Origin of the sequence: Rhizobium sp. M1 (assembly GCF_002531805.1) — a bacterium.
Classification (GTDB): domain Bacteria; phylum Pseudomonadota; class Alphaproteobacteria; order Rhizobiales; family Rhizobiaceae; genus Rhizobium; species Rhizobium etli_C.
Genome location: NZ_NWSW01000037.1, coordinates 1 through 54,260 on the forward strand (window position 1 = coordinate 1; position 54,260 = coordinate 54,260).

The following is a 54,260-nucleotide window of genomic DNA, read 5'->3' on the forward strand; positions in this document are numbered from 1 at the left end:
ATTCCGGCGTGTAGAGCGGAATGACGTGGTCACCCTTTTTGACCGAGGTCACACCGGGGCCGACGTCGACGACGATGCCGGCACCCTCATGGCCGAGAATGGCCGGGAACAGGCCGTCCGGATCGGCGCCCGACAGGGTGAAATCGTCGGTGTGGCAGATGCCGGTCGCCTTGACCTCGACCAGCACCTCGCCGGCCTTCGGCCCCTCCAGCTGCACGGTCATCACTTCCAGCGGTTTTCCGGCCTGCGTGGCCACGGCTGCGCGTACGTCCATTTAGAATTTCCTTTCAATGAAAACCAAGCCTGCTTCGATGGAGCAGTGATCAATGTCCGATGCCGGAGGAACCAGGGAATGAAGTGGGCTAGCCGCGTCCAGGCAAAGGATGCGGAGAGCCCCCGTGACCGAGATCGCAATCGTAGAAATCGTAGCCCTCCCTCAGGTCGGCGCAGCAACGTCTTCACCGCCAGCCGCACTGCATCTTCGTTAACATACCAAATAGCATCTGCATACTAAAAAGTATCTTAGATGCTTCGAACGATTGCGGATCGCTCGGGCATGCCTCACGAACCTTCACAGCGCTCAGCGAAATCGGCGATGGAAATCAAGGGACTGATCGCCAAATCCGCAGCTGCTGTCGGTGACGGAGTAGCGGACGCGATCGCCGGCTCGGCGGAGCCGGCCGAGAGCAGCCTGGGGCATCCTGAACAGAAATGGCGCCGTCGCGATAACACGACGGCGCCGTTTCGGGAGGCGACCTGACGGTCTCGTATCACCCCTTGTGTTCGCGGCCTTCCACTTGGATCACGAGATCGACCTCATCGCCGATCATGCCGAGCGCGGCCTTCATGCCGAAATCGCTGCGTTTGACTTTGGTCGTGGCGCTGAAACCGACAACGTGGCTCTTATCCCAAGGGTTCTGCCCTTCCTTGTTGAACGTGACGTCCAAGGTCATGGGTTTCGTCACTCCCGCTATCGTCAGATCTCCGACGACCTGGCCGGTGTTGTCGCTCGTCTTTTTGAACTCCTTGCCGACAAATGTGATGTCCGGAAATTCCGTGGCGTTGAACCAGTCGGCGCCCTGGATGTCGCCATCACGCTGTTTGTTATTCGTCGAGATCGACGCAACGGTGACCTTGACATCGAGACTGCTGGCGTCCGGCTTGGAAGCGTCGAAATCGAACGTGCCGGAGAACTCTTGCGCGACTCCGATCACCTTTGAGAAGCCAAGATGGTCGATGTAGAACGCAATACCCGAATGCACCGGATCGATGTCGAATTTCGCGGCCGAGGCGGGCGACACCACGCCGGCGAGCGCCGTCATCGAAAGTAGCAATGCTGCTAATCTGTATTTCATTTTCATTCTCCTCCTCCTGTTAAACTGGAAAGCTCGATCCATAATCGACGAACGCGACGGCAAACGCCGCTGCAGCCGGCAGTGCAGCCAAGGCGGCATGGACGAAAAGGCGTGGAAACGGCCGAGAAAGGCCGAGCTTCAGGCAGATACGTTCCGAGAGCGCCGGCAGCACAGCGCAGAGAGCGAGTACCGCAAGTGCGATGAGATCGGCTTTGCGCGTGATCAGCACGACGGTATCGGCGATGGCGATGAGGCCGCCCAAGGCGCCGACGGACGAGGCGCCGCCAAAACGGAAGGCCGGCTTTGCTGCGTGAACAATTAGAATTCCGAAGCATCCAGCCGCAAACATCAGGCAGAGCTGAAACGAGGAAGATGAGGCGCCGAGAAGGGCAATCGGTGCAAAGCCGGTCGCAAGTACGGCAACGACGCCGCCTCGCTTCACGTCGTCCTCTGCACCTGTTGCTCCGCGCCACATGACCATCGCCATGATCGCCATTCCGGCAACCGCGGCGAGCGCCACTTCCCAGGACGCTGCCCCCAATCGCGGCGAACCGACATAGAATGCGGCCGCGACCGGCTGCAGAAGCGCGAGGAGGCGCACCGCGCGTGGGGCCGCTATCTCGGCGGCAAAGCCGATCGCCGTTCCGACAACGATCACGTAAAATACCTTATTGACCGCACCGACGGGCGGAAACGTCGGAACTTTGTTGTAGGTGAGCCAATAGGCTGCCAGCAATGCTGCGGGCATCAGGAGGTCGGTCAGCCGAGCCAAGCCGCGCCAACGCATCAGGCCCGATCCGAGAAAGCCAACAAGCGTCATGACGAGCAGGGACGCGACCAGCGTCTCCTGAGGGGAGTTGCCAAATCCAAGCATGTAGTGATTTTCCGAATTGCCAATCCACGACGTGCCGCTGACGGGCACGACCAGGTGGTGTCTTATCCTGCGGCTCGTGCACTTCGACAGGTCGTCACGATTATGACTTTGTCCATGATCCCCCCATAACCCGCATGCTCCTCAACAGCGGTCGCCGTTCCCATCCCAAATACCATTTGGTTTTCACATACCAAACAGTTTCTGGATGAAAGCTAGTCTTTGAATTTCACGATGTCAAGCCGATTTGCGCGGAAAGATTTGCTTTCCCGCGCTTGGCAAGTCCTTTCGACATGAGCCGCGCTATTGCTCATGCTCAAGCGCGCGCCCGGCCGCGGCGCGCACTTCACATGATCAGATGGTGGATGATTTTGGTTATACTGTAGCCGCTTTGGCGGGCGTCGACGCGCGTGAGGACCGGTACATTTCCCTCAGCACGACCCGGACCATGTCCCCAGGAGCGCCGTCCTTGAGGAAGCTCGAAATACCGCCATAAGTCAGCTCGAGCACGATACCGCCGATATAAAATGGGCTCGCCGGCGGCTGCAGAACAAGGTTCAGCTTGTCGATAAGGATCTTGCCGACGCCTTCCCACTGATCCCTGAATAGTTTTATATGCCGGTCTCCGAGCGTGTGGTCATGCTGGGCCATCCGAAGAAGCTCTATCGCCAGCATACCCCATCTGCGATCGTCGCCGCGATCGTTTGCCCACCCTGCCAAAACATCGATCAGTCCCATTGGGTCATCGTGTTTTCCGAGGAGCTCGGTCAGCTGAACGACGTCGCCACCCGCGTTACCGGCCAGGAGTTGCAGGAAGATATCTTCCTTATTGGCAAAATTTGAATAAAACGCCCCCTTCGAGTAGCCCGCCTCTTCGGCGATTCGTTCGATCGAAGCCCCGGCATAGCCGTAGCGTGCCATGACTTCGTAAGCGGACGCCAAAAGCTTTTCCTTTGTGCGAGCCTGACTTTGCTCACGTGTCAGCCGTGCCATTCGCAAATCCGTTTCGTGCGTATCCAGACACCGAGGCGTACCTCAAAACGAGGTGATCACACAAGAGCCGTTAGAAGACAAACGAGTGCCCAGAAAATCGGATACTCGGGACCCATCTTCTGCCAGCGCCAATTCTTGCCGTTGATTTTCACAACTGCGTAGCCCGCGCCAAGTAGCACCAGAGCACCGACAAGAGCTGCAACCCGGGGGTATATCGAGAAAATCAGCCCCACGGCCGCGCAGGCTTCTGCAACCATGGTGAGGCCAACGAACAGCTTCCCGGGCCTGAAGCCTGCCGCCTCGAATGTTCCACCGGCCTTCTCATAATGCAGCCCCTTGCCGATGAGATGGGGAACAAGCCAGGCCCCGCAAAGAATGCGGAGCCAGTCAATCAACACGAAGTCCATGTCTCCTCCCTGACGCGGCCTCCGGCCGCGTTCGCGAGGATAATTGGCAATCCTCGCTTGCCTTTTCAGATACTAAACGGTATTCACAATCCAGATAGGATGTCAATACGACGCGATCTCTGAGTTTGGGAGGGTAAAGCTTATGGAAATGATGCGTGCTGCGCGCCTGCATGCTGTTGGTCAACCGATGAGGATCGACGAAGTCGAGCGGCCGAAAGCGACCGGAAGCGATGTCGTCGTCCGCGTGAAAGCCTGCGGAATGGTCCCGAATTTGGCGAACGTCCTGGCCAACTGGGAGACCTGGTATCCGCAGATGCCACTCCCGCCGCGCCCGGCAATCCATGGCCTCGATCCGAGCGGGATCGTCCATGAGGTCGGCCCCCAGGTCGTCAACCTCAAGCCGGGCGACAGGGTGTATGTGAACCCCGGTCGATTCTGCGGCGCTTGCCACCATTGTTCGTCGGGCAAACCGCAGGCTTGCGAACATTGGACCCTCGGCGGCTACTTCGGCTACAATCAGAAAAGCCTGGAGATGTTCGCGCGCTATCCTTACGGTGGCTTCGGCGAATTCATGCTCGCCCCGCAGGCGCAGGTCATCAAGATCCCCGATAGGATGAGTTTCGTCCAAGGCTCTCGCCTTGGTTATCTTGGCACCTCCTACGCCGCCCTCAAGAAATGCGGGCCGCTGATGGGCAAGAGCCTGATCATCAACGGTGCGACCGGCACGCTAGGGCTGGGGGCCACGCTGTTTGCGCTGGCCATGGGCGTCGCAAAAATCTATGCCGTCGCCAGGGGCGAGACGCTGCTTAAGCGGCTTAAGGCGATCGCTCCCGACCGGATCGTCACTTTTTCGAATGTCAATGGATCGTCGGGAAGCTTCGTCAAAGAGCAGACCAACGGAAGCGGCGCCGACCTCATGCTCGATACGCTCGGCGCAAAGGCCCCCCTGGATTCCATGCTGGACGCCATGGGCGGCGTCAAACGGGGTGGTCGCATCGTCAACATCGGCGGAACGTCCGGAGCTTTGCCTGTCGACGTCAAATGGTGGATGGACGAGCAGATGGAATTGATCGGCTCGGTCTGGTTCACCGCCGCTGAAGGCATGGAAATCGCTGCCATGGTCGAGGCTGGAATCATCGACATGTCGGTCATGTCGCCAATGGTGTGGCCGTTGGAGAAGATCAATGATGCCATCTCCGGCGTCGGCAAGGACGAGGGCGGGTTCACCTATTACGCCATCGAACTGTAAAGAAGCGCCAATGGCTCACAACTACCGGGTCACTGTGGAGCGGCTGGAGGGCGGCGTCCCTTCGGCTGCCGACGAAGCTCTCATTTTCCAAACCACCAACCACGACGATCTGTTCAAAATCCTCTCGGCCGTTCGCCAAAAGCAGCTGCTGCCTGACGATGAGGCAGCAGAGTTCACCGTTGGATTGAAGCTGTTCACAGAGGTTCTCATGAGACACCGAGCGGATACGCCTTTCAAAGAACTGTTCCCGCACATCGGCAGCTTCATGAAATCCCTGAAACGCTGACGCCGCAGCCGTTCCGACTGCGGCGCAACCGGGAGGCAATCGAGGATAATAAGATGAAGACAATTTCGCTCGAACGGTCGTATGGCGGAACCCAAGGTGTCTACGCCCACCGCTCCAACATCTGCAACTGCGACATGACTTTCGCCGTCTATCTGCCGCCACAAGCACAAGAGCGTCCGTGCCCAGTGGTCTGGTATCTGTCGGGACTGACCTGCTCCCATGCCAATGTCATGGAAAAGGGTGAGTATCGGCGGGCCGCCGCACTCTTGGGGTTGATTGTCGTGTGTCCCGATACAAGCCCCAGAGGTGCCGATGTGCCGGACGATTCCGACAACTGGCAGTTTGGAAGCGGCGCTGGATTTTACCTCGACGCGACCTGCCCACCGTTCGATGTGAACTACCGCATGTATTCCTATGTCTCGGAGGAGCTTGCCCGTCTTATTGCCTCGGAATTCCCGGCGGACATGGCACGCCAGGGCGTGTTCGGACATTCCATGGGCGGCCACGGCGCGATCACGCTTGCCCTGAAGCACCCCGACCGCTTCCGCAGCTGCTCTGCATTCGCGCCGATCGCGCGGCCCACATTGGCTGGTTGGTCCCGCCCGGCCTTCGAGCGCTATCTCGGCACCGACGAAGGCGCCTGGCGGCAATATGACAGTTGTGCGCTCATAGAAGATGGCTTCCGATTCCCCGAGCTCCTTGTCGACCAGGGAACGGCCGACGCGTTCATCGAGGACGGACTGCATCCCTCTGAACTGCAGAGAGCCTGCGAAAAAGCCGGCATCCGGCTGAACCTTCGGATGCAGGAGGGCTATGGCCACTCCTACTATTTCATTTCGACTTTCATGGAAGACCATTTGAAGTGGCACGCTGAGCGGCTCAACCGCTGATCTGCCGCAATGCCGTCAGAAGGCCGGGCATGGTGCCCGGCAAAATCGAAGGAAGAAGCAATGGCTCATATCGGCATACATCCCCATCTCGATGGGGGATTGAAGAAGGGTGCGGCGACCTTTGTGGGCGGGACGCTGGTCTGTGAATGCGCCACAAATCCGGTGAAAGTGAAGATCAAAAGCGATATCGCTCATAATCACGCCTGCGGCTGCACCAAGTGCTGGAAGCCGGAGGGCGCTGCCTTCTCGATCGTTGCCGTTGCTCCCTCTGAAAGCGTTGAGGTGATCGAGAATGGCGACAAGCTTGTCGTCGTCGATGCCAATGCTCTCATCCAGCGGCATGCCTGCAGGGAATGCGGCGTCCACATGCACGGACCCATCGAGCGCGACCACCCGTTCCAGGGGCTCTCGTTCCTGCATCCGGAGCGCTTCGAGGAGGACGGCTGGGCAGAGCCCGGTTTTGCGGCTTTCGTGTCCTCGATCATCGAGAACGGTTTCGAGCCGGCTCAAATGGACGGTGTCCGTGCCCGTCTTCACGAACTGGGCCTCGAACCTTACGATTGCCTGTCTCCCGGGCTGATGGATTATATCGCCACTTGGACGGCGAAAAGGAGCGGCGCTCTGCCGGCTTGATCTTCAAGTGCCGGGCACAGCCCGGCTTCCCAATGCGCGGTTTCAGAAGATCCCGCCAGTTAGGCAGACCGAGGTCTGCGGAACGCCAGGCGTCTCGGAGTTTGCGTATTTTGCTCGACAGGGACTTAGTAGTCTCATCATGACCAGTGTGCGCTGCTATTTCATCGAGAATAGCCACTTCCATGCGGCATGTTAGCAGTAGGTACAAGGTAGCCGCCGGCCTGAGTTCCATAAGCTATCTTACGCCACTTTTGCTCTCAATGCGGGAATAACTACATCTTACTCCATTATAACGTGTGGCACGAAACGTGATAGATTGGCCGTTATCCGTGTCCGATCTTCGCGAACCGCAAGACCGCAGGCGCGATCGCCGGCGACCCAGCTGCCGAGCACGGCGAAGCCGCCGTCGCTTTCGAAAAGCGGGGCGTAGGCCTGGATGATGAAACCTTCGTCGCCGTAATCGCCCGGAGCAGAAACCAGTTCCCGTCCCTGTCGAAATATCGTGACGTTCTCACCCTCTCGCGACAACAGTGGTTTGCGCACATAGTCGGTCAGGGTGGAAGCCGCCGGGTCATCGGTGAAATAGCTCGGCAAAAGATTGGGGTGATTGGGATGGCGCTGCCAGAGCAAAGGCAGAAGCCCCTTGTTGGAAAGCACGGCCTTCCAGGCGGGCTCGACGAAAACATCGCCCGAGCGCGCGAGTTCGCGGGCAAACGGCTCGCGCAGCATGAATTCCCATGGATACAGCTTGAAGCAGCGGTCGATCACCCGATCCTTGAGATCGGTGTAGCGGCCCTCAGCGTCGATGCCGATCTCGCGAATGTCGAGGAGCTCGACGCGATGGCCGGCCTGCACCGCACAGTCCATGAGATAGACCGTCGTGCCACGATCCTCCTCATTGTCGGTTATCGCCGCGAAGTGGAAGATCGGCTCCTTGGGAAACTGGTCGAACGCCTCGACAAGGCTCTCCTGCAGGAAATTATACTGGTCCGCTTCCTTCGGCAGAACACCCAAAGCGATCTGATCGGTCAGCCAGTTGAACTGAAAATAGGCGGTCTCGAATACGGAGGTGGGAGTATCGGCGTTGTATTCGAGCAGTTTGGCCGGGCCGCTGCCGTCGTAAGCAAGATCGAAACGGCCGTAAAGGTGCCTGTCGCGACGCTGCCAGGAGCGCTGCACCACATCGCGCAGGTCCTCCGGAATGGCCAGCCTGTCGAGCGACTCTTCGCTGCCGACGATATCACCGACCAGATCCATGCACATGTCATGCAGTTCCTGGCTCGGTTCTTCGATCTTCGTCTCGATCTCATCGAGCGTGAACGTATAGGCAGCATCGTCGAGCCAGTAGGGCTCGCCATACATGACGTGAAATCCGAAGCCGACGGCGCGCGCCTTGTCACGCCAATCAGGACGCGCGGGAAGAGTGATGCGCTTCATGTCAGCCGCCGAAACTGAAGGACGACCGGCCACCGAAGCCCTGCCGGGCGACGGTGCGGGTATTGACGTTGACCGGCTTGACGCTCTGGCGCGAAGGCGCCGTCACGCTGTCGCTGCGCATGCCGCCCGAGCCAACGGTGGTCGTCACTGTCTGCCCCGAGCGATTGCGATAGATCGGCGTCGAGCCGTAGTAGTAACCGGCCGCTTCCTGGCGCCGGCGATAATCGTAATAATCGCTGACGTTGTTCAATGCCGAAGACAGCATGTAGCCTGCCAGGAACGGCATAAAGACGCTGCCGCTCCCGCCGGTATTGTTGGGCAGAGCGTTGGCCGCTTGTTCCGTGCACTGGCCCTTGCCATATTCGGCTTCGCAGGCGGCCATGCCGTCGAAACGCGGCGCGGCGGCGAGGTGGGCGCGCATCGCATCCTGATAGCTGGCCTGGCAGACCTGCCGGTCCATCCCGGCGGTCACGCATTGATCGACCGACGTGAACATTATCTCCGAAGGAGTGTCATCGCCGCAGCCGGACAGTGCCAGGGTCGAGGCAGCGATGGTGCCAAGGGCCAGGAAAGGTCGCCTGTGCCCGCTCATGCGTCTGCGCATCTTTTCCTCCCTCAATAGGTCATGCAGGCGGCGTTGAGAATACCGACGACGAGGGCGATACCGCCGCCCCATATGCCGGCGGCGATATTGTCGGCGGTGATCTTTTCATGCAGATCCTTCATGGTGAAGTTCGCAATATAAAAAGCGAGGATCTGCGCCAGAATGCCGATCACCGCCCAGATGACGTAGTCGACGATGCTGACCGAATTGGCTGCCGCCGAAGCCAGAGGCAGGCTGAAACCGACAAGCGCGCCCAAGAATGCCGTAACGGCCGCAAGATTGCCGGCGCGGATGAGTTGAACCTCCTGTTGCGGCGTCAGCCAGGTATAAATCACCGCGAAAACAGCGTAGGCGCCCAGACCGATGGCGAAATAGCCAAGGAAGGCAGGCAGGCCTGCCACATAATCGAGCATCGATAAAATCCTCCGTTAAAATTGATAGGGTCCATCAGACGCGGCGAACGTCGGCTGGAGCCAGACCGTAACCGATCAGAAATTCCACTGAACTGCCCGCCTGGCTCTGGCCGAGGTCGAGGTCGCGCTCGACATTGATCAGAAGCATTTCGCGCGTCGAGCCAAGTGGGCGGTAATACAACATGCAGGTCTGATGAATGGCGCGCTGCGCTTCGCCGTCGTCGACCTTTTCGGTAAATTCCACCAGTTGGGCGCGTTCCGGGCCGTCGCCCCAGAATCGGTTATAGAGGATCCCGTCGGCATCATAGGATGGCTGGCCGATCAGGCCGGCCGGACCGGTCCAGCGGCTCCATTCGCTCTGACCGGCCGGCACGACGCTGTCCCACGGCTGATAGAAGCTGATATCGTCGATCACATCACCCGGCTTGCCCGAGGCCGACATCACCTGAATCATCCGGTTCTCTTCATCGTAATAGCGCGACAGAACCGTGGCGGCATCGAGCGAAACCTCACCGTAGCCGGCAATGATGAACGGCCCGCTCCGTGGCAGCGGCATAGCCGGCTCGCCGCCCAAAGCATCGGCTTCAAGGGAAAGGAAATCGATCTCGAACGCCCCACCGATGGCCACGTTCAAGGGACCGAGTTCTTTGGGTAGGGGCTTTTCGTCCTTGTTTCCGCCGAACCAGCCGATCATGTTTCGTCTCCCATTCTAGCCCAGGCAATGGCAGCGGGATCTAGCCGCATTCCGCTGATGTAGTAAAGAGTCTCGCCGCCGCGCATCGGCGTCTCGTCTCGGCAATTCAGGTCGGTCATGCCCTCGCTCAGCATGCCCACCAGTGTCACATTGTACCGGCGCTTGAGCCTTAAAAATACGTCGCCATAGAGCAGTGGCGTTTGCAAAGGCGGTACCGGCAGGGAAAAGGCCGTGTCGGTGGAGGCGGCCGACAGCAGCCGTGCGGCGATTTCCGAGGAGCCCGGGTCACGCGCCGAACGCGACAGAAGCTCCTCGGCGAGCGAACCCACCGCCTCGACGCGTGGCCGCAGCTGTTTGACCATCTGCGCCGTGCGGTCATCGGCGAAATAGGCCACGATATGGGCATCGGGCGCGTGATCCTCGGCAATTAGGACTGCGGCCAGCGTTTCGTCGTCATTGGCGCCGCGCGCGATGATCGCGCGCGCCTGGGCCACACCGGCCCGCACCAGAGCGTCGGCATCGGCAAGCCGATCGCTTCTGATATAGTCGGCGTAGTCGGCGGCGGGGTTTTCCGGCAGATCCTTGGCGACCAGAACGCTCATCGGCTCGTTGGCATGGCGTTCGGAATGCAGCAGCCGCAGCGTCTGGTATGTCTGCCCCTCTTGCCAGCCGACAACGATGATATGGCCGGCGCGTTCGCTGTAATCACCCAATCCGCGCATGCGATTCCTCCAGATCGTACCGATAGCTGTCAACAACTTGCCAAGAACTGCAGTAAAGATGGCAATGCCACCGGGAAGAACGACCAAGACGGTAATGAGCCGACCGGGCGCCGACTTTGGAGAAAGATCGCCATAGCCGACAGTCGTTGCAGTGACCATATAGTAATAAAGGAAGTCGACCGGGTTGCCGACGAGATCGCCCTCGCCCGCCAGGATAAAGAGCAGGTAAGACACGACCAGATGGAGAACGAGGATAAGAAAAACGGCTGACCATGCCAATTCGCCGAGCGAAAGATATATACGCCGCAGAAATGAAGCGATAAATGGCAAGCGATTCACCCCCGTTGCTAACGTGCACCCTACCGAAATTTATTTCGCGCGCCAGACCTTTAAGTTGTAAACCGACTACCCAGATATTTTTGACGCTCTAACCGATGGAGGACTTTTTGGAGACCTGGAACCTCACCACTTTAACGCGCCTGTTCGCCGCCGATCCGGAGGCGCTCGGCGATGTTGATGTAGCCGTACCCGAACACGGGGACGTCTTGTGCGTAACGCTGAAGGAAAGAGGCGATCTTGACGTTTTCGTCACGGTGAGCGGCGAGCGCGACATCCTCGTCAGCGTTGTTCTGGTACCATGCAAGGAGGTGCCCAACCGAGAGGCCTTCGAACGCATGGTTCTGAAGACGCACAAGTTCGTGCCACTCTCCAGTTTCGGCATCACCACGATCGACGGTGAGGAATGGTACGAATTGTTTGGCTCGCTTTCAGCACGCTCGCCGGCCGAGACCGTCGTCGAGGAAGTCGCCATTCTGGCTGCCAACGCCGTCGATGCAGCGCATATGATTGAAGAATGGAAAAGCGGGGAGATTGAAGCGTGAGCACCTGGGGAAAGATTTTTACCGCCATTCGCGGCGGCATCAACGAGGCAGCAGAAGCAGCCGCCGACAGCCAATCCATGCGCATTCTCGACCAGGAAATTCGCGACGCCGAACAGTCGCTGCGCCGGGCGCGATCCGATCTGGCCGGCATCATGGCATCGAACAAGAGCGTCATGCGCCGGCTTGAAGAAAACCGCGCAAAGGAAACCAAGGATACCGACAGCGCCCGCGCTGCGATCTCCGCGGGCCGTACGGATCTCGCGCAGGGTCTGGCGCAGCGCATTGCCAATAGTCGCGCCGAAGTGCAGCGAGACCAGGAAGAGCTCGATCGGCTGCTGCCCCGCCAGCAGCAGATGCTGCGCACGATCCAGGAAACCGAGTCGCGCATCGCGCAGATGAAGCGCGAGGTAGAGAACGTCAAAGCCAACGAGTCGCTGCTGCGCGCCCAATCGGCGATCGCCCATAACCAGTCGGGCATCAACACCCGTCTCGGCAGCGCCGTGGAAAGTCTCGAACGCATCAAGAAACGCCAGGAAATCACCGCCGGCCGTATCGAAGCCGGGGCGGAACTGGCCGCGCTGGAAAACGGCAGCGATCTCGACCGCCAGCTGCGCGAGGCCGGCATCGGCAGTTCGAGCCAGTCGGCCGACGACGTCCTTGCACAGCTGATGGCGCCGACACGCTCGGCCGAGCCAGTCTTGCTGCCCGCCCCTGCCGGCAACAAGGACCGATAATTCCCGGAGCGGCCGCCCGTCGGGATATTTATTCCCGAAGACGGAGCGGCCGCACGTGGAACTTCGGTGGATCTCGCAAAGGCGAAGATCTCTTTGCACCGCGGGGGGCGCCGATCTCGCGGCTATTGGCGGCCGACGGCTGTTGCCTGCGACCAGACAACCATCCATTCGCCGTCGCGGAGTTCATAAGTATCTGTGTGCCAATACTCCCCGGGCGGCACGGCGTGCCCGTTGAAGATGACTTCGAGGCGCGCACGATAACGTATCACGGCAGCGGAGCCATTGAGGCGGACGGCAATGTCACCCGGCTCCCAAGCCCGATACTTGATGTGCCCGGCTGCGATAGCGCCTAGATATTCCTCGCGCGAGAGGGCTACACCGATTGGCGTGATCAATTGAAAATCATCGGCGTGAAGAGGTCTGGCCGCGGATATATCGGCCGCGACCAGTGCACGCAGCCGGGTGCGCTCGATTTCACGGATGTGATCTGCTGCAGTTTGATCATTGCTTGTCATTCTCATCTCCTGGATGCATTTGCTCTTCGCCGCGCAGGTCAATTTTGACGACCGGCGGTCACCAGGCCGTTGTCAATCAGGCTCTGACCGCAGGCGCGGATTGTTTCCTCCTCAGGGCGCGGCTGCCATTGCAGCATCGCTTCTGCCTTGGCGGTGTTGACGCGCAGGTCCCGTCCAAGCTCATGAACGATCATCCGAGCGTCGGCGTCGACGAGCGCCAGAATTCGGACGACCCAGTTCGGAAGTTCAGCGGATGGCAATTGTGATGCGTAATCTGGAAAGGATTGGGCAAGAACGCGCGCCAGGTCTTTCATCCAGAAGACGCGTCCTCCAACGATGAATCTGTGTCCGGCAGCTTCAGGCTGGATCATCGCGCGGACATGGGCAAGGGCGACATCGCGAACGTCAGCGATTGCGCAGCCGTAACGCGGGAGCCTCGTGAATCTGCCGCTCATCAAATGCTTGATCAGTCCGACCGATGTGCCGCAGTCATTGCCCATTAAGGGGCCAAGGATGAGGCCCGGATTTATCACGGCGAGAGGAAGGTCGTATTCTTCCGCGAACGCCCATGCGGCGCGTTCGGCCAATGTCTTGGATTTGTAGTAAGCGGTTGCCCGTTTGCTCTCCGGGTCGGTCCAGTCCGTCTCGCTGAATGGAGCGCGTCCGCCACCATGGTTGGTGGCGGCGATGGATGAGGTAAGGACGACCTTTTGCACTTTCCCGGAATGGGCCGCGCGCAATACGCGGAGAGTACCCTCCCGCGCTGTCCGGATGAGCCCTGCCGCATCGCGCACCGCGCCGCTTGGAAATGGAGACGCCGTATGGATGACGTAATCGCAGCCCTCAACCGCGTCCGCCCAGCAGAGATCTTGATCGAGGTCGGCTTCGACGAAGCTCAGATTTTTAGCGAAAGGCTGAAAGCGCGAGCCGATTTCCGGCGCTGAATGCAGCCTTCGCATGCTTCCACGAACGCGATAACCTTGTTGCAGCAACTGCAGCGCCACATGCCCGCCCAGGAAACCACTGATACCTGTGACAAGGACCGTGGTGTCCTTCGGTAGTTTCGTCCGGTTCATCATCCTGCTCCCAAGCGATGGTCAAATTAGACAATTAGACTCAATTTGTCTATCTGACTTTTGACAGCTCAGACAAGCAGTGTCAATGTGTCCATATGAAAAATGAAGATCGCAAATCAGCCCACATTCTGGATTCCGCGCTCCCAGTGTTCGCCCGGTACGGCTTTCAGAAAACCACTATGGCGGATATTGCGCGCACGGCAGGGATATCGCGCGCTTCGCTCTATCTTGCTTTCAACAGCAAGGAAGAGCTGTTTCGAGCCGGTTCCGCCCGTGCACACCGATTGACGATGGCCGAGGTGGAAGCGGTCCTTAATCGGACGGGAGATGTGATCGATCGTATCGCGGCTGCCATCTCCGCCTTCCAGCAAGGGTTGATCGCCCCGTTCGGCAACAGCGAAAACGCCAAGGAACTGTTCGAGACGAACATGGAGCTCGCCGAGGACATAACGATTGCCGCCCGATCGAAGCTCATCGCGCTGTTGTCAGAGGCCCTGGGGGAAGCCCGAGAGCGAGGGGAAATCGATCTGGCAGCATCAGGAGGCCGACCTGCTGACCTCGCTGCGCTGATTGCGGCTGCGATGGATGGCATCAAGCACAATTTCCGCGCCGGTGGACCATCCGATGAATCCATGCGGCTGTTGATGCGGATTTTGCAATTGGCGCTCATGCCGGAAAGCAGGAGATGACCGACGGGCGTCGCCGCGGCAGCTTTGCCGCAGAAATCAGCAGACGCCGGCCGCGAGAGCGAAGTCCATAAGGCCAAGGTGGCTATTTGCGTCGGACGCACGAACTTTCCTTCGGATCGCCCTCCTCGCCGATGACGCCGTGGTGCATGAAGACCGGAGCTTTTGCGGCGATGGGCGCCTCCTGAATTGGCTTGGATGCAATGCGTTTGAATGGTGATCACCAAGCGACGCGCATCAACGGGTCCCACCTTGCGCTTGCAGCCAAAGCACGCTACTTGGCATCTGTAATGTTATTACATGACAGATCGAGCACGAGCCATGCCGGCCAATCGAAAGGTTTCAGTGAATGAACAAGGCGATCACCACACTCAGCTACGCCCTGGCTGTATCCGCAACATTGACGTTTGCGGGAACGGCAGGCGCCCAGACATCTTCGGGGAACAATCACGGCCACAGCCATTCCCACGATAAGAAGGGGTCGGTGCATGATGGGTATTTCGATGACGATCAGGTAAAGGCGCGTGAACTGTCGGATTGGGAAGGCGACTGGCAGTCGGTCTACCCCTATCTTGTCGACGGAACCTTGGATCCGGTGATGGCCGACAAGGCGAAACATGGCGACAAGAGCGCCGGGGAATATCGTGCCTACTATGACACGGGATACAAGACCGACGTTGGCCGGATCGTCATCAACGGAAAGAAGGTTACGTTTTTCCGCGGCAAGGACTCCGTGACCGGAGACTACGAGGCGGATGGGCACGAAATCCTCACCTACAAGAAGGGCAATCGAGGGGTTCGTTTCGTCTTCAGGAAAAGCACCGGTGATGACGCCGCACCTCGGTTCATCCAGTTCAGCGACCACATCGTCGCCCCCGAGAAGGCCGACCATTACCATCTTTACTGGGGCAATGACCGCGCCGCGCTGTTGAACGAGGTCACCAACTGGCCGACCTACTACCCCGCGAACCTGAACGGCAAGCAGATCGCCGAGGAGATGCTGGCACACTGACGACCGAGGCGACCGCACGTCGCCGGATCGGGGGCGCGCAGAGCGCCCTCTTGTGTTGGCTCGGAGCGCGGAGCATCAGGCAGCCTCCTGCCGGGCGCGTCGAGGAACCTTTGGCAATCACCAAAGTTTGGTTTTTGCCGCCGCCAGCGCGGATGCCTTCGGCGAAGAGCGCCTCAAAGGATCGGTGTGAACAGCTGCAACGGCTCCGCGCTGCTCGCGCCGCGGCAATCGATGACAACCTGGGGATTCAACATGCACGTCGAAACGACAATTTTCGAGCCGAGCGACTGGGTCCCGAACAATCAGCGCCTTCCCGTGCTGCTTTACAAGGGGCTTGTTGGCGACGACGGGGCTTGTGATTTCGAAGATCGCTTCGCGGCAAGCGGTTGGACAGGCATCTGGACAAACGGTGTCTTCGATTATCAGCACTACCATGCCGGCGCACATGAGGTGCTCGGAGTTGCACGGGGTAGCGCCACCCTTCTGATTGGCGGTCCCCGTGGTCAAGCCATAAAGGTCGCGGCGGGCGACTGCTTGGTGCTTCCGGCCGGGACAGGGCACCAAAATCTCGGCTGCACGTCGGACTTCCAGGTCGTCGGCGCTTATCCCAAGGGACAGCATGCCGACATTCAGACTTCGGCTGCATCCAGCGACATGCTGGCAAAAATCGCGTCCGTACTCCTCCCCCACAGCGATCCCGTTCAAGGTCCGTCGGGATTTCTCACCAAAAGATGGCGGTAGCTGTTCGCCGCCCAATCACGCGGCCACCATGACGACTCTCATGCATGTCGCCCGGAAGTGTGCAGCGGTTCCGGGACAACGACATGCATAAAAACAAAGAGCTAAAGCGCGTCGCATGAATCAAATTTGATGCGACGCGCTTTAGCCGACACCGAGAAACTGCCTGAGCTCGGCAGTCTGCGGATTGGCGAAGACATCCTCCGGCCGGCCTGCTTCGTGGACCCTGCCCTGATGCATGAAGACGACACGGCTGCAGACGTCGCGGGCGAACTTCATCTCATGCGTGACCATCAGCAGCGTCATTCCCTCGGCGGCAAGCTCGCGCACGACGGCCAGAACTTCGGCAACCAGCTCCGGATCAAGCGCCGAAGTAATCTCGTCACAGAGGAGCGCGCTCGGCTGCATGGCGAGCGCGCGGGCGATGGCGACGCGCTGTTGCTGGCCGCCCGAGAGCTCATCGGGATAAGCGTCGAACTTGTGGCCGAGCCCCACCCGCTCCAGCATCTTGCGGGCGACGGCTTCTGCCTCGGCCTTCGGGGTCTTCTTGACCACGGTTTGCGACAGCATGACATTGCCGCCGGCGCTTAAGTGCGGGAAAAGGTTGAATTGCTGAAAGATCATGCCGACCCTGAGACGCAGCGCCTTGAGATGCACCTCGTCGTCGAGGAGCTGCGCACCGGCCACGGAGATCGAGCCGCTGGTGATGGTCTCCAGTCCATTGATGCAACGAAGCAGGGTCGATTTGCCCGAACCGCTCTTGCCGATAATGGCGATGACCTCCCCCACCTCGACATCGAGATTGATGCCTTTCAGCACTTCGGTGGCGCCAAAGCTTTTGCGGACTTCAGTGATTTCGATGAGCGACATTGAGCTTCCTCTCCAGGATCTGGCTGCTTTTCGACAAGGGCCAGCAAAGCGCGAAGTAGATGAGGGCGACGAGCCCATAGACGGTGAAGGGCTGGAAAGTGGCGTTAGTGACCACGGTGCCGGCTTTCGACAGTTCGACGAAGCCGATGATCGAGGTCAGCGCCGTTCCCTTGACGATCTGCACGGAAAAGCCAACCGTGGGCGGTATGGCGACCCTCAGCGCCTGCGGGAGGATGACGTAACGCATCTGCTGCAACCGCCCCATAGCAAGGCTGGCGGAGGCCTCCCATTGGCCTCTGGCGACCGATTCGACGCAGCCTCGCCATATTTCGGCGAGAAAGGCCGCGGTCCACAGGATGAGCGCCAAGCCCGCGGCAAGCCAGGCCGGCACATCGATGCCGAAAAGACCGAGACCGAAAAAGGCGATGAAGAGCTGCATCAGCAACGGCGTGCCCTGGAAGAGCTCGATATAATACTTCGCGAATATCCTGAACGCCTTGTTCTTGCTGATGCGCAGGAACAGCAACACCAGCCCGACCGCGCCGCCGCCGATGAAGGAGACGAGCGAAAGAAGGATCGTCCAGCGGGTGGCGAGCAGCAGGTTGCGCAGTATATCCCAGAAGGTGAACTCGATCATCGCGCCGCTCTCCTTGAAAAAATCAACCCGCCGACGACCGCCAGGACCTGCCGGAGCAGGATCGCCAGCGCGAGATAGATGGCCGTCGATACGAAGTAGGCCTCGAAGGCGCGGAAGGTTCGCGACTGTATGAAGTTTGCGGCGAAGGTCAGATCCTCGGCGGCGATCTGCGACACGACCGATGAGCCGAGCATGACGATGACGACTTGCGACGACAGCGCCGGCCAGATGCGCTGCAGCGAAGGCACGAGAACCACATGCCGGAAGGTTTCGAAGCGCGTCATCGCCAGGCTCTCGCCCGCCTCGAACTGGCCCTTGGGCGTTGCCTGGATACCGGCACGGATAATCTCGCAGCTATAGGCGCCGAGGTTGACAACCATTGCAAGGTTGGCCGCCGTCAGTTCGGAAAGATGGAGGCCGAGCGACGGCAGACCGAAAAAGATGAAAAAGAGCTGGATCAGGAAGGGCGTGTTGCGGATCAGCTCGACATAGGCCGCAACGACCGGCTTCAGCCAGGCCGGGCCGAGTGCCCGCACCCAGGCGCAGAAAATGCCGAGCGAAATGCCGAGCACTCCGCCGACCGCGATAAGCTCCAAGGTGACGAATATGCCCTTGATGATGTCAGGGTAATATTGAAGCAGCCAGCCGAATTCGAAATGGTAGCTCAAGGAATGTCCCCTCTTGCGGTGACGGAGCGCATGTCATCCCGCGGGGCGCGCGGGAGACATGCGCAAGATCCAGGTTTGCTTACAGATCGGACGGCAGACCGGCGCCGAGCCACTTCTGCGATATCGCGTTCAGCGTGCCGTCGGTCTTGGCGGCGGCGATAACGCCGTTCACCTTCTCCAGCAGGCCGGACTGTTCCTTGCTGAGGCCGATGTAGCAGGGCGAGTTCTTGATGAGGAACTTCAGCTCAGGGCGCTTGGGAGGATTCTTGGCGAGGATCGCAGCCGCCACGACGTTGCCGGTGGCAATGATGTCGACCTGGCCGGAGAGGAACGCCGAGATGGTGCCGTTATTGTCCTCGTAACGCTTGATCGTCGCATCGGTTGGCGCGATCTTCGTCAGCTCGAGATCTTCGACGGCGCCGCGCGTGACACCGATGCTCTTGCCCGCGAGATCTTCCGCCTTGGCGACCGCAAGATCGGCCGGTCCGAACACACCGTTGAAGAAGGGCGCATAGGCGACCGAGAAATCGATCACCTTTTCGCGCTCCGGATTCTTGCCGAGGCTTGATATGACGAGATCGACCTTGTTCGTCTGCAGATAGGGGACGCGGTTGGCACTCGTGACCGGCACAAGCTCGGCTTTGACGCCCAGCTTTTCGGCTATGAGATTGGCCACGTCGATATCATAGCCCATCGGCGCCATATCGGTGCCGACGCTGCCGAAGGGCGGGAAATCCTGCGGGACAGCGACGCGCAGCGTCCCGCGCGCCGTAATATCGGCGAGGGCATCGGCGTGCGACGGCGCGTTGAAGCCGAAGGTCGCGGCCAGGGTCGCGATTGCGAAGAAGACTCGTCTTGTCAGCATGTGTTCATTGCTCCTTTGAGGTTGTGGTTTTCAAGTCTGACTGTCGGGAGACGGCGGAGGCGGCCTTGGGCGGCAGCGACAGGGAATTGCGCAGATCCGAAAGCGGATCCGGGCGCGCCGTGAGGTCGAGGCCCATTTCGACTTCATCAAGATGTTCGACGGAAAGGGCCGCAGCTCTGCCGAAATCGCCTGCCTGCATAGCCTCGAAAATGCGGCAGTGCCCCTCATGGGATTGCGCCGCATGAAATTCGGATTGATAGAGCATCGAAATGAGGATGGTCCTCGCGGTCAGGTCGCGAAGGATATCGACGATGATGGCGTTACCGCTCAGTTCCGCGACGCGGATATGGAAATCGCCCATCAGATAGGTCAGGCGCTGGCGGTCGCCCGCCGCCATCGCATTCCTCTCCTCGTTCAGATGGGCGTCGAGAGCCTTGCGCCCCTCCTCCGTCAGCATGCGCATGCTGCGCAGCAATCCGGCCTCGACGATACGCCTTGCCTCATAAACCGCGATCGCATCTTCGGCGGACGGCTCGACGACAAACCAGCCCCGCCGGGGGCTGACATGCACGATACCGCGCGTCTCCAGGCGCATCATGGCTTCACGGACGCGGGTCCGGGACACGCCGAAGAGTGCCGCGAGCTGGTTTTCGCCAAGCCGCGTACCGGGTCTGATCTTGGCGGACAGGATGCCGGAGACGATCGTCGCCTCGATGGACTTCTGGTTGGTCTCGGATGTGTGGCTATCTTGCATACAAGACAGAAAGCAAAGCGCATGCCAAAATCCTGTGCTCAGGATTTTCGGCATGTCTCGGATGCTTTGCGGAAAATATGCCTGCCGGGAATGCAGACTGAACGTAATTTAAGCGAGCGCGGCCCCCTCGCCGATCTGCCGCACGCTTCGCCCCGTCTTAGTTAAAGCTCGAGGTTTTGAGAAATTCGGCCAACCGTTCGGTCTTCGGGCGCACGAACATTTCCTTCGGATCGCCCTCCTCGCAGATGACGCCCTGGTTCATGAAGATGACGCGGGACGAAACCTCGTAGGCGAAACGCATCTCATGGGTGACGAGCAGCATGGTCATGCCGTCGGCGGCAAGCCCCTTGATCACCTGCAGCACTTCGCCCACCAGTTCCGGGTCGAGTGCCGAGGTCACCTCGTCGAACAGCATCAGCCGCGGCGACATGGCGATGGCGCGGGCAATTGCGACGCGCTGCTGCTGGCCGCCGGAGAGCTGACCGGGATAGTGGTTGGTGCGGGCGGCGAGACCGACGCGGTCGAGCCATTTTTCGGCGATGATGCGGGCCTCCGGCTTCGTCATCTTCTTCACCTTGATAAGGCCGAGCATGACGTTTTCGGCGGCACTCATATGCGGGAAGAGATTGAACTGCTGAAAAGCCATGCCGGTCAGCGCACGCTGGCGGGCAATCTCCTTCTCGTTCTTGCGCCGCCGGCTCGCGCCGTCGATGCGATAGCCGATCTCTTCGCCGTCGAGGCTGATCGTGCCGCCCTGGAATTCCTCGAGCATGTTGACGCAGCGCAGCAAGGTGGTCTTGCCGGAGCCGGACGAGCCGATGATCGAAATGACCTCGCCTTCCTCTACGGCGCAATCGACGCCCTTGAGAACCTCATGGATGCCGTAAGTCTTGCGCAGACCCTTAATGTCGAGAATGATCTTGGCCATCGGGAAGTCTCCTCAGGACGGCAGGGCGGTCTTGCGCTCGACATATTTGCCGAAGTGCTCGATGCCGTAGTTGACGATGAAATAGAGTCCACCGGCCAGAAAATAGAACTGGAGGCTCATGAAATTCCGGGAAATGATCTCTTGCGTGCGCAGGAGAAGCTCGGCGACGCCGATGACCGAGAGCAGCGTCGAGGCCTTCACCATCTCCGCCGCCGTATTCACCCAGGCCGGCAGGCACTGGCGCATGGCCTGCGGCCACAGCACCGAGGTGAAGGTCTGGATAAAGGTCAGGCCGATCGCCTTGGCGGCTTCGGTCTGCCCCCTCGGGATGGCCTGAAGCGCTCCGCGCACGATTTCGCCGACATGGGAAGAACAGAAGATCGCAAGAGCGAGCACGCCGGCGGAAAACGGCCCCAGATCGAGACCGACCGCGGCGGAGACGTAATAGCTTGCCAGCACGAGCACGAGCACCGGCGTGCCGCGGATGATATCCGTATAAGCGCGTACGAGGAGGCGTAAAACCACGCCGCCGTAAACGAGCGCCAGACCGACGAAGACGCCGAGGACGGAGCCTGCGAGAATGGCCAGCAGAGAGATCGACACCGTCATGGCGACGCCATTCATGATGACGTATCGGGCGATCCAGAGTTGTTCGAGAAAAGTGTGGGACATCGGGACTATCTCGGCAGGGCCAGACGGCGCTCGACAAGGCGCATCAAGGCGGCGATGAGGAAACAGGTCGCGACATAGAGGGCTGAAGTGACCATCCAGGTTTCGATGACGCGAAAACTCTCGACATTGATCTTGCGGGCGGCGAACGTCAGCTCAGGCACGGCGATGGCGGCGGCGAGCGAGGTGTCCTTGAAGAGCGAGATGATCGTCGAGGAGAGCGACGGCAGCACGTTGCGTAGCATCAGCGGAGCAATGATGGAACTGCGGATCTGCATCCCGGTCAGGCCGATGGCGAGACCCGCTTCGGTCAGTCCTCTCGGAATCGACAGCAGGCCGGCACGGAACACTTCGGCCAGATAGGCGCCGGAATAGAGGGAGAGAACCAGAACGAAGCTTTTCATCTTGTCGAGGCGCAAGCCCATCTGCGGCAGCGCGAAAAAGGCGAAAAGCACCAGGACGAGAATAGGCAGGTTGCGAATGACAGTGACATAGACGCGCGCCGGCACGATTGCGAAGCGGCTCCTAGATGTCAGCGCGAAGGCCACGACAAGACCGATTGCGGCCCCGATCAGGATCGAGATCACCGCAAGCCCGAGGCTGAGGGCAAGCCCGCTTAAGAGAAAGTCGAAGTTGCGCCAGACGGCAGCGAAATTCAGCGTGTAACCCATGCGGGTCCTTTCAGACCAGAACTGATGCCGAACGCGCGAGCGGTCCGGACGACGTCATGCTCCAACTCTTCGATTCAGAACCGGATTCCGATCTTAGGCCGAACCAGGCCTAAGATCATCCTGTTCCAGCGGAGCGGGCTTGAGGTCCCGCCTCGCATGACCGTCACTTGAATTCGACGGGAAAGCCGATCTGCGGCGGCGTCAGGTCTTTGCCAAACCAGGTCTTGAAGGACTTGGCGTAGAAGTCGAATTCGACGCCTGTCATGGCTTCGTGAAGCGCGGTGTTGACGAAGTTCAGCCAGTCCTGATCACCGCGTTTGACGGCGCAGGCATAGGTCTGCGGGTTCCAGCCGTAGCCGGCGTCCTTGTAGCGGCCCGGGTTCTGCGTCATGTACCAGGCGAGCGACGACTGGTCCGTGGCGACGGCATCGGCGCGCGCCGACTCCAGTGCCTGATAGATCAGGTCGACGGATTCGTACTGGTCGACGGTCGCCTCCGGCAATGCCGCATGCACCATCGCCTCGGCATAGACATTCTGCAGAACCGAGATGGTGACCGAGGAGCCTGCCGCCTTCAGAGCGGCATAGTCGGCATATTTTCCGTCCGCCTTGAGCATCAGGCCGACACCCTCGCGATAATAGGGAATGGTAAAGGCCACCTGCTGGGCGCGTTCGCCCGTAACGGTCATGAACTGGCAGGTGATGTCGACCTTGTCAGTGGTGATGTTCGGGATGCGGGCGTCGGAGGATTGGTTGACATATTCAATCTTCTCCGGATCGCCGAACAGGGCCTTGGCGATGATACGGCCCATGTCGACATCGAAGCCCTGAAGCTTGTCGTCCGCGCTCTTGAAGTGCCAGGGCGCATTGGTGCTGCCCGTGCCGAGAACGAGATGGCCGCGGGCCAGCACTTCATCGAGCTTGCTGCCCTCGGCGAGCGCAGGCGTGGACAACAAAGCGGCGGCGACCAGCGATATCACACCGGTGCGAAAGGAAATGGTCATGGCGTTCCCCTTATGGATGGTTCCCATTGTTCCAGTATAATGGACGCATGTCTGTTTTACTGGAATAATGTATCAAGTGCCATCGAGGATGAATTGTCAATGGGTCATGCCGAAAAAACGCGCAGCAGTGCGCGTGGTGATTTTTTTGGCAGTGCAGCATTTTCGACCACTTCCGAGCGGACCACTGGCTGGCGTTCTGACCGCTCGGGGTTGTCAAGATAGTCGAAGCAAAATGCACGGCGATTATGTGGACGCCAAAGAGGTCGCCCAAGCGACTTCTGGAGAGCTCTCCTACAAGAAGTGTTCCCGATCGGTCCCGGGGTGGCGGCCGCCGAACGACGTTGGGCGGTGGTAGGCGGCCTCAGGAACGGAGTAGGATCACTTACCCGCTTTTTAATTGCGCCACTGCTAGCAGCGTATCGGCGCTGATCGCCGCCACACCGGTCAGAATTGAAAGCGCAGTCGATGTGGTGCCGGTGCCGTTGGCCATGTCATACATGGCGGTGAAGCGCTTGATCAGATCGTCGACTTTGTCGGAATCCGACAGATCCTCGATGTCGATGAAATTTTCGACCATCTCGGCCTGCTTCTCGACGTCCATGTTCGAGACGTAACTGGAAAGGTTGAAGCTCGTCGTGAAGAATTCGAAGAGCGCGCTGTCGCCCAGAATGTCGTAGGCACTCGAGATCTCCGGCGCTTTGCGTTCGAAATAGAGGGCAAGGCGCACGCCGGTGTTGCTGTCGCCCTGATCATCCTCGAGCGTCAGCCTGACATAGGCATCGACCGTCTCGAGCACATCGCCGCGCTGCTGCACCGTACCGGTGGGATCCGCGGATATATTGCCGTCCTGATCGAAATTGAACGCGCCGACGAGTTCGGCGAAACGCTTGTCGTCGAGCTTGTTGACGTAACTATCTTCGTCGTCGAGATCGGACGAAAACATCTTCTCGAGTTGATCCGACGTGACGTCGTCCGGGTCGAGCCCCTTTGCCTCGAGCACGAACGCAACGAGGCGATCATCGGCCAGAAATTCGCTCGCCGTGGTGATCGTCGCCATCTGCTCGCGAAAATAGGTGATCTCGTCATCCGCCGCGTCGGTCGCCTCGGTCAGCTCGTCGCCCTCGAGGTAGCGAATTTTATTCTGCTTGTAATAGGCGGCGTAGTCGTCGACGACCGATTCCGACATGGCCTGCAAGGGAACGGTAACGTCGCCATCGCTGTCGAAATTGAATGCTTTGCGAAAGGCGAGGAAGCGATCGTCGTCCAGACTGTTGACATAGCTTTTGGCATCCGTGGGATCGCTTTTGAGAATTTTTCGTACCTCGCTTCTCGAAACGCTGTCCGGATCTATGTCGAAGGCGCGCAACGCCATCTCCCACATTTCCGGGAGATCGTCGTTGTCATCATCGTCGTCATCGGCATTCGACACGAGGAAATCGTCGATCGAAGTGACGCTGGCGATGCGCGTCGTATAATTGTCGACGGCATCTTCCGTGTCGGTGTTGGCGATCAGCACCTGATAATTCTCATCGAAGGCCGCCGTGGTCGCGGCGGTCTGGTCCGACGTCTGGGCCGTGTCGCCATCGGCAAGCGCGCCGTCCTCGTCGAAATTGAAGGCGTCGTGCAGATCGGACAGGCCGATCGCATCGGCGATGTCGGCGCTTTTCAATGCTGCGGAAATGAAGGTGTCGGACTCGTCGTCGGTAAGGCCGTAAGCCGTCCTCAGATAGGACACGAGCTTGTCATTGCTCATCAACTGATCGACCGAGGTGATGTTGCCGATTTCCGCGGCGAAATAGGTGTCGTAAGCCTCTCCGGTTTCGGAAGAAGCAATTGTCGCCGAGGCCACCGCATAAGCACTGGTCACGAGCAAAATCTGGTCTTCCGACATCAGATCGCCGTCGACCGAGCCGTCCTCGTTGAAGTTGAAGGCCTTTGCGAGGCTGACATAGACGTCGTCGCCGAGCTGGTTGACGAAACTGTCGGCATCGTCGAGGTCGCTCGTCAGAACGTCCTTCAGGAAGCTGGTCGACGTGTATTCGGTGCTGAGGCCGAAGGCCGTCACCACATAGTTCTTCAGCCGCGAACTCGACAGGAAATCGTCGACCGAGGTGATCGACGCGATGTTTTCCTCGAAATAATCGGTCTCGTCTTCGATGGCGTCCGCCTCGGTCTCGAAGGACTCCTCATAGGCATCCAGCAGGTTGTCGCGCTGCACATCCGATTGGGCGGTCTTCGTCTCGCCGGAAAATTTGAAGGCGGCGGCGAACTCGGCATAACGGCCGTCGCTCAAGGAGTTGGCGAAGCTCGATGAATCGCTGAGGTCGCTCTCCAGCACCTTCTTCATGAAGGCCTTGGCATAGGTCATGTCCTCAAGGCCATAGGCCTTCATGGCATAGGAGTAGAGCTTGTAATCGCCCATGAACTCGTCGACCGTCGTGACCTTGTCGATGTTCTCCTTGTAATAGGCGCTGTCGCGGGCGACCGTTGCCTGGGAAGCCACGTTCGAGAGACTGGCGCCCAGATTTCGCGCGACCGCGAGATAGCTTACATAGGTGGAAACCAACGTCTGTCCCTCTCACACTTGTTTTATGCAAGACCGCCACGCGTTTCGCTGGCTTGCCCGGCGCGGCGATGCCGCGCGAAAGCCTGCGGCCGTCACGATTGAAATTTCTCATCTCTGCGGAAATATCGTCGCCGGTCATGGCGAGGCACAGCCACTGACATGTGGCCGAATCAACTTAATAGAACTAAGGAGTTCTATAATTCATCCAATCGTGAATTGGAAGCCAGGAGTCAGAAATGTCTCTGGTTCGCTCAGGCGGCGCTTATACCGGCGGCAAAGATCGCAATTGAGCGGCGAAGATGGGCAAGCAGGGCTGCCCGATCGGGCCAGGCCTGAGCACGGCCCTCCGGCGGTCCCATGCCCCCGAAGATCATGTCCATCAGCATCCGGGCTCCGCTTACCGGATCGTCCAGGGTGAGCCGGCCCTCGGCCCGGCGATCGCTCAGCCAGTCGGCCAGTTCCTGTCGGCTGGCAAGCATGCCTTCCCGTTGCAGGATATCGACCAGCTCGGGAAATTGCGCGGCTTCACGGAAGACGAGCTGCAGGAAACCGGCGCGGTCCGCATCTTTGTCCTCGTCCATGTCGATCATGAATATCCGTTCAAGGCTTTCTGCGATCGAACAATCTTCGGCGGGCCGCGGCAGATCAAGCATCAGGCGCCGATGCGCAGCGACGACGGCGGCGAACAGCTCTTCCTTGCTCTCAAACAGGCGGTAGAGCGTCTGCTTGGAAACGCCCGCTTCGGAGGCGACGACCGCGGTCGTGCTTCCGGCATATCCATATTTCACAAAAACCCGGCGGGCGACTTCGACGATCTGCAGCCGCTTGTCTTCGTCGGTGGAGACTTTCGGCCGGCCTCGTCTGCGCGGCTCGTCTGCGGGCTCATCAATAACTTTCATGATCGTCTAAGCCGCCCTGCCGAAGCGCATGCCGACGACCTGAGAAAACGCACTACGATTTCTGAGGGATAATTTCTTCGGTTGTAGCATTAGCGATTTCGATTTAGAGAACTCATCAGTTCTGTAATGCGTTGCATCCCCACCCCCATAGCGATGGAGCGCTTATGACGACCATTTCTGCTGCAACATCAATCTCTTCCTATTCTTATAGCAGGAGCTCGACGTCCGCATCCGAGGACATCCTTTCGTGTAATACGGTTTCAGCAAAAAAATCAACCACAACCCAGCAGTCCGACGAAGACGCCTCCAGCAGCGCCGACAAACTTTTGTCGCAGCTGATGACGCTGTCGATGAACCGCTTCTCGGATCAATCCGGCTCCGGCGGCGAGCAGGATGGCGGCGAAGGCATGGATGTCTCCCAATTGGATACCGATGGCGACGGCTATGTCAGCAAGGCCGAATTCGTCGCGGCCCGGCCGTCCGATGTCACGGAGGACCAGGCCGGAACGCTGTTCGACAGTTTCGACAGCGAAGGCACCGGCTCGCTCTCGGTCGATGCGCTCGCCGAAGCCATGTCCGCCCAGCAATCGGAACGTGCCGACGGACCGCCACCGCCACCGCCGCCTGCCGATGATGACGAGCTGTCGTCCATGCTCGCCGATCTCGATACCGACGGAGACGGGCTGATTAGCAAAGCCGAATTCGTCGCAGGCCGGCCGTCGGATGTGACGGAGGATCAGGCCGGCACGCTGTTCGACAGCTTCGACAGCGAAGGCGCAGGCTCGCTCTCGGTCGATTTGCTGACCGAAGCCATGTCCGCGCAACAATCCGACCGTGCCGACGGACCGCCGCCCCCGCCCGCGTCAGCCGACGATGATCAGTCTGCATCCCTGCTCTCCGATCTCGACACGAACGGGGACGGGCTGGTGTCGTTGGAAGAGTTCATGGCCGGCAAGCCTGATGACGTCACCGAAAGCCAGGCGAGCCAGCTCTTTGCTCTGCTCGATAGCTCAGGCACCGGTTCGTTGTCCGTCCAGTCCGCGAGCTGACGATCGATACGGGCTCGTCGCCTTGCAGTTGCTGGAGAAGCTGCAAGGCGACGGTCCGAAAGCGGCCCGGCAGTTGAGCCGGCAGAGCTTTCTGCCGGGCCGCTTCTTCACGAATGGTGCGCCGTAACGGGCGCACGACGCCAGCGCACGGATGAGCCGCAGCGCCTATCGCCATCACGAGGCAATCCAGACACGCAAATCATCGACCGGCGCCGGCCTTCGTCCGGGCGCGAGAGATGGCGCGCGCCCGCAATCCGGCCCTGGAAGCCTTTCGTCACATGGCATGTTCCCAAACCTTAAAGGATCGAGCCATGAGCATTTTTGGAAGCATGAAAACCGCCGTCTCCGGCATGAGCGCCCAGGCAAACCGGCTGAGCACGGTTTCCGACAATATCGCCAATGCCAACACCACCGGCTACAAGGCCGTTTCCACCTCGTTTTCGTCGCTGGTCCTGCCCTCTTCCTCGGGCAATTACAATTCCGGCGGCGTTCAGACATCGGTGCGCCAGGCGATTTCCCAGCAGGGCGACATTTCCTACACGACCACGGCTTACGATCTCGCGATTTCGGGAGACGGTTTCTTTATCGTCGAAGGCGCCGACGGCACGCCGGTACTGACCCGGGCCGGCGACTTTTCGGTCGATAGCGACGGCAATCTCGTCAACAGCGCCGGCTACACGCTCATGGGCTATTCCTATGATTCAGGCGTACCGGCCGTGGTCGTCAACGGTTTCGACGGGCTGGTGCCGGTCAACGTCGCCCAATCGGGCCTAAGCGCCATCGCTTCGACCAGCGCCTATTTCAGCGGCAACCTCAACTCCGAAGCGACCGTCGTTACCGATACGACGACGCTGCCGAGCGCCAATACATCTGCTGTCACCGACGATACGCAGAAGATGTCGCTGGTCGCCTATGACAGCCTCGGCGCCACCGTCCAGTACGACTATTATTTCACCAAGACCGGAGTGACGACGGATGCGAGCGGCGCGGTCACCGGCAGCACCTGGGAAGTCGCGGTCTATCGCAATGCCGATGCGGCGACCGGCGGCACGACGTCCTTCCCCTATTCCTCCAGCGCCGTCAGCGTCGCGACGCTCTCCTTCGACGCCAACGGCCAGCTGACCTCTGCGACCGATACCGACATCGTCGATCCGGTGACGGCCAAGACGATCACCATGGATTATTCCGATTTCACCCAGCTTGCCTCCGATTTCTCGGCAACAGGCTCGGCGGACGGTCAGGCCGCAAGTTCGGTGAGCTCGGTGTCGATCGATACCGACGGCGTCGTCTCGGTTTCCTATGCGAACGGCACGACGAAGGCGCTCTACCAGATCCCGCTCGCGACCGTCGCAAGCCCCGACAATCTGACGCTGCTCAGCGGCAACGTCTATACCGCCAACGGCCAGTCCGGCGTCACGGTCACCGGCTTTCCGCAGACGAACGGGCTCGGCTCCATCCAGTCCGGCGCCCTGGAAAGCTCGAACGTCGATCTCGCCGGCGAACTGACGGAGATGATCGAGGCGCAACGCAGCTACACCGCCAATTCGAAGGTGTTTCAAACGGGCTCCGACATCATGGATGTCCTCGTCAACCTGAAACGATAGAGGGAGCGCCTGGATGTCGCTCACCTCCGCCTTGAACAGCGTCCAAAGTATTTTCAACAATACCGGACAGCAAAGCAGCGTCGTCTCGACCAATATCGCCAATGTCGGAAATTCCGACTATGTCAGGCGGGAGGCGTCGATCACGACGTCTCTTTCCGGCGCTCAGGTCGTCAGCATCAGCCGGGCGCAGGAAACTGCGCTGCTGGCCCAGTATCTGCAGTCGAATGCCAAGGACAGCGCCCAGCAGACGCTGGTGACCGGGCTTGAAAGCCTGAAGTCGCTGGTGGGCGGCAACGACTACGAGACCTCCCCGAGCACCTATCTCTCGGCATTCCAGGAGGCGCTGCAGACATTCGCGACCTCGCCGAGCAGCACGACCGCCGCGCAATCGGCCGTCACCGCTGCGCAGGATCTCGCCAATTCGCTGAATACGGCAAGTGACGGCGTCCAGTCGATCAGGGCCGAGGCGGATGCGGAGATCGCCACGCAGGTCTCCACGCTGAACACGCTGCTGTCGCAGTTCGAAGCGGCCAACAATGCGGTCAAGCTGGCAACGGCCACCGGCACGGATACGTCTTCGGCGCTCGACGAGCGTGAGAAGCTTTTGAAGCAGATCTCCTCGATCGTCGGCGTCAATTCCGTCGTGCGTAACAATAACGACATGGCGCTCTACACCTCCGATGGCACCGTGCTGTTCGAGACCGTACCGCGCACCGTCACCTTCGCTTCGACGGCGACTTACGTCGCGGGAACGGAAGGCAATGCCATCTATATCGACGGCGTTGCACTCGATGCCGGCGAAGGATCGACGACGAGCGCCTCCGGCAGCCTGCAGGCGCTGCTGCAGCTTCGCGACGAAATCGCCCCGACATTCCAGGCTCAACTCGACGAAGTCGCCAAGGCCCTCGTTCAGGTCTTCTCGGAAACCGACGGCAGCACCAGCGCGCCCGGGCTGTTCGTCTGGACCACGTCCGCGGGCGTAACCGGGGGAACACCGTCCTCCTCGGACGATACCACGGGGATCGCCTCGACTATTTCGATCAATACAGCCGTCATCACCAGCGAGGGCGGCGATGCGACGAAGCTGCGCGATGGATTGATCAGCGGCATCACCGATCTCAACACATCAGGGGACAGCGGCTTCTCCGATAATCTCGATGCTCTCTATACGGCACTGATGGAACAGCGCTCGTTCTCTTCGGACGCCGGCCTCTCCACGACGCAGAGCCTGACGGACTATGCCAGCGCCTCCATCGGCTGGCTCGAACAATATCGCAGCGACGCGACATCGGCTTCCGAAACGACGGCCGCGGCCCTGTCGCGCTCCGACGAGGCCTATTCCAACGAAACAGGCGTGAACCTCGACGAGGAGCTGACGCTCCTCCTCGACATCGAACAATCCTACAAGGCAGCGACGAAGATCCTGAACGTCATCGACGAGATGTTCCAGTCGCTCCTCGACATAGCGAGCTAGTCATGAAGGCATCATTCGTTTCATCCTCGGCGATGCAGAACGTTCTCAGGCTCACCATCAGCCAGTCCCAGACCAAGCTGCAGCAGGCCTCGACGGAGGCGACGACGGGAACCTACGCCGATATCGGCGTGTCGCTCGGCGCCGGCGCCGCGAAGACGATCAACCTCACCAGCGCCATCGACCAGGCCGCCTCGTTCAAGACGAGCAATTCCGTCGTCGCGTTGCGCATGGAAGCATCGCAGACCGCGCTTTCAAGCCTCAAGGATGCCGGCGACAGCCTGGTCTCGAACCTGACCGCGCTCCAGGCGAGCCAGGATACGACCAGCATTGCCGTCGCGCTACAGACGGCAAGTGCCACGATTTCGCAGCTGATCTCGACGGCCAATACCTCTGTCAACGGCGAGTTTCTGTTTGGCGGCACCAACCTCGACAACCAGCCGCTGACCGATCAATCCTCCACGGTTTCCGATACGATCGTCACAGCGCTCACCGATTACGCAACCGGTCTCGGAAAAGACGTGAATGAGTTGACCGGCGAGGAGATCGGCAGCTTCATCACCGACACCGTCGAGCCGATGTTCTCGGAGAGCGCCTGGACCGATGCTTCGTCAGGTTGGTCGACGGCATCCAGTACCGATATGACCAGCCGGATCAGCGGATCGGAGACCATTACCTCCTCGACCAACGCCAATTCCGACGGCATGCGTTATCTCGCCCTTGCCTCCGTCGTCGTCTCCGCCCTCTTCGGCCAGGATCTCAGCGACGACGCCAAGAGTACGGTCGCATCAAAAGCGATTGGTTATGCCGCCCAGGCGACGTCCGGCATCGTCACGCAGCAGAGCCAGCTCGGCCTCTCGCAAGAGCGGCTCGAAAAGGCCGATGACGCCCTCGATGCCCAATCGAGCCTGCTGCAGGGAAAGCTTGTCGATCTCCAGGGCGTCGACACCTACGAGGCGTCGACGCTCGTCAACCAGCTGCAGACGCAGCTGGAAACGGCCTACACGCTCGTCTCCAAACTCCAGAGCCTGAGCCTGGTCAACTACCTCTGACGGATTGAGAATGCGGGAATTCAAGCTGCAAATACCGGCCTTAAGCAAAGAGCCGAATACGTCGTGCTCGGAAATCGTCGCGGAGGCAGCCTTCGCGCTGGCCTCCGGCATTATCGACACCATCCCCTTCATCGGCTGCAAGCTCGACGAACAGCAGGCTCGGGCCTGGCCGCGATCCGGTGTCTTCACCGACGACGGCATCGAGATGACCGGCACGCCGCCCGAGATATTCGAGCTTTGCGAGCTCCTGGCAGGCCATATCGAGAGGGGCACATCATTCGACGTCTTCGAGGTTTTCCACAAGATTGCGCGCATCGACCGGCTGATCGACTGGAGCCACGGCGCGGTGCTGTCACCCGAGCCGCATCCGGTAACGCATTGACAGACCGCGTAAAATAATCTTTCCAATCGCAGTGCGGCCACGGTCGCATCGGCGGGGGGCACGGCATAGACCGGCCTTGCATGTAGCCATCGCGTTGCGCCACCCCGGACTTTGCCATAGGGAGATCGAAGGCGATCGTCGAAGGTCTGCCGGCAATGGTCTTCAGAGACCGAGTGTTCTTGATGTCGAAGCCGCGCGCGAAGCTACCCTTCTCCGAAGAGACCTTGCAGGCGATGCTGATCCGCGTGCTGCGCCCGCTGGTCAGGCTCGCTCTTGCCTCCGGTTTCAACTTCACCGCTTTTTCGGCCGTTCTTCGCCGGCTTTATATCGAAGTCGCCGAGAAAGAATTCGCGCTGCCGAACAAGCATCAGACCGATAGCCGCATCTCGCTTCTGACCGGCATCCACCGCAAGGACGTCAACCGGCTGCGCGGGCAGGCGCTTGATCCATCATTCCTGACCGTGGGCGTCTCGCAGACAAGCCGCATTCTCGCCCGGTGGCTTGCCGATCCGCTGTATTGTGATGCCGAGGACAAGCCGAGCGCCCTGCCCCGGACGTCCGGCGATGGCGGCCCGTCGTTTGAAAGCCTGGTGACTGACATCACCAAGGACGTCCATCCCCGTTCCATCCTCGACGAGTGGCTGGACAGGGGTCTCGTCGTTGTCGACGACAATGGCTGGGTCCGGCTCAATCTTTCCTCGATCGTCCCGAATGCCGGCGACGACGCCCGCCGACATTATTTTACCCGCAACCTTCGCGACCATGTGCAGGCGTCGGTCATGAACCTGATGAACGACCCTCCTCCCTACTTCGAACGCGCCGTTCATTATGACGGGATCTCACAAGCGCTGGCCAGCCGCCTCGACGAGATCGCTCGCGAGGAAGGCATGGCATTGCTTCTCAAGCTCAACAAAATCGCGCATCAAACCCTTAAGGACGATCCCGGCGGCAACAGCCGCTGGATCGCGGGACTGTATGTCATGACCGAGGAGGCAGACGCCGCTCCCGAGACGGAGACGGACGAATGAGCCCGTCGATGATCTCCAGAAGGCAGTTTCTGCTGGGCGGCATAGCGCTTCAGGTCTTGAGACCGGAGTTTGCCGCCGCCCAACCGACGGGGACGAGCGATCACGGCATCGGCGGGTCCGGTCTTTCCATTCAGGGAGGTGGAGAGAACGAGGATCACGGCATCGGCGGCACCGGCATCGTCGGGACCATCCAGGGTTTCGGCAGCATTATCGTCAACAACATCCACATCCCGTTCAGCCAGGCGACGCCGGTCGAGATCGACGGGCGCCGCGTCCCTGCGAGTGCCATGAAGGTCGGCCATGTCGCCCGGGTGCTGCTCACAGGAAAGCGCGCCGCCCGCATAACGATCGTCAGCGAGGTCCAGGGCCGCATCGACCAGATTGCCAAGGGCGGGATAAGAATCCTGTCGCAAACCGTCGACACATCGGGCTTGGCGACGAAAGGCCTGCGGAAGGGCAAGCGGGTCGCCGTGTTCGGCATCCGCAAGCCTGACGGTACAATCCTTGCCCGGCGCATCGAACCCCGCTCCGCTTCCGATGGCGCCCACGTCCGCGGCGTGCCCGCCAAGCGCGGCAACCGCGTTCTGATCGGCGGCCTTTCGCTTGGCACCACGCACGGGTATCTCGCCGGCAAGCAGACGCTCGTGCGCCTGAAGGCGACCGCCGATCGATTGGTCATTACGCGCATCCAGGCCGAGCCCGTGGTGCCGGGCCTGAAACGCGGCGTCGTCAACGTCGAGACCTTCCGGCCGACGGACAGAGACGGGACAGGTTCGGGACGTTACGGATCGGCGCCGCCATCTCCGGATGGTCATGGCTTCGTCGATTTCGGCGTTCGGGATTCGAGCCGCATGACGGGATTTCCCGGAGGGCGCGGTCCCGATGGCTTCGGCCTTCGCTCGCCGGACGGTCGCGGAGATGGGCCGCGGCCGGACCACTCGCCGTTCGGCAGAGGTGGGCATGGCGGAGATTCTCCAGGTCCGAACCGGCCCGGCGGCCCGCCACCGAATGACGGCCCACCGCCCGGGCCGCCGCCGGATTTTCCCGGCCAGCCCTGAGCGCGTCATCAAACCCAATTGACATATGGGAAAATTTCCCATTTATTGTTGTTGCGATCCCTGCTTCGGGTGATTCCGACGAAGGGCTTGCCGATTGGCTAACGGGTTCGCCCCACACCCGCTAGCCAATCGTTGATTTCCTGTCGCTTGCGACCGTCAATACCGCGTTGCAGAGGACCGCGCCGTAAAGGCCCTTCGTCTGCCCGATGTCGCATCCGAACCAAAACTCGCTTCGCCCAAGAGGAAACAGACATTGCTTTTGCTGGAACGCATATCGATGGAGACGGACGGATCGGCCGTCGTTGCAACTTGGGAAAACCGCGCGCAAATCATCGACATTATGCGTAGCGTCCGCGGGATGAGCCAGGAACTTCAGGACCTCTGGAACAAGAGCGGCGGAATGGGCCGGCTCAGCCAGGTCGACACGGACAGGCTGGTCGAACTGCTGCGGGACATCGGCGACCTGAATGAAATGTTGATGCGATTGGCCTGAAAGGCGCCGATGCTGCAAACCGTCTGATGAAGGACGTCAGAATTCCCAAGGGGAGATCAAATCAAGGCCTGTCACGGCAAAGTCGCCCAGATTTCGTGTTGCCAGCCGACCGCCATTGACCCGCGCAATTGCCGCGATCATACCATCCGGTGCCGACATTCCACGTCCTTGACGCGCGGCGGCGCCCATGATGTCGCCATAGGCAAGAGCGGCTTCTTCGGTCAGACCAAAAATTCGGTCCGCGAAGCGGCGGCGCCAGTCGGAGAGTGCCTGCTCCAGGCGTTCGGCGCGCTGATCGGGCCGGATCTTCTGGATACCAAAAGCGATCTCGGCAATCGTCACCGTCGGCAGCGCCAATTCGGAATCATGACGGATGAGCCAGGCGATTACGGCTTCGCTGGGAGATTTTCTCAAAGTTTCCGAAACGACGTTGGTATCGAGAAAAATCAAAGCTCGATGCCCTTATGAACCTGCCTGCCCTCCTTGATGACGGCTTCAAGGTCGATGTCCGTCCCGCTTTGTTGCGTCAGCCTGTTATAGAAGGACACAGCCGGCTCTCGCCCGGCTTCGCGTATTTCATAGGATTCAAGAGCCCGCTCGACAATGTCGGCTATCGAGCGATTTTCACGGCGGGCAAGCCGGTGTGCGAGATCCCGCGCCTTTGCGCTTCGTACAGAAAGCTGTGGTTCGGCCATGGCTCAGATCTCCTTCGCAATCAATATAAACCCCGGCGTTTCTGCCATCAAGATGGCAGCTAATGGCTTGCCATCGCATTGAGGAAAAATAGACCCAATTTTGGACAGTTGACAGGGTCCGTAAATAGTTCGCCGGGTAACTGAGATCTAAAAGAATTAACCATATAGCAGCGTTCTTGCGAAATAATGACCCACGTACATCAGGCATCTCGAAGAAGAGACGCCGCAAAGTTATTTGGAGACGATCTTGGCATTTACTATTGCCCGCAGTTTGGTGGCCTTCGGCGTTGCTGTTTCGACCGGCCTTCTCGTATCGATCGGGTTGCAGCAATCGGCGCTCGAACGGCTGAAGGTCAACGGTCCGGTTTACGAGCAGGTGGTTTACGGCAAGGATCTGATCGCCGATATTCTGCCGCCGCCGCTGTTCGTGGTCGAATCCTACATGCTCTCTTTCGAAGCCAGTAAATTTCCCGAACTGACCGAGACCAATCTTGCCAAAATCGCAAATCTCAAGGCCGCCTACGACGACCGGCGCGCCTATTGGAAATCGACGCGGCTGCCGCAGGCTTTGAAGGACCAGCTCGAGAACGATGTGCTCGCCAAGGGCGATGTCTTCTGGGAGGTGATGAACCGAGCGATCATCCCAGCCCTGAACGCCAAGGACGAAGACAAGGCGCATGGTGCGATCGGGCAATTGCGCATCGCCTTCCATGCACATCAGGATGCGGTCGAGAAGCTCGTCGCAAATTCCGACGCTTTCCTGAAGGGCGAAGAGAGCAATGCAGCCTCGGAGATTGTCACGTGGACGATCTATGCCGGCGCCGCAGGCTTCGGCTCCTTGGCCCTGCTGCTGGTTGGGCTTTATCTTCTGCGCCGCCGGGCCATCGTGCCGCTGGATGGCATGAAGGCCTATATGGGCAATCTCGCCGAAGGCGATTTTTCGACCGAGGTTCCCTATTCCGACCGCTCCGACGAGATAGGCGCCATGTCCAAGGCGGTGGCGGTGTTCCGCCGCAACGCGCTGGAACGGCAAGACGCGCAGACGCGCGAGACCGCGCTTCGCGATGCCGAATTCGAACGTGAACGCAGCCAGATGGCCGAAAAGGCGGCCGAGGAACAGACACGCGAGACGGTCATCGATCAGCTGACTTACGGCCTGGACCAGCTGTCGCACGGCAATCTCGATTGCCGGATCACGACCGCCTTCGCCCCTGCCTACGAAATGTTGCGGGCCAAGTTCAACGACAGCATGAATGCGCTTGGCGCCTCGATGGCGCAGATTGCCCACACGTCCAGACAGGTGGGCAGTTCCTCTGCCGGCATCACCAATGCCGCCGACAGCCTGGCACTACGCACCGAACAGCAGGCCGCAATGCTCGAAGAGGCGACCGCCGCGCTCGGCGAAATGAATGCCAAGGCCAAGGACGCTTCCAACCATGCCGGCAAGGCGACCGGCATGATGGCCGAGACCCGCAGCAGCGCCGAACATTCGGCCGCCGTCGTGCGCGATGCGATCGCCGCCATGCAAAAGATCGAAGGCTCGTCCGCCCAGATCGGTGCGATCGTCAACGTCATCGACGAGATCGCCTTCCAGACCAACCTCCTGGCGCTCAATGCCGGCGTCGAGGCCGCCCGCGCCGGCGAAGCCGGCAAGGGTTTCGCCGTCGTGGCGCAGGAAGTGCGTGAGCTCGCCCTCCGTTCGGCCAACGCCGCCAAGGAGATCCGATCTCTGATTTCCACATCATCGTCTGAGGTTTCCACCGGCGTGGAGCTCGTCAACCGCACCGGCAAGGCGCTTATGGAAATCGAAGGCCAGGTCGAGCAGGTCGCCGGCCTGATCGCCCGCATCGTTTCGGTATCGTCCGAGCAGGCCGTGGCGATCGGGGAAATCAACGCCTCCGTCAATGCGCTCGATGAGGTCACGCAGCGCAACGCCGCCATGGCTGCGGAAACCGTCTCGGCCTGCCGCGCGCTCGGCGGCCAGACGCAGACGCTGGAAGGCGTTGTCAGCCGCTTCCAGATCGATGCGGCAGCTGCCGGGTCGAGATCGCCGAAAGCGGCTTGAGATGGCCGGCCGGCGAAACGCATGCCGCGCCTGCCCGTCATCTCAGCTCGTCACGGTCGCCATCACTGCAACGCAGTCGCCTGGTTTGACGAGCCCCGGAAAATGCCGGGCGCAGAGAATACCGTCCATGGCGGCGTGGATCTCGCGCGGCGCCTCACCCGTCCGCCCGGTCGGGTAGATGCGAGCGATGACCGCACCCTCGGTGACGACGTCACCGAGGTCGATGACGGCTTCGATCAATCCACCCTCCTCCGCGAAGGAGAAACAGCGGCCATCCGGCATGTCCAGCCAGGTCGTCGGACCGGTATCGACGGCGCCGGCGACGATCCCCGCATGTCGCAGCACGTTTATCACGCCGCGTTTGGCGATCGCCGCACTTTTGGCGGTCGCGGTGCCGCCGCCGCCGAGTTCGGTGGTGATGAAGATCTTGCCCATTTCCTCGGCCGCCGTGTCGTACATGCCGACCGCATCGATCTCCAGCATCTTCATCGAATAGGGTGCGGCAAACGCCGTCACGAAGTCGAAGGCTTTTTGCTCCTGCTGCTTGTTGGGCAGAATGTGCGCGGCGCAGAAGGGCAGAAAATCGAGCGTCTTGCCGCCGGAATGGAAGTCGAGGACGATATCCGCCATCGGCAGAAGCACACGGCTGAAATAGTCGGCGATCTTCTCGGTCACCGTGCCGTCCGGCCGGCCGGGGAAACTGCGGTTCATGTTGCCCCTGTCTATCGGCGACGTCCTGGTGCCCGCCAGGAACGCCGGATAATTCATCGCCGGCACGATGATGACGGCGCCGCTCACCTCCTCAGGCTTCAGCGAGCGGGCGAGATCGAAGAGCGCGATCGGTCCCTCATACTCGTCGCCGTGGTTGCCGCCGGTCAGAAGCGCCGTCGGCCCCTTGCCGTTCCTGACGACCGTTATCGGGATCATCACCGATCCCCAGGCGGAATCGTCGCGGCTGTAGGGCAGCCTGAGGAAACCGTGCTGGACGCCCTCGGCGGCGAAATCCACCGTCGCGCTGATCGGCGACGGCCGCAAACGGGTCTCTGTCATGACAGCCTCAATCCTTGACCATCAGCTTGCGCGGCACGTTGGCGAGGCACTCGACACCGCTGTCGGTGATGAGGATGCTTTCCGTCGTCTCGAACCCCATGTCGTCGAGCCAGAGGCCGGTCATGAAATGGAAGGTCATGCCGGGCTTCAATTCCGTCCGGTCGCCCGGCCGCAGGCTCATGGTGCGCTCGCCCCAGTCCGGCGGATAGGAAAGGCCGATCGGGTAACCCGTGCGGTTGTCCTTGACGATGCCGTATTTCTTCAAGACCGCGAAGAAGGCGTTGGCAATATCCTCGCAGGTGTTGCCGGGCTTGGCGACCGCAAGACCGGCTGCCATGCCTTCCAGCGTCGCTTTTTCGGCATCGAGAAACGCCTGCGTCGGCTTGCCGAGGAAGACGGTGCGCGACAGCGGCAGGTGATAGCGATTGTAGCAGCCGGCGATTTCGAAAAAGGTACCCTCGCCCTTCTTCAACGGCCGGTCGTCCCAGGTCAGATGCGGTGCCGATGCTTCGACGCCGGACGGCAGCAGCGGCACGATCGCCGGATAGTCGCCGCCGATGCCGTCGACGCCACGGGTGCCGGCGTCATAGATTTCCGCCACCAGGTCGCACTTGCGCATGCCGACCTCGATCTTGTCGAAGATGCGGGCATGCATCGCTTCGACGATGCGGGCGGCATTGCGCATGTACTGGATTTCGGTGTCGCTCTTGACCGCGCGCTGCCAGTTGACCAGCGCGGTCGCATCGGTGAAACGCGCATTCGGCAGGTGCTTTTGCAGCGCGGCGAAGGCGGCCGCTGAAAACCAGTAATTGTCCATCTCGACACCGATCGTCAGCTTGCCGAAGCCGCGCTCCGTCAGGACGCCGGAGAGGTAGTCCATCGGATGGCGCTCGGTCGACTGCACGTAGTGATCGGGATAACCGACGATGTTGTCGTGGCTGAGATAGGCGGTGAGCTTGGCGCCGTTGGCGTCCTGGCCGCGGCCGAACCAGATCGGCTCGCCCTGCGGCGGCACGATCACCGCCTGATGCACGTAGAAGGACCAGCCGTCATAACCGGTCAGCCAGGCCATGTTCGAGGGGTCGCTGACAATAAGCAGATCGACGCCTTTCGCCTCCATGGCACGCCGTGTCTTTTCCAGGCGCGCGGCGTATTCGCCGAGCGAGAACTTCAGATGGGGCTGGGTCATATCTCTTCCCTTCTTGTCCGGCGCCGCGCCGGTCAGCTTTCGAATGTGGTGCCGGCATTCGCCGCGCCGGCGCGGGCAAAGGCGAGCGTGGCGATGGCGGTGTCCTGAATGCCGGTTCCCGTGAGGTCGGCGATGGTGATCTCGTCGCTACTCGTCCTGCCCGACATCCGCCCGGCGACGATCCGGCCGAGTTCGGCGAAATCGGCATCCCTTTCGACGAGGCCCGCTTCGATCGCATGGTGCAACTCGCCCAGCCGGCGTGTCTGCTTCAGGCTGTCGGCGACATAGAGGCCGGCGCCGGCGATGGCCGCGGGATCGATCTCGTTCTTGTGCTCGGCATCCGATCCCATGGCCGTCAGATGCTGCCCGGGTTCGAGCCAGCCGGCGTCGATGATCGGTTTTTCCGCCGGCGTGGTGGTCACGATGATGTCGGCGCCGGACATTGCTTGCCGCGGGTCGGATATCGCCTTGACGGGAAAGCCGAGCCTTGCCGCCAGTTCCGCAGCCACGCCCCTAGCCTTGGCCGCATCCCGCGCCCATATCCTGGCGTCACGGATCGGCCGCACCAGCGTCAGCGCTTCCAGCTGCAGCCGCGCCTGCATGCCGGCGCCGAAGATCGCCGCCACGCTGGAATTTTGCCGCGACAGATATTTTGCCGCGACGGCGCCGGCCGCGGCGGTGCGCACGTCGGTGAGATAGCCGTTGTCGAGCAGCAGCGCCTGCACCAGCCCGGTCCGGCTCGACAGCAGCACCATCATGCCGTTGGTGCTCGGCAGGCCGATTTTTGGATTGTCGAAGAAACCGGGGCTGATCTTGATCGCGAAACCCTCGATGCCAGGCACGTAGGCGGTCTTCACATCGACCTCACCCCGATACTCGGGAATGTCGAGCCGCAGGATCGGCGGCATGGCGACCGCCTTCGTCGCAAGCGCGGCGAAGGCCTGCTCGACGCAAGCGACCGCGCCGGCATCGAGCCCCACAACCTTGCGCAATTCCGCTTCCGTCAGAATGATCATGCGGCTCATGGGTTATCCTCCGCGAACGCCGCGCCCTCGCCGTTGATCACGCGACGGTGCTGTTCCATATCGACATTCCGTCCCGAAAGGATCACAACGACCGGGCCGCCGGAGCGGATCTTTCCGGCCAGCAGTGCTGCGATGCCGACTGCGCCCGCCCCCTCGATAATCTCGCCCTCGCGGGCATAGGCACGGCGCATGCCGGCGGCGATCTCCGTCTCCGTCAGCAGGACGACGTCGTCGAGAAGTTTGCGGCACATGGCGAAGGTCACGCGATTGTCGAGGCCGATGCCGCCGCCGAGAGAGTCGGCAAGGCTCCTCACCTCCTCGACCTGCACCGGTCGTCCGGCATCGAGGCTCGCCTTCATCGCCGCGCCCCGTTCCATCGTCAGGCCGATCACCTTCGTCTTCGGATTGACGCCCTTGACCGCGGCGGCGACGCCCGCCGCAAGGCCGCCGCCCGAAAGCGGCACCAGCACCGTTGCCACCGCAGGCACGGCGTCGACGATTTCGAGCCCGAGTGTCCCCTGCCCGGCGACGACGTCGGGATGGTCGAAAGGCGGGATCATCACCAGCCCCTCCTCTCGCACCAGCCGGTCGACTTCCTGCTGCGCCTCGTCCTGCGATCGGCCGACGATGCGCGCATCGGCGCCGAGGCGGCGGATTTCCGCAACCTTGTTCTCCGGCACCAGCTGCGACATGCAGATCGTCGCGACCGCGCCTTGCGCCTTCGCGGCATGGGCAAGCGCCCGGCCGTGATTTCCGGTCGAGGCGGCGACGACGCCGCGCGCGCGTTCTACCGGTGACAATGACAGTACCGCGTTGGTCGCCCCGCGCAGCTTGAAGCTGCCCGTCGTCTGGTGATGTTCGAGCTTCAGCCAGACCGGAACGCCGGCAATCTCGGCAAGCGATGCCGACTGCACCATCGGTGTTTCGACGACCCGGCCGGCGATCCGTCGCGCCGCTGCGCGAATATCCTCCAGCGAAACCGGCAAGGCGCTCACCATGATCTCAGCCTTCCCCATAGGGCATGGTCATCAGCCGGCCGAGCTCGGGCCGCGCCCGATCATCGCCGCAAAGCCTCAGGCAGGCCCAGGCGGTTGCGAGATTGCTGCTCACCACCGGCTTGCCGGTCTCGCCTTCGATGCGGGCGGCGACCTGTGCGGCGCGCAGAGCAGTGCAGGAGATGAACAGCGCGTCGGACTGCGGCGCCAGCGCCTCACGCGCGAAGACGGCGATCTCGTCCGGCGCGATCCGCGCCATCTCGCGATCGTCGCTGAGGCCGAGGCAGGTGAAGCGGTCGATCGCAAAACCGAGAGCTGCGAAATAATCCGCCATCGGCCGGCTGGTCTCGATCGTATAAGGCGTCAGCACCGAAATCCGGCGGGCGCCGAGCGCCTTCAGGCCCTTCACCGCCGCCGCCGTCGGCGTCACCACTGAAACACCCGGCTTGGCCGCATGGATCGCCGCCTCGATATTGCGGTCGCCGATGACGACCGAGGCCGAGGTGCAGGAATACATGATCGCATCCAGCGCCTCATCCGGCAGGATCAGCCCGGCGGCTTCCGTCAGCGATGGCTGCATCTTCAAGAGGTTTTCCGGTGTCACCGGATTGGCATAGCGGATGCGGCTGACATAGACGCCGATGCGGTCGCCGGCGACCATGCGCCGGAAGTCGACTTCGCTCGTGTGGTCGGTCGCCAGGATGACGAGGCCGATGCGCTTTTCCAACGGCCGGTCGTCCAGTCGCGGCCGCCGGCCGGCGGGAATGATTTCGATTCCTGCGGTCATATCAATCATCCATCCTGGCATAGCGTTCCTCGAGCCAGCGCAAGCCCACGACCGAGACCAGGCTGATGACGAGGAAGAAGACGCCGACGAGCGTCATCGGCTCGATATAGCGATAGTTGCTGTTGGCGATGCTTTTGGCCTGGTTCATCAATTCCAGCACGGTGATCGCCGAAAGAAGCGGCGTTTCCTTGAACATGGCGATGAAATAATTGGCGAGTGCCGGGATCATCGGCGGGATCGCCTGCGGCAAGATTACGTGGATCCAAGCCTGGCGCGTCGTCAGATTGGTCGCCTTGGCCGCTTCCCATTGTCCGCGCGAAACGTTCTCGATGCCGGCGCGATAGACCTCCGCGGTATAGGTCGCATAGTGAATGCCGATGCCGATGACGCCGGCGGTGAGCGGCGACAGCCGGATGCCGATATCGGGCAGCACGTAGAAGATGAAGTAGAGCTGTACCAGCAGCGGGGTCCCGCGAATGAATTCCGAGACGAAGCCGACCGTCCGGGAAATGGCGGCGACCGGGGATCGCCGCGCAATGGCGAGGCCGAGGCCAACGACCATGGCGACCGCAGCGCCGAGGATGGTGGCAAGAATAGTGATCTTGAACCCTTCGAGAAGGGTCGGCATGATCTGCCAGACGAAATCCCAATCCCATTCCATATGATCAGGTCCTCATGCCGTCGAGGCCACGTGTCATCCGCCGCTCCAGCAGGCGCATCGCCGCCGAGATGGCGGAGGCCATGAGGAAATAGAGGATGAGGATCGCCGCAAAAGGCACCAGCGTATTGCCGGTCTGCGCCCGCACCACCTGCGCCTGAAAGGTCATGTCCGTCAGCGAGATCAACGACACGACGGCCGTGCCCTTCAAGAGCTCGATCGCATTGTTGCAGAAGGTTGGCAGCATCAGCGGCAACGCCTGCGGCAGGATGACGTGGCGCATGCGCTGGTAGCGCGACAGGTTGAGCGCGATGCAGGCCTCCGACTGTTCGCGCCCGACGGCCTTGACGGCGCCCCGCACCACCTCCGCGCCATAGGCGCCGACATTCAGTCCGAGCGCCAGCACGCCGGCCTGCAGCGGCGTCAGCGTCAGACCGGCAAAAGGCAGCACGAAATAGACCCAGAAAAGCTGGACGAAGATCGAGGTGCCGCGAAAGAATTCGATATAGGCGGTCGCCAGAGCCCGGACGGCAAAGAAGCGCGACAGGCGGCCGAGGCCGGCCAGGAAGGCCATGACGAGCGCCAACGCCGAGCCCATGACCGTCAGTTCGAGCGTCACCAGGGCGCCCTGAAGGATCAGTGTCAGATAGCCGGACCATACCGACATCGGCAACTCACTTCTCTGGAGATCGTGCGGGGCGGACCGGCCATGGCAGGGCGCATGGCCGGTGTGCTCACATCAGGTTACTTGGCTGCGGCGCAGAGCTTTTCGCGGCTCGTCGACATCGCCGCCTTGGCCGAGAAGCCGTAAGGCTCGATGATCTTGGCGAATTCGCCCGATTCCTTCAGCTTCTTCAGCTCGACGTCGAAGGCATCACGCAGCGCGACGTCCTGCTTGCGGAAAGCGGCGCCGTCGCAATAGACCGGTGCGTTGACGACGGGGGCGACGGTTTCGAGGTTCGGATCCTTCGCCTTCGCCATCAGATCGTGGATCGACAGGACCGGCAGCGAATAGACGTCGATGCGGCCGTCCTGCAGCATCTTGATGCCGCTCTGCCCATCCGGAACCACGATGACGCGGTCACGCGGCACGCCGGCTTCCAGCGCCAGCTTCTCTTCCGTGCCGCCGCCCGGCGCGCCGATCTTGGCGTTCGGATTATCGGCGATATCCTTGTAGCTCGTCAGCTTCAGCGGGTTGCCCTTCTTGAGAGCGAAGGCTTCGGCATCGCAGAGGATCGGTTCGGAATAGGCAACGGCGCTGCAACGTTCCGGTTTCATGAAAAGGCCCGCGGTGATCGCGTCATGGCGGCCGGCCTGCAGGCCGGGGATCATCGCGCCGTATTCCGAGATCGAGGCGACCACTTCCTTGACGCCGAGCTTTTCGAAGATCACGCGTGCCACGTCGGGGGCGGCGCCCGAAACCTTGCCATCGGCGCCGACGGCGGTGAATGGCGGCTCGTTGGCGATGGCGATGCGGGCAAAACCCTGTTCCTTCAGCTGTTCGAGCTTGTCATCGGCGGCGGATGCCGGAGCGGCCGCCGTAACCAGAAGCACCGACAGGCTGACGGCGCTCAAAACATATCCTGCTTTCATCGTTCCCAACTCCTCTGGTTTTCTCTTTGCGTTTTGTTCTTTGCGGGCAATGTCTGAGGTCAGACGCGGTGCCCTGCCGCGATGATCTTGCGCAGGAAGGTCTGCGTCCTTTCCTGCGTCGGATTACGGAAGATGTCGCCGGGCCTGCCTTCCTCGACGATCCTGCCGCGATCGAAGAACAGCACGCGGTCGGCAAAGTCGTGGGCAAAGCCCATTTCGTGGGTGACGAGAAGCATCGTCATATCGGTCTCGGAGGCGAGCTTCCGCATGACGTTCAGCACCTCCTCGACCAGCTCCGGGTCGAGTGCCGAGGTCACCTCGTCGAACAGCATGATCTTCGGCGACAGCGCTAAGGCCCGGGCAATGGCGACGCGCTGCTTCTGCCCGCCGGAAAGCTGCGCCGGGACGCTTTTCGCCTTGTCGGCAAGGCCGACCATATCGAGAAGCTCCATCGCCCGCTTCTCGGCCTGCGGCCGCTTGATGCCCTTGGTCAGCATCGGCGCCAGCGTCACGTTGTCGAGGACGCATTTATGCGGGAACAGGTTGAAGTGCTGGAAGACCATGCCGATCTTTTCCCGCATGCGATGCAGGTGCCGCTCATCGGCCGCCACCAGTCCGCTGCCACCAGGCATGTGATAGAGCTGCTCGCCGTCGACCTCGATATGGCCGCCGCTGATCGTCTCCAGCGTCATCAGGATGCGCAGGATCGTCGTCTTGCCGGAGCCGGACGGCCCGATCAGCGCCAGTTTCTCGCCCGGCATGACATTCATCGACAGGCCGTCGAGCACGGTCAGCGGACCGTATCTCTTGACGATGTTGTCGATGCGGATGATGGGCGCAGGCATTCATGTCTCTCCTTGTTGAGACAAGCAATGACCTAACGATGACGGCCCGCGAAAATCATGTCAATTCGTAAAATAATATCATGACAATTATTCTGCGCCTGCCGGCAAAGGCGGCGGCAGCGTCAAATCGCAAGCAGCAGTTCCTCCGGATTTCCCTGCGCCAGCGAGGCAACGATCCCGAGTCCTGTCCGCAGCTCGCCTTCCGTCGTCGAGCCGAGCGAGATGCGCACCGCCGGCGTCCAGCCGTGATCGGTGGTGTGGAAGGATTTGCCCGGCGCGATCGCTACGCCGCGCAGCCTTGCCTGCGACACGAAACCATCCTCCGTATGGCTGCCGGACAGCGGCAGCCATATATGCAGGCTTTGCGGGTGCGTTCGATAGGACAGGCCGGCCAGCATCTCCGCCGCGATCGCGTGGCGTCCGACAAGGGCGCGGCGCTGCCAGTTGACGAGTTCCATCGCCGTGCCGTCGCTGACCCAGCGGCTGGCGATCTCGGCCATGGCAGGCGTCGCCATCCAGCTCGAGACGAGATGCCGGTTGGCGACGGCGGCGACATAGCGGTCGGGCGCGACGAGGTAGCCGATCCTGAGGCCGGGAACGGTGATCTTCGTAAAGCTCGTGACGTAGAGCGTGCGCTCCGGCGCGAAGGCCGCTATTGGCGGCGCCCGGTCCTCGACCATCGGCCCGAGAATGTCGTTTTCGATAATCGCTATGTCATGCTTGGCGGCGACGGCGGCAAGCGCCTGCCGGCGCTCGGCGCTCATCAGCGCCGCCATCGGATTGATCACCGAGGGCTGCAGGAAAATTGCCCGGATCGGCCCGGTCCGGCAGGCCTCGTCCAGCGCTTCGGGGATCATACCTTCCTCGTCGATCGCCAACCCTTCGAGGTGCAGGCCGAGATAGCCGCAGAGCGGCACCAGCGTATGGTGGCTGACGGCTTCGGTCGCAATCGTCGAGCCGGGCGGCGCGACGCTCATCAGCGCCACCGTCATGCCGGAGGTCGCGCCATTCGTCAGGCTGATGTTCAGCGGCGACACGTCGAGTCCGCAACGCGCCAGCCATTCGGTGGCGACAACGCGGTGACGCGGAAACACCATATTCGGCCGGAACGACAGGGCCGAGCTGGAAGGCAGGTTTTCGGAAAGCCAGCCGAAGGCCTGGCGCATTTTTTCCAGATGGATCTGCTCGCAGACCGGCTTCAGGATCGACAGATCGATCACCTCGCCCAGCCGTTCCGGCAGATAGGGCGGCTCCGGCTCAGGCGGCCGCGTCTGCACGAAACTGCCGCGGCCGATCTCGCCTGAGATCAGCCCGCGGCGGCTCAGCTCGTCATAGGCGCGGCTGACCGTCTGCACGGAAAGATGCAGATCATCCGCCAGCTTGCGATGCGGCGGCAATTGCGCCCCGTCGGAGAGCTTGCCGTCGGTGATCGCGTTGGCGATCTGCTCGGCGAGTGAAAGATAGGCCGGCCGGCGGAGTTGCGAGGGATCGGGGCGCCAATTTGTCATGATTTCAACAGTGCTGAAAATCAGTTCAATTGACAATGCCAAAATGCGCTTTCATTGTCTTTTCGCTGCGTTTGAAATGAATTCTTTCTGAAGAAAGCACCATGAAGCTCGACGCCATCGACCTGCGCATTCTCGACGCCGTCCAGCGCGACGGCCGCATCACCAAGCTGGCGCTGGCCGAAAAGGCCGGACTGTCGCCGACGCCGTGCTGGATGCGGCTGCGAAAGCTTGAAAAGGCCGGTGTGATCACCGGCTACCACGCCCGCATCGCCCCGCGGCGCATCGCGCCGGTTGCCAGCGTGATGATGGAAGTGACCCTCGCCAATCATCGCCAGGCCGATTTCGAACGCTTCGAACGTACCATCGCCGCAATCCCGGAGGTCGTCGCCTGCTGGTCGGTGGGTGGCGGCGTCGATTACATTCTGAAGATCATGACGGCCAATATCGACGCCTACCAGCGACTGGTCGATGGGCTTCTCGACCGCGAACTCGGCATCGACCGCTACTTCACCTATATCGTCACCAAGACGGTGAAGGAGGAAACAGTCGTTCCGGTCTCTTCCTTCGCCGCATCCGGCGATGAGGAAAGCGCTTCCTAGAACAGGATTCAGATTTTTGGCCGACCCGGTCTAAAATCTGAATCCTGTTCTAAGTTAAAGAGTTAGAGCATGATGTCGTCCGAAAACCGCTCACACTTTTCGGCATCATGCTCTAGACAATCTCTCTATCCGGCGGCTGTGCTTTAGCCCGTTTCTCTCTTTTCGCCATCGCCAAAGGACAATCTCTCGTCCGCTCCTGTGGAAGACTTCACGTCACCGCAACGAGGAGATTGGACATGACTGCCGTTTTTGCCCGCCCCGCCTATCACGACGCGCTGTCGCGGATCGCCGATCGTCATCTCCTGCGCGATCTCGCCTATGTCGGCGGCCGGTGGATCGCCGGGACCACGGGCAAGAGCTTCGCCGTCACAGATCCGGCTTCTTCGGCGACGCTCACCTGGGTTGCGAGCCTCTGTGCCGAAGAGACGGCAATGGCGATCGATGCGGCGTCGGAGGCCCTTGCCGCCTGGCGCGCGATGCTGCCGCAGAACCGTGCGGCGATCCTGCGCAGATGGCACGCGCTGATGCTTGCGGCGAAAGAGGATCTGGCGCTGATCATGACGCTGGAACAGGGCAAACCGCTTGCCGAAGCGCGCGGCGAGATCGACTACGCCGCCTCCTTCATCGAGTGGTATGCCGAGGAAGGCAAGCGGCTGAATGCCGAGAGCGTCACCAGCCATCTGGCCGGGGCGGAAATGATCGTCCGGCGCGAGGCGCTCGGCGTCGTCGGCATCGTCACGCCGTGGAACTTTCCTTCCGCCATGCTCACCCGAAAGGCGGCCGCGGCACTTGCTGCCGGCTGCACCGTCGTCGCCCACCCCTCCTCGGAAACGCCGCTTTCTGCGCTCGCGCTTGCCGAACTCGGTGAACGCGCCGGCATTCCCGCCGGTGTCTTCAACGTCGTCACCGGCCATGCTGCAACGATCGTCGGACGCATGTGCAGCGATGTCCGCCTGCGCGCGATGAGCTTCACCGGCTCCACCGAGGTCGGCCGCCTAATCGCCGCGCAATGCGCGCCAACGATGAAGCGGCTGGTGATGGAGCTCGGCGGCCACGCGCCGCTGATCGTCTTCGACGATGCCGATGTCGCAAAAGCGGTCGAGATCGCCGTCGACGCCAAGTTCGCCACATCCGGCCAGGATTGCCTTGCCGCCAACCGCATCTTCGTCCAGCGGCGCATCGCCGATGCCTTCGCCAAGGCCTTTGCCGCCCGCATCGGCGAGCTGAAGGTCGGCGCAGGGCTTGAGGATGGAAGCGAGATCGGGCCGCTGATGCATGAACGGGCCGTCGTCAAGGTCGAGCAGCAGGTCGCCGACGCGCTGGCGCAGGGCGCCCGGCTCGTCATCGGCGGCAGCCGCCACAAGGCCGGCCGGCTCTTCTATCAGCCGACGCTTTTGACGGATGTGCCGGCGAATGCGCTGATCATGCGCGAGGAAACTTTCGGGCCTCTGGCGGCGCTGACCACCTTCGACACCGAAGAAGAGGTCGTTGCCCGCGCCAATGATAGCGAATACGGCCTCGTCGCCTATGTGGTTACCGAGAACGGCGCCCGTCAGATGCGTCTCGGCCGCGCGCTGGAATATGGCATGGTGGCGGTCAACCGCGTGAAGATCACCGGCGGCCCCATTCCCTTCGGCGGCTGGAAGCAGTCCGGCCTTGGGCGCGAGGGTTCCCGCCACGGACTCGAGGCCTTCACCGAGCTCAAATATCTCTGCATCGACACCGCCGCCTGAGCACCCAATTTCAAGAAGAGGACAGGACATGCTCGACAAAAGCAACGAACTCACCGCCTGGGACCGCGATCACTTCTTCCACCCCTCGACCCATATGGGCATGCATGCGCGCGGCGAGACGCCGACCCGCGTCGTCGCAGGCGGCGAAGGCGTCTACATCACCGATACGAGCGGCCGCAAAAGCCTCGATGCCTTTGCCGGGCTCTATTGCGTCAATGTCGGCTACGGCCGCCAGAAGATCACCGATGCGATCGCCGAACAGGCGAAGAACCTCGCCTATTACCACGCCTATGTCGGCCACGGCACGGAAGCGTCGATCACGCTGTCGAAGATGATCATCGACCGCGCGCCCGCCGGCATGAGCCGCGTCTATTTCGGTCTTTCCGGCTCGGATGCCAACGAGACCAACATCAAGCTTATCTGGTATTACAACAACATCCTCGGCCGGCCGGAGAAGAAGAAGATCATCTCGCGCTGGCGCGGTTATCACGGTTCCGGCGTCATCACCGGCAGCCTCACCGGTCTTGCTCTCTTCCACAATGCCTTCGACCTGCCGCGTGCGCCCATCCTTCACACCGAGGCGCCCTATTATTTCCGCCGCCCCGACCGGTCGATGGACGAGGAACAGTTCTCGCAATATTGCGCCGACAGACTGGAGGAGATGATCCTCGCCGAAGGCCCCGATACCATCGCCGCCTTCATCGGCGAACCGATCCTCGGCACCGGCGGCATCGTGCCGCCGCCGCAAGGTTACTGGCAGAAGATCCAGGCCGTGCTCGACAAATACGACATCCTGCTTGTTGCCGACGAAGTCGTCACCGGCTTCGGCCGTCTCGGCACGATGTTCGGCTCGGATCACTATGGGATGAAGCCGGATCTGATCACCATCGCCAAGGGCCTGACCTCCGCCTATGCCCCGCTTTCCGGCAGCATCGTTTCGAGCAAGATGTGGCAGGTGCTGGTGCAGGGTTCCGATGAATTGGGAGCGATCGGCCACGGCTGGACCTATTCCGCCCACCCGATCTGCGCCGCCGCCGGCATCGCCAACCTCGAACTGATCGACGAAATGGACATCGTCGAAAATGCCGGCACGACCGGCGCCTATTTCCGCTCGGAACTGGAGAAGGCAGTGGGCAGCCATCGCAACGTCGGCGACGTCCGCGGCGACGGCCTGATGGCAGCCGTCGAATTCGTCGAGGACAGGGATGATCGGAAATTTTTCGATCCCGGCCGCAAAATCGGTCCGCAGGTCGCTTCCGCCCTTCTCGAACGCGGCGTCATCGGCCGCGCCATGCCACAGGGCGACATCCTCGGCTTTGCGCCGCCGCTCTGCCTGACGCGTGAGGAGGCGGACATTGTCGTCAAGGCGACCGCGGATGCGATCGAAAGCGTCTTCAAGAACATCTGAGGAGAGGCCGCATGACGATCCCGGAAAAGATGGCAGCCGTTTTGCTCACCGGCCATGGCGGATTGGAGAAGCTCGTCTACCGCACCGACGTCCCCGTTCCGGCGCCGGCGGAGGGCGAGGTGTTGATCCGCGTCACCGCCTGCGGCATGAACAACACCGACGTCTGGGTCCGTGAAGGCGCCTATGGCACCGAGGATGATCCTTCCGCCGTCTCGACCTGGCGCAGGCAGGGCAATACGCTGACATTTCCGCGCATTCAGGGCACCGATACGGTTGGCCACATTGTCGGCGTCGGCCGCGGTATCGACCCCGCGCGCATCGGCGAACGCGTCATGGTCGACTTCTCGATCTATAATCGCGACGACGACAGTCTCGCCGACATCGACTACATGGGTCATGGCCGCGACGGCGGCTACGCCGAATATATGGCGCTGCCGGCCGAAAACGCCCATGTCGTTGCAACCGATCTGACCGATATCGAGCTCGCCACCTTCTGCTGCGCCTATCTGACCGGCGAGCGCATGCTGGAACGGGCGCGGCTTGCCACCGGCGAACGCGTCCTCGTCACCGGCGCCTCGGGCGGTGTCGGCTCGGCGATCATCCAGCTCGCGCGCGCCCGCGGCGCCATCCCGATCGCCGTCGCCGGACCGGGCAAGGAGGCGGCGATGCTCGATATCGGCGCCGAAGCGGTCGTGACCCGCGGCAGGGGCGATCTGGTCGAAGCCGTCCATTCCGCCAGCTGCGGACAACCGATCGATGTCGTTGCCGACCTCGTCGGCGGGCCGCTGTTCAACGATCTCCTGAAGATCCTGCGCCCCGAAGGCCGTTATACAACGGCCGGCGCCATTGCCGGCCCCGTCGTCCAGCTCGATCTCAGGACCATGTATCTGAAACAATTGGAGCTGCACGGATCGAGCCAGGGAAGCCGCGCCGACTTCCGCCGCCTCGTTGGCTATATCGAAAGCCGGAAGATCCGACCTCTCGTCGGTGGTGTCTATCCGCTGTCTGAATTCCATCGCGCCCAGACCGAGTTCATGGCGAAGAATTTCGTGGGCAAATTGGTCGTGGTGCCCGACCGAGGATAAGGCGAGATTCCGATTGCGCCGCTGGCGAACCTTATCGGCGTATCGGCGTTTCACGGCCATGGACAATCGTTGCGATCACATCGGCCATTCGTTGCGCCAGGGAATCTGGGGCGTCTCTGCCGCCTTGAGGGGGGCGAAACCGCCGGTCGCGCCAGAAGGTCTCTGATGCCGGCCGCCAAGACGACATACCTCACCCCTGCCGAACTCGGAAAGATTCGCCGTGCTGTGGGCATAGCACGGCTGATGGACACCGCAGTCCGACTGCCTTTTATCGGCGTACGGATCGGCGCGGACTCGGTCCTCGGCCTCATCCCGGCGGTCGGCGACGTTGCCGGCTCCCTCATCGGCCTTTTCATTATCGACGAGGCACGGCGCCTTGGCCTTCCCACCCATAAGCTCGCCCGCATGGCAGTCAATCTCGGCGTCGACGCCGCCTGCGGCACGGTTCCCCTGATCGGCGATCTCTTCGACGTCTATTTCAAGTCTCACCGCCGGAACGTCGGCATCATCCTCGACCACTTCGGTGTGAGCGAAGAGGAACTGAACCGCCGCATGTGACGCAGCCGGCGTTCGCGCCCCGAGACGCCGAGCAATGTGGACTGCTGTCCTCTAAAGCGCGTCGCATCAAATTTGATTCATGCGACGCGCTTTAGCCCTTGGTTTTTGTGCATGTCGTTGTCCCGGAACCGCTGCACACTTCCGGGCGACATGCACTAAAGCTCGGTCAGAGCACCAGCCGTCTTCACGGCGTGGTCGAGAACAAATTGCAGCTTGGCGGCGTGGGCAAAACCCGGCTCATCCGGCTGCCCCTTTCGCACGGCCTTTGCAAAGCGCTGGAAGTTGGTGATGACCGGTTCGACCTCGATCGTGCGCCAGATCGCCTTGTCGGCATCGGCGCCTTCGCAGACCCTGAGAGTCGAGCCCTCAGGCGTATGCACCACCTCAAGGGCGCCCTTGTCCCCATGCAGGCGCAGCCGCAGCTCGTTCAGATGGCCGGTTGCCCAGCGCGTCGCATGGATGACCCCGGCCGCACCGTTTTCGAGTTCGGCCATCATCAGGAAACTGTCATTTGCGTCGAGGTCGTACTCGCCGATCCGGTTTCCGGGGCTCTTGTCGAACACCTTGAGGTGCGATGTCGCCGCCTTGACGTCGCTTCCCGCGGCAAAAACCGCAAAGTCGAGGATGTGGATACCGACATCGCCCAGCACGCCATTCGAGCCATGCTTTGTCGACAGCCGCCAGAGCCATTGCGATTCCTTGGTCCAGTCGCCCCAAGCCTTCGAGACCAGCCAGCTCTGGAGATAGGACGCTTCGAAGTGGCGGATCGCGCCGAGACGCCCCTCCAGCACCATCTTGCGCGCTGCCTGAAGCGGCGCCACGTTGCGATAGGTGAGGTTTACCATCGTGACCTTGCCGGATGCCGCCGCGGCGTCGGCCATCTCTTTGGCTTCGCGGTAGTTGACCGCCAGCGGCTTCTCGCAGAGCACATGTTTGCCGGCGCCGAGTAGCTTCATCGTGGTGGAATAATGGGCGCGATCCGGCGTCACATTGGTGACGGCGTCAAACTCGCCCCAGGCAAGGGCGTCATCAAGCGACGTGAAAGTCAGCGGGATATCGTGCCTGAGCGCGAAAGCCCGCAGCCGGACCTCGTCGGTATCAACGGCAGCGACAATTTTGACGCCGGTGATTTCGGAAAAATGCATGGCATGGGTGTTTGCCCATCCTCCGGTTCCGAGAATGATCAAGCGCATTCTTTTGTCCTCATGGTTGTTCATCATGCGTGAGCGGCAGCGAGATCATCGCGGCGTCTTGCGGGGGCCGCCGAACGCGGCGCCCGCGCCCACGGTGTCTCATCTCTTATCGGTAACCGGCTTCGCCGGCCTGATGCAGTCTCGGGCCGCGTTCGACGATCGGCTCCAGCGCCTTTTCTACCGGCACATTTGGAGCGTCGGTAATAGCAGTCAACGCCGCTTGCGGGTTGTGCGCCCACTTGACGCCGTTGATCAGCACCTTCTGAACATTGGCGTCGTGATAGGTCGGATAGGTCTCGTGGCCGGGGCGGAAGTAGAAGATGTTGCCGGCGCCGCGCCGCCAGGTCAGGCCCGAGCGGAACACTTCGCCGCCCTGGAACCAGGAGATGAACACCGTTTCCAGCGGCTCCG

At 61.1% G+C, this 54,260-nt stretch carries 61 protein-coding genes; 24 read left to right on the forward strand and 37 right to left on the reverse strand.

Annotated features, from left to right (window positions below; all coding sequences use genetic code 11):
• The coding region (locus CO655_RS27630) for an alcohol dehydrogenase catalytic domain-containing protein (protein WP_176539314.1) at nt 1-274 on the reverse strand (274 nt) is incomplete at its 3' end.
• A gap of 321 nt (nt 275-595) precedes the next feature.
• Here CO655_RS27630 and CO655_RS34025 point away from each other — a divergent pair.
• Nucleotides 596-760 (forward strand): hypothetical protein, encoded by a 165-nt coding sequence (locus tag CO655_RS34025; protein WP_176539315.1) that lies wholly within the window; start codon nt 596-598, stop codon nt 758-760.
• A gap of 10 nt (nt 761-770) precedes the next feature.
• On the opposite strand, the gene CO655_RS27635 is transcribed toward CO655_RS34025, so the two are convergent.
• From CO655_RS27635 to CO655_RS27650, 4 genes are all read right to left on the reverse strand, one after another.
• Nucleotides 771-1,361, reverse strand: a complete 591-nt coding sequence (locus CO655_RS27635; protein ID WP_245423936.1) for a YceI family protein — start codon at nt 1,359-1,361, stop codon at nt 771-773.
• Between the two features lie 13 nt (nt 1,362-1,374).
• Nucleotides 1,375-2,229 (reverse strand): hypothetical protein, encoded by an 855-nt coding sequence (locus tag CO655_RS27640; protein ID WP_097667469.1) that lies wholly within the window; start codon nt 2,227-2,229, stop codon nt 1,375-1,377.
• A 372-nt stretch (nt 2,230-2,601) separates the two neighbouring features.
• Nucleotides 2,602-3,219 (reverse strand): TetR/AcrR family transcriptional regulator, encoded by a 618-nt coding sequence (locus CO655_RS27645; protein WP_170964809.1) that lies wholly within the window; start codon nt 3,217-3,219, stop codon nt 2,602-2,604.
• Between the two features lie 56 nt (nt 3,220-3,275).
• Nucleotides 3,276-3,626 carry a DoxX family protein gene (locus tag CO655_RS27650; protein WP_010033309.1) on the reverse strand — a complete coding sequence of 117 codons (351 nt, stop codon included), beginning with the start codon at nt 3,624-3,626 and terminating at the stop codon, nt 3,276-3,278.
• A gap of 142 nt (nt 3,627-3,768) precedes the next feature.
• On the opposite strand from CO655_RS27650, the gene CO655_RS27655 reads away from it, so the two are divergent.
• The 4 genes from CO655_RS27655 to gfa are packed head-to-tail and all read left to right on the forward strand — an operon-like array spanning nt 3,769 to nt 6,684.
• A complete protein-coding gene (locus CO655_RS27655) occupies nt 3,769-4,875 on the forward strand; it encodes an alcohol dehydrogenase catalytic domain-containing protein (RefSeq protein ID WP_097607656.1) in 1,107 nt (368 codons plus the stop codon).
• Between the two features lie 10 nt (nt 4,876-4,885).
• Nucleotides 4,886-5,161, forward strand: a complete 276-nt coding sequence (locus CO655_RS27660) for a DUF3861 domain-containing protein (protein ID WP_010033299.1) — start codon at nt 4,886-4,888, stop codon at nt 5,159-5,161.
• Nucleotides 5,162-5,214: 53 nt separating this feature from the next.
• Nucleotides 5,215-6,051, forward strand: coding sequence for an S-formylglutathione hydrolase (gene fghA / locus CO655_RS27665; protein WP_097607657.1), 837 nt, complete (start codon nt 5,215-5,217; stop codon nt 6,049-6,051).
• Nucleotides 6,052-6,111: 60 nt separating this feature from the next.
• On the forward strand, nt 6,112-6,684 hold the full coding sequence (gene gfa, locus CO655_RS27670) for an S-(hydroxymethyl)glutathione synthase (protein WP_097607658.1): 573 nt from the start codon (nt 6,112-6,114) through the stop codon (nt 6,682-6,684).
• Nucleotides 6,685-6,963: 279 nt separating this feature from the next.
• Here the strand turns inward: gfa and CO655_RS27675 are convergent, their stop codons facing one another.
• The 5 genes from CO655_RS27675 to CO655_RS27695 are packed head-to-tail and all read right to left on the reverse strand — an operon-like array spanning nt 6,964 to nt 10,884.
• Complete coding sequence (locus CO655_RS27675) at nt 6,964-8,121, reverse strand: glutathionylspermidine synthase family protein (protein ID WP_097667470.1); 1,158 nt, start codon at nt 8,119-8,121, stop codon at nt 6,964-6,966.
• Nucleotide 8,122: 1 nt separating this feature from the next.
• A complete protein-coding gene (locus CO655_RS27680; protein WP_097607660.1) occupies nt 8,123-8,725 on the reverse strand; it encodes a DUF1190 domain-containing protein in 603 nt (200 codons plus the stop codon).
• 11 nt (nt 8,726-8,736) lie between these two features.
• Entirely contained in the window at nt 8,737-9,138 is a 402-nt protein-coding gene (locus tag CO655_RS27685) for a DUF350 domain-containing protein (RefSeq protein WP_097607661.1), read from the reverse strand.
• Nucleotides 9,139-9,172: 34 nt separating this feature from the next.
• Complete coding sequence (locus CO655_RS27690; RefSeq protein ID WP_097607662.1) at nt 9,173-9,832, reverse strand: YjfK family protein; 660 nt, start codon at nt 9,830-9,832, stop codon at nt 9,173-9,175.
• Nucleotides 9,829-10,884 carry an ion channel gene (locus tag CO655_RS27695; protein WP_097607801.1) on the reverse strand — a complete coding sequence of 352 codons (1,056 nt, stop codon included), beginning with the start codon at nt 10,882-10,884 and terminating at the stop codon, nt 9,829-9,831. The genes CO655_RS27690 and CO655_RS27695 overlap by 4 nt, the downstream gene beginning before the upstream one ends.
• Before the next feature lie 104 nt (nt 10,885-10,988).
• Here CO655_RS27695 and CO655_RS27700 point away from each other — a divergent pair, with 104 nt between their 5' ends.
• Together CO655_RS27700 and CO655_RS27705 are read left to right on the forward strand one after the other, a co-directional pair.
• Nucleotides 10,989-11,435 carry a YjfI family protein gene (locus CO655_RS27700; protein ID WP_097607663.1) on the forward strand — a complete coding sequence of 149 codons (447 nt, stop codon included), beginning with the start codon at nt 10,989-10,991 and terminating at the stop codon, nt 11,433-11,435.
• Nucleotides 11,432-12,169 carry a PspA/IM30 family protein gene (locus CO655_RS27705; protein WP_097581494.1) on the forward strand — a complete coding sequence of 246 codons (738 nt, stop codon included), beginning with the start codon at nt 11,432-11,434 and terminating at the stop codon, nt 12,167-12,169. The genes CO655_RS27700 and CO655_RS27705 overlap by 4 nt, the downstream gene beginning before the upstream one ends.
• A gap of 122 nt (nt 12,170-12,291) precedes the next feature.
• Here CO655_RS27705 and CO655_RS27710 read toward each other — a convergent pair whose 3' ends face one another.
• Complete coding sequence (locus CO655_RS27710; RefSeq protein WP_245423940.1) at nt 12,292-12,684, reverse strand: nuclear transport factor 2 family protein; 393 nt, start codon at nt 12,682-12,684, stop codon at nt 12,292-12,294.
• Nucleotides 12,685-12,722: 38 nt separating this feature from the next.
• Entirely contained in the window at nt 12,723-13,760 is a 1,038-nt protein-coding gene (locus CO655_RS27715) for an aldehyde reductase (RefSeq protein WP_245423941.1), read from the reverse strand.
• A 95-nt stretch (nt 13,761-13,855) separates the two neighbouring features.
• Here CO655_RS27715 and CO655_RS27720 point away from each other — a divergent pair, with 95 nt between their 5' ends.
• The 3 genes from CO655_RS27720 (at nt 13,856) to CO655_RS27730 (ending at nt 16,199) form a co-directional block, all read left to right on the forward strand.
• Nucleotides 13,856-14,449: a TetR/AcrR family transcriptional regulator gene (locus tag CO655_RS27720; protein ID WP_097607665.1), complete on the forward strand. Its 594-nt coding sequence runs from the start codon at nt 13,856-13,858 to the stop codon at nt 14,447-14,449.
• 346 nt (nt 14,450-14,795) lie between these two features.
• Nucleotides 14,796-15,458, forward strand: coding sequence for a metal-binding protein ZinT (locus CO655_RS27725; RefSeq protein WP_097607666.1), 663 nt, complete (start codon nt 14,796-14,798; stop codon nt 15,456-15,458).
• Between the two features lie 252 nt (nt 15,459-15,710).
• Entirely contained in the window at nt 15,711-16,199 is a 489-nt protein-coding gene (locus CO655_RS27730) for a cupin (protein ID WP_097667492.1), read from the forward strand.
• A 141-nt stretch (nt 16,200-16,340) separates the two neighbouring features.
• Here the strand turns inward: CO655_RS27730 and CO655_RS27735 are convergent, their stop codons facing one another.
• The 11 genes from CO655_RS27735 to CO655_RS27785 all read right to left on the reverse strand — a co-directional run bounded on the left by CO655_RS27735 (nt 16,341) and on the right by CO655_RS27785 (nt 26,726).
• Complete coding sequence (locus CO655_RS27735) at nt 16,341-17,066, reverse strand: amino acid ABC transporter ATP-binding protein (RefSeq protein WP_097667472.1); 726 nt, start codon at nt 17,064-17,066, stop codon at nt 16,341-16,343.
• Entirely contained in the window at nt 17,044-17,703 is a 660-nt protein-coding gene (locus tag CO655_RS27740) for an amino acid ABC transporter permease (protein ID WP_097667473.1), read from the reverse strand. Before CO655_RS27740 ends, CO655_RS27735 begins: the two co-directional genes overlap by 23 nt.
• Nucleotides 17,700-18,371, reverse strand: coding sequence for an amino acid ABC transporter permease (locus CO655_RS27745; RefSeq protein ID WP_010033609.1), 672 nt, complete (start codon nt 18,369-18,371; stop codon nt 17,700-17,702). The genes CO655_RS27740 and CO655_RS27745 overlap by 4 nt, the downstream gene beginning before the upstream one ends.
• Nucleotides 18,372-18,450: 79 nt before the next feature.
• Nucleotides 18,451-19,236: a transporter substrate-binding domain-containing protein gene (locus tag CO655_RS27750; protein WP_097607667.1), complete on the reverse strand. Its 786-nt coding sequence runs from the start codon at nt 19,234-19,236 to the stop codon at nt 18,451-18,453.
• A 4-nt stretch (nt 19,237-19,240) separates the two neighbouring features.
• Nucleotides 19,241-19,990, reverse strand: coding sequence for a GntR family transcriptional regulator (locus CO655_RS27755; RefSeq protein WP_097607668.1), 750 nt, complete (start codon nt 19,988-19,990; stop codon nt 19,241-19,243).
• A 157-nt stretch (nt 19,991-20,147) separates the two neighbouring features.
• On the reverse strand, nt 20,148-20,918 hold the full coding sequence (locus CO655_RS27760) for an amino acid ABC transporter ATP-binding protein (RefSeq protein WP_097667474.1): 771 nt from the start codon (nt 20,916-20,918) through the stop codon (nt 20,148-20,150).
• Nucleotides 20,919-20,930: 12 nt separating this feature from the next.
• Nucleotides 20,931-21,590 (reverse strand): amino acid ABC transporter permease, encoded by a 660-nt coding sequence (locus tag CO655_RS27765; RefSeq protein WP_097607670.1) that lies wholly within the window; start codon nt 21,588-21,590, stop codon nt 20,931-20,933.
• A gap of 5 nt (nt 21,591-21,595) precedes the next feature.
• Nucleotides 21,596-22,258 (reverse strand): amino acid ABC transporter permease, encoded by a 663-nt coding sequence (locus CO655_RS27770; protein ID WP_097581502.1) that lies wholly within the window; start codon nt 22,256-22,258, stop codon nt 21,596-21,598.
• Nucleotides 22,259-22,421: 163 nt separating this feature from the next.
• Entirely contained in the window at nt 22,422-23,261 is an 840-nt protein-coding gene (locus CO655_RS27775; RefSeq protein ID WP_097607671.1) for a transporter substrate-binding domain-containing protein, read from the reverse strand.
• A gap of 382 nt (nt 23,262-23,643) precedes the next feature.
• On the reverse strand, nt 23,644-25,827 hold the full coding sequence (locus CO655_RS27780) for a DUF1217 domain-containing protein (protein ID WP_097667475.1): 2,184 nt from the start codon (nt 25,825-25,827) through the stop codon (nt 23,644-23,646).
• A 251-nt stretch (nt 25,828-26,078) separates the two neighbouring features.
• Nucleotides 26,079-26,726 (reverse strand): TetR/AcrR family transcriptional regulator, encoded by a 648-nt coding sequence (locus CO655_RS27785; RefSeq protein ID WP_010060450.1) that lies wholly within the window; start codon nt 26,724-26,726, stop codon nt 26,079-26,081.
• A gap of 164 nt (nt 26,727-26,890) precedes the next feature.
• Between CO655_RS27785 and CO655_RS27790 the strand changes: the two genes are divergently transcribed.
• From CO655_RS27790 to CO655_RS27825, 8 genes are all read left to right on the forward strand, one after another.
• Nucleotides 26,891-27,775, forward strand: coding sequence for an EF-hand domain-containing protein (locus tag CO655_RS27790; RefSeq protein WP_097667476.1), 885 nt, complete (start codon nt 26,891-26,893; stop codon nt 27,773-27,775).
• A 311-nt stretch (nt 27,776-28,086) separates the two neighbouring features.
• Nucleotides 28,087-29,379, forward strand: a complete 1,293-nt coding sequence (locus CO655_RS27795; protein ID WP_097667477.1) for a flagellar hook protein FlgE — start codon at nt 28,087-28,089, stop codon at nt 29,377-29,379.
• 13 nt (nt 29,380-29,392) lie between these two features.
• Entirely contained in the window at nt 29,393-30,853 is a 1,461-nt protein-coding gene (gene flgK / locus CO655_RS27800; protein ID WP_097667478.1) for a flagellar hook-associated protein FlgK, read from the forward strand.
• Between the two features lie 2 nt (nt 30,854-30,855).
• Complete coding sequence (locus CO655_RS27805) at nt 30,856-31,902, forward strand: flagellar hook-associated family protein (protein WP_097667479.1); 1,047 nt, start codon at nt 30,856-30,858, stop codon at nt 31,900-31,902.
• Nucleotides 31,903-31,912: 10 nt separating this feature from the next.
• Nucleotides 31,913-32,284, forward strand: coding sequence for a hypothetical protein (locus CO655_RS27810; RefSeq protein ID WP_010032274.1), 372 nt, complete (start codon nt 31,913-31,915; stop codon nt 32,282-32,284).
• 155 nt (nt 32,285-32,439) lie between these two features.
• Nucleotides 32,440-33,312, forward strand: a complete 873-nt coding sequence (locus CO655_RS27815) for a DUF6502 family protein (protein WP_010032277.1) — start codon at nt 32,440-32,442, stop codon at nt 33,310-33,312.
• A complete protein-coding gene (locus CO655_RS27820) occupies nt 33,309-34,370 on the forward strand; it encodes a DUF5666 domain-containing protein (protein WP_097667480.1) in 1,062 nt (353 codons plus the stop codon). Before CO655_RS27815 ends, CO655_RS27820 begins: the two co-directional genes overlap by 4 nt.
• Nucleotides 34,371-34,623: 253 nt before the next feature.
• Nucleotides 34,624-34,863 (forward strand): hypothetical protein, encoded by a 240-nt coding sequence (locus tag CO655_RS27825; protein ID WP_097667481.1) that lies wholly within the window; start codon nt 34,624-34,626, stop codon nt 34,861-34,863.
• Between the two features lie 36 nt (nt 34,864-34,899).
• On the opposite strand, the gene CO655_RS27830 is transcribed toward CO655_RS27825, so the two are convergent.
• Nucleotides 34,900-35,313 (reverse strand): type II toxin-antitoxin system VapC family toxin, encoded by a 414-nt coding sequence (locus CO655_RS27830; RefSeq protein ID WP_010032283.1) that lies wholly within the window; start codon nt 35,311-35,313, stop codon nt 34,900-34,902.
• Nucleotides 35,310-35,558 (reverse strand): type II toxin-antitoxin system VapB family antitoxin, encoded by a 249-nt coding sequence (locus tag CO655_RS27835; protein ID WP_010032286.1) that lies wholly within the window; start codon nt 35,556-35,558, stop codon nt 35,310-35,312. The genes CO655_RS27830 and CO655_RS27835 overlap by 4 nt, the downstream gene beginning before the upstream one ends.
• A gap of 247 nt (nt 35,559-35,805) precedes the next feature.
• Between CO655_RS27835 and CO655_RS27840 the strand changes: the two genes are divergently transcribed.
• On the forward strand, nt 35,806-37,623 hold the full coding sequence (locus tag CO655_RS27840; protein WP_097667493.1) for a methyl-accepting chemotaxis protein: 1,818 nt from the start codon (nt 35,806-35,808) through the stop codon (nt 37,621-37,623).
• Nucleotides 37,624-37,665: 42 nt separating this feature from the next.
• Here CO655_RS27840 and doeB read toward each other — a convergent pair whose 3' ends face one another.
• From doeB to CO655_RS27890, 10 genes are all read right to left on the reverse strand, one after another.
• On the reverse strand, nt 37,666-38,673 hold the full coding sequence (doeB, locus tag CO655_RS27845; protein WP_097667482.1) for a N(2)-acetyl-L-2,4-diaminobutanoate deacetylase DoeB: 1,008 nt from the start codon (nt 38,671-38,673) through the stop codon (nt 37,666-37,668).
• A 7-nt stretch (nt 38,674-38,680) separates the two neighbouring features.
• The gene (gene doeA, locus CO655_RS27850; RefSeq protein WP_097667483.1) at nt 38,681-39,862 is read right to left on the reverse strand and encodes an ectoine hydrolase DoeA; all 1,182 of its coding nucleotides are present in this window, start codon (nt 39,860-39,862) and stop codon (nt 38,681-38,683) included.
• 32 nt (nt 39,863-39,894) lie between these two features.
• Nucleotides 39,895-40,887, reverse strand: a complete 993-nt coding sequence (gene eutC / locus CO655_RS27855; protein ID WP_097667484.1) for an ectoine utilization protein EutC — start codon at nt 40,885-40,887, stop codon at nt 39,895-39,897.
• On the reverse strand, nt 40,884-41,885 hold the full coding sequence (eutB, locus tag CO655_RS27860; RefSeq protein ID WP_097667494.1) for a hydroxyectoine utilization dehydratase EutB: 1,002 nt from the start codon (nt 41,883-41,885) through the stop codon (nt 40,884-40,886). Before eutB ends, eutC begins: the two co-directional genes overlap by 4 nt.
• Nucleotides 41,886-41,889: 4 nt before the next feature.
• Nucleotides 41,890-42,669 carry an ectoine utilization protein EutA gene (gene eutA, locus CO655_RS27865; RefSeq protein ID WP_097667485.1) on the reverse strand — a complete coding sequence of 260 codons (780 nt, stop codon included), beginning with the start codon at nt 42,667-42,669 and terminating at the stop codon, nt 41,890-41,892.
• Nucleotide 42,670: 1 nt separating this feature from the next.
• Nucleotides 42,671-43,330 carry an ectoine/hydroxyectoine ABC transporter permease subunit EhuD gene (gene ehuD / locus CO655_RS27870; RefSeq protein WP_097667486.1) on the reverse strand — a complete coding sequence of 220 codons (660 nt, stop codon included), beginning with the start codon at nt 43,328-43,330 and terminating at the stop codon, nt 42,671-42,673.
• A gap of 4 nt (nt 43,331-43,334) precedes the next feature.
• Entirely contained in the window at nt 43,335-43,994 is a 660-nt protein-coding gene (gene ehuC / locus CO655_RS27875) for an ectoine/hydroxyectoine ABC transporter permease subunit EhuC (protein ID WP_097607684.1), read from the reverse strand.
• Nucleotides 43,995-44,071: 77 nt separating this feature from the next.
• On the reverse strand, nt 44,072-44,920 hold the full coding sequence (ehuB, locus tag CO655_RS27880) for an ectoine/hydroxyectoine ABC transporter substrate-binding protein EhuB (RefSeq protein ID WP_097607685.1): 849 nt from the start codon (nt 44,918-44,920) through the stop codon (nt 44,072-44,074).
• A 59-nt stretch (nt 44,921-44,979) separates the two neighbouring features.
• Nucleotides 44,980-45,765: an ectoine/hydroxyectoine ABC transporter ATP-binding protein EhuA gene (gene ehuA, locus CO655_RS27885; protein ID WP_020919732.1), complete on the reverse strand. Its 786-nt coding sequence runs from the start codon at nt 45,763-45,765 to the stop codon at nt 44,980-44,982.
• Between the two features lie 122 nt (nt 45,766-45,887).
• Entirely contained in the window at nt 45,888-47,273 is a 1,386-nt protein-coding gene (locus tag CO655_RS27890) for a PLP-dependent aminotransferase family protein (protein WP_097667495.1), read from the reverse strand.
• 101 nt (nt 47,274-47,374) lie between these two features.
• Between CO655_RS27890 and CO655_RS27895 the strand changes: the two genes are divergently transcribed.
• From CO655_RS27895 to CO655_RS27915, 5 genes are all read left to right on the forward strand, one after another.
• On the forward strand, nt 47,375-47,872 hold the full coding sequence (locus CO655_RS27895; RefSeq protein ID WP_097607686.1) for an Lrp/AsnC family transcriptional regulator: 498 nt from the start codon (nt 47,375-47,377) through the stop codon (nt 47,870-47,872).
• Between the two features lie 236 nt (nt 47,873-48,108).
• On the forward strand, nt 48,109-49,605 hold the full coding sequence (locus CO655_RS27900) for an NAD-dependent succinate-semialdehyde dehydrogenase (RefSeq protein WP_010030893.1): 1,497 nt from the start codon (nt 48,109-48,111) through the stop codon (nt 49,603-49,605).
• 28 nt (nt 49,606-49,633) lie between these two features.
• Entirely contained in the window at nt 49,634-51,013 is a 1,380-nt protein-coding gene (locus CO655_RS27905; RefSeq protein ID WP_097667487.1) for an aspartate aminotransferase family protein, read from the forward strand.
• Nucleotides 51,014-51,024: 11 nt separating this feature from the next.
• On the forward strand, nt 51,025-52,098 hold the full coding sequence (locus tag CO655_RS27910; RefSeq protein WP_097667488.1) for an alcohol dehydrogenase family protein: 1,074 nt from the start codon (nt 51,025-51,027) through the stop codon (nt 52,096-52,098).
• A gap of 165 nt (nt 52,099-52,263) precedes the next feature.
• Entirely contained in the window at nt 52,264-52,656 is a 393-nt protein-coding gene (locus CO655_RS27915; protein WP_097667489.1) for a DUF4112 domain-containing protein, read from the forward strand.
• A 155-nt stretch (nt 52,657-52,811) separates the two neighbouring features.
• Here the strand turns inward: CO655_RS27915 and CO655_RS27920 are convergent, their stop codons facing one another.
• Entirely contained in the window at nt 52,812-53,849 is a 1,038-nt protein-coding gene (locus CO655_RS27920) for a Gfo/Idh/MocA family oxidoreductase (protein ID WP_097667490.1), read from the reverse strand.
• Nucleotides 53,850-53,955: 106 nt separating this feature from the next.
• A partial coding sequence (locus CO655_RS27925; RefSeq protein ID WP_176539316.1) for a ThuA domain-containing protein occupies nt 53,956-54,260 on the reverse strand: 305 nt, incomplete at its 5' end.

Coding starts and splice junctions, on each gene's coding strand:
- CO655_RS27810 (WP_010032274.1), top strand. CDS start 31,913: ATGCGGGAATTCAAGCTGCAAATACCGGCCTTAAGCAAAGAGCCGAAT.
- CO655_RS27910 (WP_097667488.1), top strand. CDS start 51,025: ATGACGATCCCGGAAAAGATGGCAGCCGTTTTGCTCACCGGCCATGGC.
- CO655_RS27640 (WP_097667469.1), bottom strand. CDS start 2,229: ATGCTTGGATTTGGCAACTCCCCTCAGGAGACGCTGGTCGCGTCCCTG.
- CO655_RS27690 (WP_097607662.1), bottom strand. CDS start 9,832: ATGATCGGCTGGTTCGGCGGAAACAAGGACGAAAAGCCCCTACCCAAA.
- CO655_RS27815 (WP_010032277.1), top strand. CDS start 32,440: ATGGTCTTCAGAGACCGAGTGTTCTTGATGTCGAAGCCGCGCGCGAAG.
- CO655_RS27775 (WP_097607671.1), bottom strand. CDS start 23,261: ATGACCATTTCCTTTCGCACCGGTGTGATATCGCTGGTCGCCGCCGCT.
- CO655_RS27915 (WP_097667489.1), top strand. CDS start 52,264: ATGCCGGCCGCCAAGACGACATACCTCACCCCTGCCGAACTCGGAAAG.
- CO655_RS27760 (WP_097667474.1), bottom strand. CDS start 20,918: ATGGCCAAGATCATTCTCGACATTAAGGGTCTGCGCAAGACTTACGGC.
- doeB (WP_097667482.1), bottom strand. CDS start 38,673: ATGACAGAGACCCGTTTGCGGCCGTCGCCGATCAGCGCGACGGTGGAT.
- gfa (WP_097607658.1), top strand. CDS start 6,112: ATGGCTCATATCGGCATACATCCCCATCTCGATGGGGGATTGAAGAAG.
- CO655_RS27730 (WP_097667492.1), top strand. CDS start 15,711: ATGCACGTCGAAACGACAATTTTCGAGCCGAGCGACTGGGTCCCGAAC.
- CO655_RS27820 (WP_097667480.1), top strand. CDS start 33,309: ATGAGCCCGTCGATGATCTCCAGAAGGCAGTTTCTGCTGGGCGGCATA.
- CO655_RS27720 (WP_097607665.1), top strand. CDS start 13,856: ATGAAAAATGAAGATCGCAAATCAGCCCACATTCTGGATTCCGCGCTC.
- CO655_RS27920 (WP_097667490.1), bottom strand. CDS start 53,849: ATGCGCTTGATCATTCTCGGAACCGGAGGATGGGCAAACACCCATGCC.
- CO655_RS27655 (WP_097607656.1), top strand. CDS start 3,769: ATGGAAATGATGCGTGCTGCGCGCCTGCATGCTGTTGGTCAACCGATG.
- CO655_RS27755 (WP_097607668.1), bottom strand. CDS start 19,990: ATGCAAGATAGCCACACATCCGAGACCAACCAGAAGTCCATCGAGGCG.
- CO655_RS27735 (WP_097667472.1), bottom strand. CDS start 17,066: ATGTCGCTCATCGAAATCACTGAAGTCCGCAAAAGCTTTGGCGCCACC.
- CO655_RS27900 (WP_010030893.1), top strand. CDS start 48,109: ATGACTGCCGTTTTTGCCCGCCCCGCCTATCACGACGCGCTGTCGCGG.
- eutC (WP_097667484.1), bottom strand. CDS start 40,887: ATGAGCCGCATGATCATTCTGACGGAAGCGGAATTGCGCAAGGTTGTG.
- CO655_RS27895 (WP_097607686.1), top strand. CDS start 47,375: ATGAAGCTCGACGCCATCGACCTGCGCATTCTCGACGCCGTCCAGCGC.
- CO655_RS27715 (WP_245423941.1), bottom strand. CDS start 13,760: ATGAACCGGACGAAACTACCGAAGGACACCACGGTCCTTGTCACAGGT.
- CO655_RS27650 (WP_010033309.1), bottom strand. CDS start 3,626: ATGGACTTCGTGTTGATTGACTGGCTCCGCATTCTTTGCGGGGCCTGG.
- CO655_RS27805 (WP_097667479.1), top strand. CDS start 30,856: ATGAAGGCATCATTCGTTTCATCCTCGGCGATGCAGAACGTTCTCAGG.
- CO655_RS27635 (WP_245423936.1), bottom strand. CDS start 1,361: ATGAAAATGAAATACAGATTAGCAGCATTGCTACTTTCGATGACGGCG.
- CO655_RS27725 (WP_097607666.1), top strand. CDS start 14,796: ATGAACAAGGCGATCACCACACTCAGCTACGCCCTGGCTGTATCCGCA.
- CO655_RS27645 (WP_170964809.1), bottom strand. CDS start 3,219: ATGGCACGGCTGACACGTGAGCAAAGTCAGGCTCGCACAAAGGAAAAG.
- CO655_RS27685 (WP_097607661.1), bottom strand. CDS start 9,138: ATGCTCGATTATGTGGCAGGCCTGCCTGCCTTCCTTGGCTATTTCGCC.
- fghA (WP_097607657.1), top strand. CDS start 5,215: ATGAAGACAATTTCGCTCGAACGGTCGTATGGCGGAACCCAAGGTGTC.
- CO655_RS27660 (WP_010033299.1), top strand. CDS start 4,886: ATGGCTCACAACTACCGGGTCACTGTGGAGCGGCTGGAGGGCGGCGTC.
- CO655_RS27795 (WP_097667477.1), top strand. CDS start 28,087: ATGAGCATTTTTGGAAGCATGAAAACCGCCGTCTCCGGCATGAGCGCC.
- CO655_RS27710 (WP_245423940.1), bottom strand. CDS start 12,684: ATGACAAGCAATGATCAAACTGCAGCAGATCACATCCGTGAAATCGAG.
- CO655_RS27750 (WP_097607667.1), bottom strand. CDS start 19,236: ATGCTGACAAGACGAGTCTTCTTCGCAATCGCGACCCTGGCCGCGACC.
- flgK (WP_097667478.1), top strand. CDS start 29,393: ATGTCGCTCACCTCCGCCTTGAACAGCGTCCAAAGTATTTTCAACAAT.
- CO655_RS27835 (WP_010032286.1), bottom strand. CDS start 35,558: ATGGCCGAACCACAGCTTTCTGTACGAAGCGCAAAGGCGCGGGATCTC.
- CO655_RS27700 (WP_097607663.1), top strand. CDS start 10,989: ATGGAGGACTTTTTGGAGACCTGGAACCTCACCACTTTAACGCGCCTG.
- CO655_RS27905 (WP_097667487.1), top strand. CDS start 49,634: ATGCTCGACAAAAGCAACGAACTCACCGCCTGGGACCGCGATCACTTC.
- CO655_RS27765 (WP_097607670.1), bottom strand. CDS start 21,590: ATGTCCCACACTTTTCTCGAACAACTCTGGATCGCCCGATACGTCATC.
- CO655_RS34025 (WP_176539315.1), top strand. CDS start 596: ATGGAAATCAAGGGACTGATCGCCAAATCCGCAGCTGCTGTCGGTGAC.
- doeA (WP_097667483.1), bottom strand. CDS start 39,862: ATGACCCAGCCCCATCTGAAGTTCTCGCTCGGCGAATACGCCGCGCGC.
- CO655_RS27770 (WP_097581502.1), bottom strand. CDS start 22,258: ATGGGTTACACGCTGAATTTCGCTGCCGTCTGGCGCAACTTCGACTTT.
- eutB (WP_097667494.1), bottom strand. CDS start 41,885: ATGGTGAGCGCCTTGCCGGTTTCGCTGGAGGATATTCGCGCAGCGGCG.
- ehuC (WP_097607684.1), bottom strand. CDS start 43,994: ATGTCGGTATGGTCCGGCTATCTGACACTGATCCTTCAGGGCGCCCTG.
- ehuA (WP_020919732.1), bottom strand. CDS start 45,765: ATGCCTGCGCCCATCATCCGCATCGACAACATCGTCAAGAGATACGGT.
- CO655_RS27675 (WP_097667470.1), bottom strand. CDS start 8,121: ATGAAGCGCATCACTCTTCCCGCGCGTCCTGATTGGCGTGACAAGGCG.
- CO655_RS27785 (WP_010060450.1), bottom strand. CDS start 26,726: ATGAAAGTTATTGATGAGCCCGCAGACGAGCCGCGCAGACGAGGCCGG.
- CO655_RS27680 (WP_097607660.1), bottom strand. CDS start 8,725: ATGCGCAGACGCATGAGCGGGCACAGGCGACCTTTCCTGGCCCTTGGC.
- ehuB (WP_097607685.1), bottom strand. CDS start 44,920: ATGAAAGCAGGATATGTTTTGAGCGCCGTCAGCCTGTCGGTGCTTCTG.
- CO655_RS27890 (WP_097667495.1), bottom strand. CDS start 47,273: ATGACAAATTGGCGCCCCGATCCCTCGCAACTCCGCCGGCCGGCCTAT.
- CO655_RS27740 (WP_097667473.1), bottom strand. CDS start 17,703: ATGATCGAGTTCACCTTCTGGGATATACTGCGCAACCTGCTGCTCGCC.
- CO655_RS27790 (WP_097667476.1), top strand. CDS start 26,891: ATGACGACCATTTCTGCTGCAACATCAATCTCTTCCTATTCTTATAGC.
- eutA (WP_097667485.1), bottom strand. CDS start 42,669: ATGACCGCAGGAATCGAAATCATTCCCGCCGGCCGGCGGCCGCGACTG.
- ehuD (WP_097667486.1), bottom strand. CDS start 43,330: ATGGAATGGGATTGGGATTTCGTCTGGCAGATCATGCCGACCCTTCTC.